This window comes from Mesorhizobium sangaii, assembly GCF_014207355.1.
GTDB lineage: Bacteria > Pseudomonadota > Alphaproteobacteria > Rhizobiales > Rhizobiaceae > Mesorhizobium > Mesorhizobium sangaii.
Genome location: NZ_JACHEF010000005.1, coordinates 228,977 through 283,212 on the forward strand (window position 1 = coordinate 228,977; position 54,236 = coordinate 283,212).

60 protein-coding genes, 1 tRNA gene and 2 pseudogenes (1 of these 63 cut by a window edge) are annotated in these 54,236 nt (G+C 62.3%); 30 read left to right on the plus strand and 33 right to left on the minus strand.

What is annotated here, in order from left to right; all coding sequences use genetic code 11:
* Both HNQ71_RS23850 and HNQ71_RS23855 read left to right on the plus strand, forming a co-directional pair.
* Positions 1-997: the 3' portion of an acyltransferase family protein gene (locus tag HNQ71_RS23850; protein WP_184875086.1), read on the plus strand. 77 nt of this gene lie to the left of the window's left edge; 997 of the gene's 1,074 nt are visible here — the last part of the coding sequence; its start codon lies off the left edge, out of view; it ends in the stop codon at positions 995-997.
* Between the two features lie 424 nt (positions 998-1,421).
* The gene (locus HNQ71_RS23855; protein WP_184875088.1) at positions 1,422-3,497 is read left to right on the plus strand and encodes an acyltransferase family protein; all 2,076 of its coding nucleotides are present in this window, start codon (positions 1,422-1,424) and stop codon (positions 3,495-3,497) included.
* A 76-nt stretch (positions 3,498-3,573) separates the two neighbouring features.
* On the opposite strand, the gene HNQ71_RS23860 is transcribed toward HNQ71_RS23855, so the two are convergent.
* The 11 genes from HNQ71_RS23860 to HNQ71_RS23910 all read right to left on the minus strand — a co-directional run bounded on the left by HNQ71_RS23860 (position 3,574) and on the right by HNQ71_RS23910 (position 18,810).
* Complete coding sequence (locus HNQ71_RS23860) at positions 3,574-4,710, minus strand: acyltransferase family protein (RefSeq protein WP_184875090.1); 1,137 nt, start codon at positions 4,708-4,710, stop codon at positions 3,574-3,576.
* An 87-nt stretch (positions 4,711-4,797) separates the two neighbouring features.
* Complete coding sequence (locus HNQ71_RS23865; protein WP_184875092.1) at positions 4,798-6,912, minus strand: SGNH/GDSL hydrolase family protein; 2,115 nt, start codon at positions 6,910-6,912, stop codon at positions 4,798-4,800.
* 1,017 nt (positions 6,913-7,929) lie between these two features.
* A complete protein-coding gene (locus HNQ71_RS23870; RefSeq protein ID WP_184875094.1) occupies positions 7,930-8,403 on the minus strand; it encodes a hypothetical protein in 474 nt (157 codons plus the stop codon).
* Positions 8,400-10,823, minus strand: a complete 2,424-nt coding sequence (locus HNQ71_RS35005) for a hypothetical protein (RefSeq protein ID WP_246461942.1) — start codon at positions 10,821-10,823, stop codon at positions 8,400-8,402. The genes HNQ71_RS23870 and HNQ71_RS35005 overlap by 4 nt, the downstream gene beginning before the upstream one ends.
* Positions 10,824-10,912: 89 nt before the next feature.
* Positions 10,913-11,341, minus strand: a complete 429-nt coding sequence (locus HNQ71_RS23880) for a hypothetical protein (RefSeq protein WP_246461944.1) — start codon at positions 11,339-11,341, stop codon at positions 10,913-10,915.
* A gap of 77 nt (positions 11,342-11,418) precedes the next feature.
* Positions 11,419-12,126, minus strand: a complete 708-nt coding sequence (locus HNQ71_RS23885; RefSeq protein ID WP_184875096.1) for a hypothetical protein — start codon at positions 12,124-12,126, stop codon at positions 11,419-11,421.
* Positions 12,127-12,369: 243 nt separating this feature from the next.
* Positions 12,370-14,829, minus strand: coding sequence for a phage tail protein (locus HNQ71_RS23890; RefSeq protein WP_184875098.1), 2,460 nt, complete (start codon positions 14,827-14,829; stop codon positions 12,370-12,372).
* A complete protein-coding gene (locus HNQ71_RS23895) occupies positions 14,829-15,449 on the minus strand; it encodes a phage connector family protein (RefSeq protein WP_184875100.1) in 621 nt (206 codons plus the stop codon). Before HNQ71_RS23895 ends, HNQ71_RS23890 begins: the two co-directional genes overlap by 1 nt.
* Positions 15,450-15,769: 320 nt before the next feature.
* Positions 15,770-16,759: a Coat protein gene (locus HNQ71_RS23900; protein ID WP_184875101.1), complete on the minus strand. Its 990-nt coding sequence runs from the start codon at positions 16,757-16,759 to the stop codon at positions 15,770-15,772.
* Positions 16,760-16,944: 185 nt separating this feature from the next.
* The gene (locus HNQ71_RS23905; RefSeq protein ID WP_184875103.1) at positions 16,945-17,856 is read right to left on the minus strand and encodes a hypothetical protein; all 912 of its coding nucleotides are present in this window, start codon (positions 17,854-17,856) and stop codon (positions 16,945-16,947) included.
* A gap of 381 nt (positions 17,857-18,237) precedes the next feature.
* Entirely contained in the window at positions 18,238-18,810 is a 573-nt protein-coding gene (locus HNQ71_RS23910) for a hypothetical protein (RefSeq protein WP_184875105.1), read from the minus strand.
* Between the two features lie 313 nt (positions 18,811-19,123).
* On the opposite strand from HNQ71_RS23910, the gene HNQ71_RS23915 reads away from it, so the two are divergent.
* Complete coding sequence (locus tag HNQ71_RS23915; RefSeq protein WP_095091384.1) at positions 19,124-19,444, plus strand: YMGG-like glycine zipper-containing protein; 321 nt, start codon at positions 19,124-19,126, stop codon at positions 19,442-19,444.
* Positions 19,445-19,599: 155 nt separating this feature from the next.
* Here the strand turns inward: HNQ71_RS23915 and HNQ71_RS23920 are convergent, their stop codons facing one another.
* From HNQ71_RS23920 to HNQ71_RS23930, 4 genes are all read right to left on the minus strand, one after another.
* Positions 19,600-19,920 carry a Bbp19 family protein gene (locus HNQ71_RS23920; protein ID WP_184875106.1) on the minus strand — a complete coding sequence of 107 codons (321 nt, stop codon included), beginning with the start codon at positions 19,918-19,920 and terminating at the stop codon, positions 19,600-19,602.
* Complete coding sequence (locus HNQ71_RS23925) at positions 19,917-21,662, minus strand: portal protein (protein WP_184875108.1); 1,746 nt, start codon at positions 21,660-21,662, stop codon at positions 19,917-19,919. Before HNQ71_RS23925 ends, HNQ71_RS23920 begins: the two co-directional genes overlap by 4 nt.
* Positions 21,663-22,232: 570 nt before the next feature.
* Complete coding sequence (locus HNQ71_RS35565) at positions 22,233-22,358, minus strand: hypothetical protein (protein ID WP_281391401.1); 126 nt, start codon at positions 22,356-22,358, stop codon at positions 22,233-22,235.
* A complete protein-coding gene (locus HNQ71_RS23930; protein WP_184875110.1) occupies positions 22,327-22,896 on the minus strand; it encodes a hypothetical protein in 570 nt (189 codons plus the stop codon). Before HNQ71_RS23930 ends, HNQ71_RS35565 begins: the two co-directional genes overlap by 32 nt.
* A gap of 139 nt (positions 22,897-23,035) precedes the next feature.
* On the opposite strand from HNQ71_RS23930, the gene HNQ71_RS23935 reads away from it, so the two are divergent.
* Positions 23,036-23,407, plus strand: a complete 372-nt coding sequence (locus tag HNQ71_RS23935) for a nuclear transport factor 2 family protein (protein ID WP_184875112.1) — start codon at positions 23,036-23,038, stop codon at positions 23,405-23,407.
* 50 nt (positions 23,408-23,457) lie between these two features.
* Here the strand turns inward: HNQ71_RS23935 and HNQ71_RS23940 are convergent, their stop codons facing one another.
* The 4 genes and pseudogenes from HNQ71_RS23940 to HNQ71_RS35010 form a co-directional block, all read right to left on the minus strand.
* Complete coding sequence (locus tag HNQ71_RS23940) at positions 23,458-24,213, minus strand: phage terminase large subunit family protein (protein WP_184875114.1); 756 nt, start codon at positions 24,211-24,213, stop codon at positions 23,458-23,460.
* A gap of 334 nt (positions 24,214-24,547) precedes the next feature.
* Positions 24,548-25,264 (minus strand): annotated as a pseudogene (locus HNQ71_RS23945) (terminase large subunit domain-containing protein); the annotation flags it as partial.
* Positions 25,152-25,535, minus strand: a complete 384-nt coding sequence (locus HNQ71_RS23950) for a hypothetical protein (protein ID WP_184875118.1) — start codon at positions 25,533-25,535, stop codon at positions 25,152-25,154. The gene HNQ71_RS23950 and the pseudogene HNQ71_RS23945, both read right to left, overlap by 113 nt.
* A complete protein-coding gene (locus HNQ71_RS35010; protein WP_246461946.1) occupies positions 25,528-26,037 on the minus strand; it encodes a hypothetical protein in 510 nt (169 codons plus the stop codon). Before HNQ71_RS35010 ends, HNQ71_RS23950 begins: the two co-directional genes overlap by 8 nt.
* 633 nt (positions 26,038-26,670) lie before the next feature.
* Here HNQ71_RS35010 and HNQ71_RS23960 point away from each other — a divergent pair.
* The 4 genes from HNQ71_RS23960 (at position 26,671) to HNQ71_RS23975 (ending at position 28,282) form a co-directional block, all read left to right on the plus strand.
* Positions 26,671-26,940 carry a hypothetical protein gene (locus HNQ71_RS23960; RefSeq protein ID WP_184875120.1) on the plus strand — a complete coding sequence of 90 codons (270 nt, stop codon included), beginning with the start codon at positions 26,671-26,673 and terminating at the stop codon, positions 26,938-26,940.
* Positions 26,941-27,056: 116 nt separating this feature from the next.
* A complete protein-coding gene (locus tag HNQ71_RS23965; RefSeq protein ID WP_184875122.1) occupies positions 27,057-27,362 on the plus strand; it encodes a hypothetical protein in 306 nt (101 codons plus the stop codon).
* An 85-nt stretch (positions 27,363-27,447) separates the two neighbouring features.
* Positions 27,448-27,759 carry a hypothetical protein gene (locus HNQ71_RS23970; RefSeq protein ID WP_184875124.1) on the plus strand — a complete coding sequence of 104 codons (312 nt, stop codon included), beginning with the start codon at positions 27,448-27,450 and terminating at the stop codon, positions 27,757-27,759.
* A 64-nt stretch (positions 27,760-27,823) separates the two neighbouring features.
* Positions 27,824-28,282 carry a hypothetical protein gene (locus HNQ71_RS23975; protein WP_184875126.1) on the plus strand — a complete coding sequence of 153 codons (459 nt, stop codon included), beginning with the start codon at positions 27,824-27,826 and terminating at the stop codon, positions 28,280-28,282.
* Between the two features lie 144 nt (positions 28,283-28,426).
* Here HNQ71_RS23975 and HNQ71_RS23980 read toward each other — a convergent pair whose 3' ends face one another.
* Positions 28,427-28,864, minus strand: a complete 438-nt coding sequence (locus HNQ71_RS23980) for a VOC family protein (RefSeq protein ID WP_184875128.1) — start codon at positions 28,862-28,864, stop codon at positions 28,427-28,429.
* A gap of 91 nt (positions 28,865-28,955) precedes the next feature.
* Positions 28,956-29,414, minus strand: coding sequence for a DoxX family protein (locus HNQ71_RS23985; protein WP_184875130.1), 459 nt, complete (start codon positions 29,412-29,414; stop codon positions 28,956-28,958).
* Positions 29,415-29,632: 218 nt separating this feature from the next.
* Here HNQ71_RS23985 and HNQ71_RS23990 point away from each other — a divergent pair, with 218 nt between their 5' ends.
* From HNQ71_RS23990 to HNQ71_RS24010, 5 genes are all read left to right on the plus strand, one after another.
* Entirely contained in the window at positions 29,633-29,824 is a 192-nt protein-coding gene (locus tag HNQ71_RS23990; RefSeq protein ID WP_184875132.1) for a hypothetical protein, read from the plus strand.
* Positions 29,825-29,968: 144 nt separating this feature from the next.
* Complete coding sequence (locus HNQ71_RS23995; protein ID WP_024501602.1) at positions 29,969-30,148, plus strand: DUF3606 domain-containing protein; 180 nt, start codon at positions 29,969-29,971, stop codon at positions 30,146-30,148.
* Positions 30,149-30,250: 102 nt separating this feature from the next.
* Positions 30,251-30,694 carry a GFA family protein gene (locus tag HNQ71_RS24000; protein WP_184875134.1) on the plus strand — a complete coding sequence of 148 codons (444 nt, stop codon included), beginning with the start codon at positions 30,251-30,253 and terminating at the stop codon, positions 30,692-30,694.
* 126 nt (positions 30,695-30,820) lie between these two features.
* Positions 30,821-31,057 carry a DUF982 domain-containing protein gene (locus HNQ71_RS24005; protein WP_184875135.1) on the plus strand — a complete coding sequence of 79 codons (237 nt, stop codon included), beginning with the start codon at positions 30,821-30,823 and terminating at the stop codon, positions 31,055-31,057.
* A 14-nt stretch (positions 31,058-31,071) separates the two neighbouring features.
* A complete protein-coding gene (locus tag HNQ71_RS24010) occupies positions 31,072-31,317 on the plus strand; it encodes a DUF982 domain-containing protein (protein WP_184875137.1) in 246 nt (81 codons plus the stop codon).
* 6 nt (positions 31,318-31,323) lie between these two features.
* On the opposite strand, the gene HNQ71_RS24015 is transcribed toward HNQ71_RS24010, so the two are convergent.
* Both HNQ71_RS24015 and HNQ71_RS24020 read right to left on the minus strand, forming a co-directional pair.
* Complete coding sequence (locus HNQ71_RS24015) at positions 31,324-31,623, minus strand: hypothetical protein (RefSeq protein WP_184875139.1); 300 nt, start codon at positions 31,621-31,623, stop codon at positions 31,324-31,326.
* A 161-nt stretch (positions 31,624-31,784) separates the two neighbouring features.
* Entirely contained in the window at positions 31,785-32,861 is a 1,077-nt protein-coding gene (locus HNQ71_RS24020; protein ID WP_184875141.1) for a sensor histidine kinase, read from the minus strand.
* Positions 32,862-33,327: 466 nt separating this feature from the next.
* On the opposite strand from HNQ71_RS24020, the gene HNQ71_RS24025 reads away from it, so the two are divergent.
* From HNQ71_RS24025 to HNQ71_RS24060, 8 genes are all read left to right on the plus strand, one after another.
* Positions 33,328-33,621 (plus strand): hypothetical protein, encoded by a 294-nt coding sequence (locus HNQ71_RS24025; protein ID WP_184875143.1) that lies wholly within the window; start codon positions 33,328-33,330, stop codon positions 33,619-33,621.
* A 134-nt stretch (positions 33,622-33,755) separates the two neighbouring features.
* Positions 33,756-34,046, plus strand: coding sequence for a hypothetical protein (locus HNQ71_RS24030; protein ID WP_184875145.1), 291 nt, complete (start codon positions 33,756-33,758; stop codon positions 34,044-34,046).
* Between the two features lie 108 nt (positions 34,047-34,154).
* Positions 34,155-34,228: transfer RNA gene (locus tag HNQ71_RS24035), tRNA-Gln, on the plus strand.
* A gap of 156 nt (positions 34,229-34,384) precedes the next feature.
* Entirely contained in the window at positions 34,385-34,699 is a 315-nt protein-coding gene (locus HNQ71_RS24040) for a hypothetical protein (RefSeq protein ID WP_184875147.1), read from the plus strand.
* 542 nt (positions 34,700-35,241) lie between these two features.
* Positions 35,242-35,544, plus strand: a complete 303-nt coding sequence (locus HNQ71_RS24045; protein WP_184875149.1) for a cupredoxin domain-containing protein — start codon at positions 35,242-35,244, stop codon at positions 35,542-35,544.
* 1,314 nt (positions 35,545-36,858) lie between these two features.
* Positions 36,859-37,395 (plus strand): DnaJ domain-containing protein, encoded by a 537-nt coding sequence (locus HNQ71_RS24050; RefSeq protein WP_184875583.1) that lies wholly within the window; start codon positions 36,859-36,861, stop codon positions 37,393-37,395.
* Between the two features lie 225 nt (positions 37,396-37,620).
* Entirely contained in the window at positions 37,621-37,854 is a 234-nt protein-coding gene (locus HNQ71_RS24055) for a hypothetical protein (protein ID WP_246461955.1), read from the plus strand.
* A gap of 273 nt (positions 37,855-38,127) precedes the next feature.
* Positions 38,128-38,274: a hypothetical protein gene (locus HNQ71_RS24060; protein WP_246461957.1), complete on the plus strand. Its 147-nt coding sequence runs from the start codon at positions 38,128-38,130 to the stop codon at positions 38,272-38,274.
* 138 nt (positions 38,275-38,412) lie between these two features.
* Here the strand turns inward: HNQ71_RS24060 and HNQ71_RS24065 are convergent, their stop codons facing one another.
* Positions 38,413-38,652, minus strand: coding sequence for a hypothetical protein (locus tag HNQ71_RS24065; RefSeq protein ID WP_184875153.1), 240 nt, complete (start codon positions 38,650-38,652; stop codon positions 38,413-38,415).
* Between the two features lie 270 nt (positions 38,653-38,922).
* Here HNQ71_RS24065 and HNQ71_RS24070 point away from each other — a divergent pair, with 270 nt between their 5' ends.
* Positions 38,923-39,234, plus strand: a complete 312-nt coding sequence (locus HNQ71_RS24070; RefSeq protein WP_184875155.1) for a hypothetical protein — start codon at positions 38,923-38,925, stop codon at positions 39,232-39,234.
* Positions 39,235-39,692: 458 nt separating this feature from the next.
* Here HNQ71_RS24070 and HNQ71_RS24075 read toward each other — a convergent pair whose 3' ends face one another.
* From HNQ71_RS24075 to HNQ71_RS24090, 4 genes are all read right to left on the minus strand, one after another.
* Positions 39,693-39,950: a PilZ domain-containing protein gene (locus tag HNQ71_RS24075; protein ID WP_184875157.1), complete on the minus strand. Its 258-nt coding sequence runs from the start codon at positions 39,948-39,950 to the stop codon at positions 39,693-39,695.
* A gap of 67 nt (positions 39,951-40,017) precedes the next feature.
* Positions 40,018-40,359, minus strand: a complete 342-nt coding sequence (locus tag HNQ71_RS24080) for a low affinity iron permease family protein (protein WP_184875159.1) — start codon at positions 40,357-40,359, stop codon at positions 40,018-40,020.
* A 406-nt stretch (positions 40,360-40,765) separates the two neighbouring features.
* Positions 40,766-41,074 carry a DUF1236 domain-containing protein gene (locus tag HNQ71_RS24085; RefSeq protein ID WP_184875161.1) on the minus strand — a complete coding sequence of 103 codons (309 nt, stop codon included), beginning with the start codon at positions 41,072-41,074 and terminating at the stop codon, positions 40,766-40,768.
* 108 nt (positions 41,075-41,182) lie between these two features.
* Positions 41,183-41,455: a hypothetical protein gene (locus tag HNQ71_RS24090; protein ID WP_184875163.1), complete on the minus strand. Its 273-nt coding sequence runs from the start codon at positions 41,453-41,455 to the stop codon at positions 41,183-41,185.
* Positions 41,456-41,724: 269 nt separating this feature from the next.
* Between HNQ71_RS24090 and HNQ71_RS24095 the strand changes: the two genes are divergently transcribed.
* The 3 genes from HNQ71_RS24095 to HNQ71_RS24105 all read left to right on the plus strand — a co-directional run bounded on the left by HNQ71_RS24095 (position 41,725) and on the right by HNQ71_RS24105 (position 43,734).
* Positions 41,725-41,964, plus strand: coding sequence for a hypothetical protein (locus HNQ71_RS24095; RefSeq protein ID WP_184875165.1), 240 nt, complete (start codon positions 41,725-41,727; stop codon positions 41,962-41,964).
* A 438-nt stretch (positions 41,965-42,402) separates the two neighbouring features.
* Positions 42,403-42,648, plus strand: coding sequence for a hypothetical protein (locus HNQ71_RS24100; protein ID WP_184875167.1), 246 nt, complete (start codon positions 42,403-42,405; stop codon positions 42,646-42,648).
* A gap of 81 nt (positions 42,649-42,729) precedes the next feature.
* Complete coding sequence (locus tag HNQ71_RS24105) at positions 42,730-43,734, plus strand: aldo/keto reductase (protein ID WP_184875170.1); 1,005 nt, start codon at positions 42,730-42,732, stop codon at positions 43,732-43,734.
* Here HNQ71_RS24105 and HNQ71_RS24110 read toward each other — a convergent pair.
* Positions 43,718-44,761 (minus strand): sulfite exporter TauE/SafE family protein, encoded by a 1,044-nt coding sequence (locus tag HNQ71_RS24110; RefSeq protein ID WP_184875172.1) that lies wholly within the window; start codon positions 44,759-44,761, stop codon positions 43,718-43,720. The two genes, HNQ71_RS24105 and HNQ71_RS24110, sit on opposite strands and share 17 nt — an antisense overlap.
* A 33-nt stretch (positions 44,762-44,794) precedes the next feature.
* Positions 44,795-45,001 carry a YjiS-like domain-containing protein gene (locus HNQ71_RS24115; RefSeq protein WP_184875174.1) on the minus strand — a complete coding sequence of 69 codons (207 nt, stop codon included), beginning with the start codon at positions 44,999-45,001 and terminating at the stop codon, positions 44,795-44,797.
* Positions 45,002-45,222: 221 nt separating this feature from the next.
* Between HNQ71_RS24115 and HNQ71_RS24120 the strand changes: the two genes are divergently transcribed.
* The gene (locus HNQ71_RS24120) at positions 45,223-46,566 is read left to right on the plus strand and encodes an aminotransferase-like domain-containing protein (RefSeq protein ID WP_184875176.1); all 1,344 of its coding nucleotides are present in this window, start codon (positions 45,223-45,225) and stop codon (positions 46,564-46,566) included.
* Positions 46,567-47,303: 737 nt separating this feature from the next.
* Here the strand turns inward: HNQ71_RS24120 and HNQ71_RS24125 are convergent.
* Entirely contained in the window at positions 47,304-49,088 is a 1,785-nt protein-coding gene (locus HNQ71_RS24125) for a winged helix-turn-helix domain-containing tetratricopeptide repeat protein (protein WP_184875178.1), read from the minus strand.
* Here HNQ71_RS24125 and HNQ71_RS24130 point away from each other — a divergent pair.
* On the plus strand, positions 49,066-49,455 hold the full coding sequence (locus HNQ71_RS24130) for a hypothetical protein (RefSeq protein WP_184875180.1): 390 nt from the start codon (positions 49,066-49,068) through the stop codon (positions 49,453-49,455). The two genes, HNQ71_RS24125 and HNQ71_RS24130, sit on opposite strands and share 23 nt — an antisense overlap.
* Positions 49,456-49,505: 50 nt before the next feature.
* On the opposite strand, the gene HNQ71_RS24135 is transcribed toward HNQ71_RS24130, so the two are convergent.
* A complete protein-coding gene (locus HNQ71_RS24135; RefSeq protein ID WP_184875181.1) occupies positions 49,506-51,494 on the minus strand; it encodes an AI-2E family transporter in 1,989 nt (662 codons plus the stop codon).
* Between the two features lie 359 nt (positions 51,495-51,853).
* Between HNQ71_RS24135 and HNQ71_RS35015 the strand changes: the two are divergent.
* From HNQ71_RS35015 to HNQ71_RS24145, 3 genes and pseudogenes are all read left to right on the plus strand, one after another.
* A pseudogene (locus tag HNQ71_RS35015) lies at positions 51,854-52,194 on the plus strand (hypothetical protein).
* A gap of 273 nt (positions 52,195-52,467) precedes the next feature.
* The gene (locus HNQ71_RS24140) at positions 52,468-52,713 is read left to right on the plus strand and encodes a DUF982 domain-containing protein (protein WP_184875183.1); all 246 of its coding nucleotides are present in this window, start codon (positions 52,468-52,470) and stop codon (positions 52,711-52,713) included.
* Between the two features lie 132 nt (positions 52,714-52,845).
* A complete protein-coding gene (locus HNQ71_RS24145; RefSeq protein WP_184875185.1) occupies positions 52,846-53,079 on the plus strand; it encodes a DUF378 domain-containing protein in 234 nt (77 codons plus the stop codon).
* Between the two features lie 67 nt (positions 53,080-53,146).
* Here the strand turns inward: HNQ71_RS24145 and HNQ71_RS24150 are convergent, their stop codons facing one another.
* Positions 53,147-54,220 (minus strand): D-alanine--D-alanine ligase family protein, encoded by a 1,074-nt coding sequence (locus HNQ71_RS24150; protein WP_184875187.1) that lies wholly within the window; start codon positions 54,218-54,220, stop codon positions 53,147-53,149.
* Positions 54,221-54,236 lie beyond the last annotated feature (16 nt).

Here is a 54,236-nt window from a genome sequence, read left to right on the forward strand (position 1 = left end):
TTTCGCGGCCGACGCACCGTGGCATCCCATCACCTTTGCCTGGTGCGGCATCGTCGGCGTTCAACTGTTTTTCGTGCTGTCCGGGTTTTTGATGGGCAGGAAGTATTCGACTGCCCCGTTTTCAGGCTCGGCGGTGATCGACTTCTGGGTCAAGCGCGCGGCGCGCGTCCTTCCACTGTTTTTGATCTGCGTGACGGCAGCCTATGCCTGGCTTTTGCTGACAGGTCGCGACCAGCCTTTTTACGGGTTGAAATGGGATGGATGGTGGCACCACTACGTTTTCTGGGCCGGCCAATCCGTGTTCTGGACGATCCCGAGAGAGATCCAGTTCTATCTGGTTTTCCCCCTGATCTGGTGGATGTGCCAGCGTATGGGCAATGCTGCCAACTTCCTGTTGCTCGTGGCAGCGGCGATGCTCCAGGGGGTCGTCATGAGCACGCCTGTTCTCGTACAGGCCGCCCCTCTGTTTCTCGTCGGCGTCGTCGCCGGGCGGCTCGAGCTTGAGCCGGACAAGTCGTACGATGCCCCGGTCGTTGCGCTTCTGGTCCTCTACGTCTTGTCGTGGTCAGGCATGATCGATGTCCTGGAATTGCCAAGATCCCTGTTCGGCAACACGCTGTACCTTGTCTATCTGCCTTCTCTCATCCTGCTTTCGACAGCCTCCCCGCTGGCCCAGCGCCTGTTGGGGCGCGGCGTGCTGAAGTGGTATGGCGACGTCTCCTATTCCGTCTATCTGCTCCATCTGCCCATCTATGTCGCGCTCAAGATGTGGACGCCAATTTCGCTTTTGCCCAAACCCATCTGGTTCGGGCTGACGTTGATCGCCGTGACGATCGCCAGCCACTATTCATTCCGCTACGTCGAGACGCCGCTGCGCAGACGCATATCGCGCCTGGCGCCCAAGCCACCGGCGCCTCAGCAACCGGTTGCCAACGGCGGTGTTAGATCCGGCCAGCCGGCACCGGAGGAAGCCTTGGGGGCGCCGGCGCTCACATAGCGGCGAACGTTGGCGAACATCACACTGGATGGAACAGGTCGGGTTGGGGAAATACCCCTCTGAATCCGAAACGCTCGGTGAGGGGTCCCAGTCACTCGGCCGGCTGGATTGTCGAAACCCCGACGCGCTTTCCAATCAAGGCATTGCTGACCCTGTCAAGCAGCCACCGCTCGACACGGCAAACCGGCCCCTGTCCATGGACTGGCTGCCGGCCCTTTCTCCAACGGTGTAGATGATGAAGCCCGAAATAACGAAGAAGATGTCGACGCCGCCAGGCCCGAAATTGTAGATGCAAGCCGTTGTCCAGTGCCCCCGCATCGGCACGAAGCACATGACTGACCAGGACCATCAATGACGCGACGGCGCGCAGGCCCCGGACGTTCCGGTAGTGCATAGCCCCGAAGTCTCCATCCTCTAACGGCGGTTGCCGGGCAAGTCCGGCATCGCACCGCCGCCCGATGCGATGGCAGGTCACATTGCGTTGGGGATTGGGGATTATCAGCACCCGGAAGGCGCAATGGATTGCCTGGAATATAGCCTTCGCGTAGAGACGATTTCTATGGATCAAATGGTAGAAGCCAAGTCGACCACGGGTATTGGCAGCAGGTCGGATCATCGTTCAGATATCGACGTCTTGCGGGCGATTGCGGTTGCTGCGGTCGTGCTGTTTCATCTCGGCTGGACGACGGTTAGCGGCGGGTTTGTTGGCGTCGATGTTTTCTTCGTAATCAGCGGATATCTGATATCGCGCATCATCTGGACTGAGAGCGCGCAAGGTCGGTTTTCACTCAAAAATTTCTACGCTCGGCGCGCTCGCCGGCTGTTGCCAGCCCTGTTTGCAACGATCGTCGTCACCTTCGTCGTCGCCGCTTTTCTGTTCATACCGGAGCAATTCCAGGACCTGTCGAGGTCAGCGATATTCTCTCTGCTTGGACTGGCCAACGTCGATTTCTGGATGCAGTCAGGCTACTTCGATTCCGGCGCAATTCTGAAGCCGCTGCTTCACATATGGACGCTCGCCGTTGAATTGCAGTTCTACGCGTTCTGGCCCTTCCTCATCGCCATGGCCGTTCGAAAAAGCTATTGGGTGGCCTTCTCTTTTATCGCTGCAGCCTTCGCTGCATCACTGGCGGGTTGCCTGTGGATGATGGGGTACGATCCGACGGCAGCCTTTTTCCTCGTCCCATTCCGGGTCTGGGAGTTCGCTGCAGGCGGGCTGGTGTTTCTTGCCGAGAGACGGTTGTCGAAAGTGTATGCTGACCTGCTCTATGTCGTGGGGCTGGCCGCGATCCTGTTTGCCATCTTCGGCTATTCAGGACGGACGGCTTATCCTGGCGTTGCCGCTCTCGCGCCCGTCCTGGGCGCGGCATTGATGCTGCTCGGCGGTCAAGGCTGGCTGGCAAGAAAGGCTCAGTTCAGACCGGCTATCTACCTCGGCAAGATCAGCTATTCGGTCTATCTGGTTCACTGGCCGCTGGTTGTCTTCATGGTGTATAGATTTGGCGCCTTGGAAGTGTGGCAGATCCTCGCCTCGCTTGTTGCAATCTTGGCCCTTGGCGCCGCCAGTTACCATTTCATCGAAGTGCGCTATCGCAAGCCGCGCCCGTTGAAGTTGGGGAAGACGTTGATTTTCGCCTGCCTCACTGCCGGCTTCATGGCAGCCGCCACACAGAGCTGGGCGACAGATGGGTGGGTCTGGCGGATGCCCGCTGCATTCCGTAATGCTTATGTTTTGGACCTGAAAAAGGAACACACATACACGTTTTCGAACTCCACTCCGTTGCTGACACCCCACGATTTCAAAACCACCAAAAGGCATCTTCTGATCATTGGAGACTCTCAGGGAGCGGATATCATTAACCTGCTCGTTGAGACTGGTGCGGCAAAACAATTCGAAATTATCTATCGCCAACTCGATTGGCGGTGTGGCGTACCGACCCTCCCTGTCGACCTGTCTGACAGGTATTGGAAATCAATAAACCCGTTTGCTGCAGCAGTTATGAAACCCTGCAACGAAGCGTACTCACTCATCCGGTCCACACCGGCGTCGCTAGAGCATGCCGATCTGGTGATGATCGCGCTGTATTGGCAAGATTTCGCATTTCCATACGTCCAGACTTCGGTTGACGAAATGCGATCCCAAACAAGCGCTCCAATCTACGTTGTCGGCAGCAAAAATTTCACAGGCAGCAGCCTTCAGTTGCTTAATAAGCACGGCACCTTTGCAGGCATCGATGAGTACGCATTCCGAGAAATCAGCCCCGTGGCGAGAAAGATCGACACTTTCCTCAAGACGCTATCGCACGTAAATTATATCGATCCGTTGGTTGCCGTATGCCCGCATAGCCAGTGCGAAATATTTACCGACAAATCCGCGCCGGTTTTTTGGGATAGCATGCATTGGACGAAAGCCGGCGTGCAACTTATAGCGGCCAAGAACGGCGTAGCCATCTTCCCGTTTCTCGATACAAAGCAGGCGGCCGGCAAGAACTCACCCTAGGGTTAGGTTCGACAGCCGAACGGCAGCGATCACAATGATGCCGATGCGGTTCTCAATGCCCTGCGGAAGGCGCGAATTAGGCGGCGACAGGCACTGCCGGCCTCTCGACTTTGACCCCATCAATCTCGACACGCTTTTTGCCGGCGCGCCGCGAGGCAAAGCGTTTGCCCCATTCATTGGTCCAGTTCTCCCATGCGTAGAAAGTCAGAGTTGCGACCGGGACGATACACAGTAACGATATTGCGAGCGCAAGCGCATAGGCCTGAAGTTCGCTGAGCCCTGAGTGCCGAAGCCATCCGAACAACGGAAAAAGAGCAGCAATAATCGGACCATGCACCAGGTAGACCGAATAGCTGATATCGCCTAGCCATCTCGTTGCCGCGTTGACCAGCGGCTTGATGGGGAACAGGTAGAGCCCAACCAGCAGGCAAAAAAACATCGGCCCTTGCCAATAGATAGCCGGGCCAAATGGCACCCTACCCGTGACAATCACATAGAACTGAAGCGGCACGGACGCCAGCAGGACGGCGCCGATCGCCCGTCTATGGGTCCATTCGCCGGCAATCTGAACCACATGAAACGCGATGATTCCGAACATGAACATCGGCGCCAGGTCAAATATCGACTGACGAATGTAGATGCCCGGGTCTGCCACTAGATCCCCGATGACCGAGCGAAAGACCGTGGCCACGACGAGCGCAATGACAAGCGCTCGGATCGCCAAGGTGACACTTTTGGTCTTCGCGTAAATGAAGGGGAACACCAGGTAGAACGCCATCTCAACACCAATCGTCCAACCCGCAAAGATGATTGAGGTCTGGTAGCCACGGCCTGGGATGAAGTTGAAAATAAACGTCAGGTTCGCCAGGATCGTTTTGAGATTGTAGGGAAGGCCGGCCGGGTTCCACCAATACGAAAAGATTACGACGGCATAGAACAGCGGAGCTATCCGAAAAAACCTCCGCAGCATGAAGCCGAGATATGGCCTCTGTTCGTTGTCGTGCTTCGGCATTGTGAGACAGAGGGAAAAGGCGCTCACAAGGAAGAACAGATTGACGCCCATGACGCCGCTTCGGACTAATGTTTCCGGCCACCATGAAAGCACAAAGCGCGGATTGGGCATCAACGCGACGTGGGCCATCACGACCCACAGGGCGGCTATACCACGCAGCGCGCTGAGGTAGGGGAAGCGGTCCGACTTGCCCGGCGTCATTGTTTTTCCCAGATCGACCCCACCGCCAAACCGTGATGTCCCTGCCGTACATGGATTAGAATTTCGACGCAAGATCAACGCCGGGCGCTAATGCTCGATGTCGCGAAGGTCGGTGACGATGATGGTTTTGCCTGCGCCGTTCGCGCGCGCCCCCATGAAGCCGCCAAGGTATGGCCCGGTGAGCGCCACGGTGCCAAGGTTGGCACCGCTGACGAAGACTTGAAGGTTAGACGTACCGGCCGCAAGGATAAGCCGCCATTGGCGGGCCACACCGCTAAAATCCACGGCGTTAAGAGCGGTCGTTGCGTATGTGGCGGCGCCTGTCAACTGGTAGACGTTGACGAAGCCGGAGGCATCCAGTCCGACGCCGACTCCCATACGGGCTGTAAGGGGGCCAGCACCACCAGAGGCTACTGTCGTGACGCCGTACAGGATGAATTGAGTGTCCTTCGCCATGTTTGAGTTGAAGGTGATGTCGAGCCCACCCGCTGCAAAATGCGGCGAGATCAGGAGATCATCTTCAATGAAGGCGCTGTCTGGACCGGCCCCATAGTGCGTAATCGTCTGCAAGGCGCGATCCCTCCAAAGGTCACGGCTTTGCGCACCTCCGACGAAAGCCTTCTTGGTTCTCGTCCTTCTCGATCTAACGTAGCTAAGGCCGAGGGAGGCTGTCCCGCCACCGGATGCCATGGTGAGCAGATGGAGCCCAACGGGAACGTCCCGCGCGATGCACACTTCGTGATCATGCACAAAGTCACCGCCAAAAGCGGCTGTCGACAGTTGGTTGATACCACCGACCGACACTTGATCCCAAGCGACGTCAACACCGTTCTTGCCGCCAGCCCAGATGGGATAGGCGATGCAGATGTCTAACCCCGGCGCGTCGACGCGCACCACAACCTTGAGGCTCTTGGCGTGGTCTATGGCGTCCGAGATTAACTGGAAGCCTGTCCGTGTGGCCGGCGCAGGGAGGGGCGCATTCGCTGGATCGATGGTAACGGCTCCCTCGATGGTCGATATAAACTGTTCAGGACCAGCAAGACCAGCATGAGGATGCAAGAAGGGGGTCGCCATCTGTAACCCAATAGCCCGATAGGTGATTACCGTGGGGTGGCATCCATCCGGCACAAGGTCCGACACGCGGTAGCGGCCAGTGCGCACCCATGAGTTGATCATGTCGTAAACCTCGATGAGAGGCGCATCGGTAGCCAGTGCCACGTCCCGCATGATCTGAACGTAGTTCTTCAGTCGGTTTGCCTTGTCGGGCGTCCCCAAGGCGGCAATAGCAAACATCGGATTGGGCGTCTGCAGGATCGGAATTTTGCCGTACTTGATGCAAGTATTGACAAATGCCAGCAGGTTTTTCCGATACTGATCCGGCGTGGTCGGAGGTACGTTCTGGCAGTCATTGATGCAGTGATTACAGATGACGATCTCCGCAGTGCTGACGGCCATCTTGGCTTCGAATGTTGAGCCGGAACCATCGGTGCCCTCAAGCATCTGCTGTGAACGGGAACCGCTGACCGCACGATTGGTGACCGTAACGGCAGAGCTAAAATAGTAATCCCGCAGCACGGATTGCAGCTTGTCCGGGGCGGGCTGTGGAGTAATACCTCCAAGACCGGCGTCAACACCGAGCATAGTGCTGTCCCCAAAGCACTCGATCTGTGTGGACACGCCGTTCCACATGTCAACGGCCTTTGCCGCCAGCGCGGCCTTTGCGCCGCCGTAGGCAAGCAAAATGTTATTGTCCACATAGGCTTTGACGCTTTGCTGTGTGGGCACTTTTTGATCGCTGTTTGAGTGCATGTCATCTTCATCGACGATGTCAGATTTCAGCACCGGATCGGCATCCCCCGTAATGCTGAGGCTGGTAGTGCCGATGACTGGGTCGAGAGTGTTAAACTGGTACGTTTTCGCGCCGTTCCCCGACCCCAGTTGCACGTAGACAGTGGTCCCCTTCTGCATAGTCCGCGACGTGCGTGCGTCAGCTGCGCGGTACCATACGCCTTCGCTGGCCGTGTAGATGCCATTGGTTGATTGGTCCGATTGGTTCGTCACCAGCACCCGGTCGCCGACCTCGGTCAGCACGCCGTCGATGGTCTTCAGACCCGACAAGACAATGTTGCCCGTGGTTGCCAGGCGCACGGGTTCGCGCTCGCCGGTCAACAGGCGAACGGCGGCAGTTGCAGGTCGGGCCATAGGGCTTTCTCCATGAAAAAAGCCCCGCGAAAGCGAGGCTGTGAACGTTGCGGATTGTGTGGCGGTTTAAATGCGGCCTGGCCCTGCTTTGAAATGGCCTGGCCCGGAATTACGGTGACAGCGCAATTCTTGCCAAGTGCGTTCGGCCCGTCATTGTGTGCAGGTTAACCGGGAAGGCGAGGCAGCCGCCGAAAAGAAAATTGTCGGGCGCCGATGCAATTAGCATGCGCTTTATTAGTTCCGGAAAATTTTAACGAATCGTTGACCGCGCTGTCCCAGAATAGGACGGCGCGGTCAACCCCAACCGGACTGCGCCGGCGGCTCCGGCACACAGCGCCCCCCGCACTGTCGGAGCCGCTACTCACACTCCCTAATATACCAGCGATGGTTGAATCAACTGTTACCGCACGTGCTTTCCACGGCCCTTTCCCGATCGTTAAACTTTGATGGAACGCCGTGATTGACTTGCCACAGCGGCCCCAGATCATGAGCCCTTGAACCGGACGGAGGAACTACGGTGACACTGCGCCCTGCGCAGGGCTGTCGGCCGGCCGGTGGGCGGCGAAGCGTGCCTGGATCGGATTGCCGGGCAAACCGGAAAAGCCGCGAAATCCGGAAAACGAGTCAGGTGGCGAAAAGGAAACCGTGCACAGTCACCGTATTTGCCGGTGCTGAAACTCCGCCGGACGCGTAACGCGATTGCCTGGCCGGCAGTGAAGTCAAAAGCCAAGTGTGAACCACGGATTGGCGTCGCGACAGCGACACCGGTCGCGGTCAACACGATAGCCGCACAAAGATAGCCACTCTCATCGGAAATCGGTGCACTTCCATGTTCGTCTGGCTGCCACTGCGTGCAGGTTGAACGTAGAGGGAGTGAGGAAGGCGGCGAAAAGTGGTGCAGTATCACCTGCAATTCTGCGCAATTGTCGGCTCAGCCATCCCGCGATGTTCGCACAACTGTCTCTGTCGCTTGCGCGAGGCCGGACCCTGACGCACCTGCCGACGAGCCACCACACATCACTCTTGGAGCAGCGGCAGAACCTTTTCGTCCAGGAATTTGAGACGCTTACCCAACATTTCCGCGTTGGCGGGATTCGCCGGAACATTGACAGGAATCAGCTTCGCAACGGACTTCCCCTTCCGAGCGGCTTCAACCCATTCTTCCATGGCGCCAATGTATCCATCCAGCGCCTCATACGGAGTTCTGACGTCGTCGCCTGGCATGTAAGCTGGAGGCACATCACCCACGATCACCCATATCCATGCGGGTACATCTGGCCTTCCAGGCGAAATCTCGAAGAGAAAAATGTATACTATGCCCTCGGCACCATATCCAAAATACTCCGTCTTGATATTTTTTCCCCAGTCATAAAACTGAATATATTCACGGGCTTCGCCAAGGGCGGCGTCAAAATTATCGTCCGCGTCCGGATCGTCCGCCGCAAGCGGCAAACGACTGACCTTGCTGAGATCTGGGGCGATTGCATTCATACTCCGTCTCCACCAATTAAGTTCTTCTTGCGCCATCGCCTCTTAGCCCAGCGCGCAAAATCTCCAGCATCTTGATGATGCCTTATATGGTCGTCCCGGGAACGAGGCTTCACATTCAATACGTGATCTCCCCCGCCATCGGCCAGCGGTACCTCATGGGAAACGTCCATATTTCGACCGGTCTTAGGGTCTTTGGGCCAAGCCTGACCGTGTAGCTCCTCCCATTCTTTGCGAAGAGCTCTGTTCGTCGTGATGCGCTTAGTCGGGACGAGTTTTAGGTCGTCCTCGTCAGTGATTCTTACAGGCGGGATCTCAGCACTTTGCGAGCGTCCCAACGCTTCGACGTCTACAGTTTCGGTTACGTCTTCAGCAGGTCCGCCTCTCGCAAATTCAGATGGTGGCGAGCCGGTGAGCCGTGCCAGAACCTGCCTGCCGATCGCACCGAGCCCTTCGGCAAGGACATTGCCGCCAGCGCCCCAAAGCGCTCCGGCGCCCATTTCTCCTAGGATGTCCCGGCTATTGAGGGCGGCGTCGACGCCGCCAAACACCACGCCGTCGGCCGCTGCGGTGGCGCTTCGTGTGAATAGGCCGCGCAATCCCCCCAGACCTTCGGCTGCGAGTTTTCCGGTGAACGTAATGCCTGCCTTTTGCAGGCCGAGGCCGGAGGCGAAGGCGCCAAGCAGTTCCACTGGTATTGCCGCAGGGCCGGCACGATCCGCAGCATCCTCGGTTTCAGCCTGCTCCGCGGCTAGCAGCTCGTCGTAGCTCTTGCTGGAGAAAAGCGAGTTCATGCCGGCGGAGAGCCTGTCCGCCTGACTGAATGTCGTGCTGTTCGCAAACAGCCTGGCATCGTCATTCAACGCGGCAAACGGCTTTTGCCACCATGGCCCGGCGTTGAACCGCACACGGGCTGGATGATACGCCATCACTGTCAGATCGGCCTCGAGAGCTCTTTCCTGGGCTTCCTGCTCTGCGAGCGTCATCTTCGGATTGTTGGCTGCATTCTCGCGCAATTGAGCCAAACTGGACGCAAACACCTGTCCGGCCAGCGCGAAGCGCGCTTTCGGGTCGCGCACGGCTTTAAGAATGTCGCTGAGCTCAATGATCCGTTGCCGCACCGGCACACTGTCATCGACAAATCTCCCGCCGAGATTGTCCGCAAGGGCCCGCGGAACGGCCAGGATCCTGTCGAAGCCCAATTGCTGCTGCGCAGCGAGGGCCCAAGTCACGGCAGCCTGGAAATCCTCAGGCGTCGAGACCTTGCTCCAGTCCGGGGCCAGCCCCGGGAACATCTGGCTGACATAGTCGACAGGGTCGTCGCGCCTGGCGCCCAGCACCAATTGCGCCGCGCCAGCCTTAATCTCATATTGCTCGCGCTGCTCCGGCGAGCCATCAGGGCCTGGCTCAAAATCCCGAAGCTCAGCGTGGATCGCCTGGTTTGGCGCACGGCGCATTTTGAAGAATGCATCGGCGACGCCGGTCGTTAGATTGAAGATTTGGAAACGGGCCGCGCCCTCGCCTGCGCCGTAGATATTGACGAAATCCTGTGCGGTTGGTTTCTCCTCGGGATATTGACCCGTGCTGGCGATAACCGCCGGCGCATTTTGCTCTGCGAGTTGCACCTTGGCGCGGGCATCGACCAACTGCGCGGCGGTCGCCGTGTTGGCCTGATCGAGTAGCGCGGCAACATCGCCTGGCGCCAAATAGGTAATGGCGTCGAGCGATACGACGGCTGTCTGGCCATCCGGCGGTGTCGAGTTGGTTGCGCCAACGGCCTCGGCGCTGTCGTCCTTGGTCCGGCCTCCAGCCTGCGCCGTGCCTAGCATCTCGGCAGCGCGTTTCGGATCCTGCGCGATCATCGCTTGGACCAACGCCTTGGCCGTGTTGCTGCGCCAGGCCACTTCCGCCGCTTGCCGGGCGAGCGGGTTGCCGATCTTGGCGATCAGGTCAAGCCCGCTCTGCCGGATCGCTTCGAAACCTCCGATGTCGTTCGGATTGCTTTTTGCGATCGCGCTGGTCGAGATGTTGTCGACCTCGGTCAACTCCGCCAGCTCATACTCATCGCGCCGCGCCTGCTGCCTTGCGGCCATGCGCAGCGAGCCGGGCGCGCGCGTCGCCTCCTTCTGGCTGGCGAAAGCGGCGCGCTGGGTCTCGGGCATGGTCCGCAAGGCATCGTCGAACAGCGTGTCGAAGAGGCCGGATTTGACCACCCGGCCGGTGCGCGGATCGACCTGGCCGTACATGGCGTCATGCAGGCCGCTGCCGTCGGCCGGCGCATTGGCCGTCACCTCGTCTTCCGCCTGCGCGATGCGGCCGTTGAAGCGGCGGCGCGCGATCTCGGCGTCGAACGCGTCCTGCCGCTCCTTCATCTGCCGGTAGCGCTCGGCGACGGCGGAAAGCTCGTCGCCAAAACCCTGCATCGCCCGGCCGACCGGCGAGCCGTTCGGGTATTGCACCGCATTGCCGGTCTCGAGCCGGCGCTGGGCTAATTGGAGAGGAATAGTCGCCATCAGTAGAGACCCCCGGTGGAAAAGCCGGCCGGTGGCGGCGGGAAGGCGCCTTTGCCGAAGGTCACGGCCTTGGTCGGGTCGTAAAGGCCGGAGAGGCCTGATCCGAGGCTGCGGCCCGCGTTGAAGATCGACGCTGCCACCGCCTGTTTGCCGGAAAAGCGCGAGATGGCAGCCTGCGTGCCAAAATTGTTCTGGCGCAGCTGCGAGCTGTACTGGATCGCCTTGAGGTCGAGCTGGCCCTGCCCGGCGTTGGCCGCCAGCACCTCGGCCGGCGAGCCGGCCATGCCGACGCCGGAAGCGCCGGCCTGGGCGCGCGCCTGCGCCTGCAGGAGGTCCTGCTTGTGGCGCTCCTGCCCCTGTTCGAAGGTGGCGCTTTGCGCGTCGGCCCGCGCCTGCTGCTCGTAGGCCCTGGCTTGGGCGTCGGCCATCTGCTTCGACTGCCGGCCCTCGGCCAGCGCGCCGCCGACCGAAAGAGCCGTGCCGAGAAGAGCGAGTGTGACATGGTTCAGCCTCGTTCGCCGAAGGGTTTGGTTGCGGGAAGGAATTGGCTTATGGCGCCCCCGGGACGCCTCACTTCGGGGGACTTGCCTTCGACGCGTTTGACTGGCGCGCCGAGCGCCGGGCGCGGGTCGAGCGCGCCGCCGGGGCTGAGGAAGGACAGCAAGAGCCGGTCGGCCTGCAGCGCCGGCCGGCTGAGCCGGGCGGGTGCCGCTGCACGCGGCCCGGCCATGGCGGTGCGGCGGGTGGTGGTCAGGTTCACCTTCAGGTCGGCGACGCCGGCGGCGTCGAACAGGCCGTTGGCGGTGGCGATGGCGCGGGCGAGCGCGTCGGCCTCGAACAATTGCTGGCGCAGTTCTTCGACCAGCCGGCGGACACAGCGCCAGCGCTCACCGAGCAGAGTGGCCTTCGCCTTGATCTCGTCGCCAAGCGCTGCGATGTCGGCGCGGGCTTCGCTCTGCGCGACCTCCGCGCGGCGCTGGCCGACGGCGTCGATGGTCTTTTCCAAGAGCGCGATTGCCGCGTTGCAGTCGTCGAGCGCGGCACGCGCGGCGGCAAGGTCGCCATCGCCGAACACCGCGCGGTCCTCGGCTTGCGCCAGCTCGGCTCTGCGGGCGAGCACGTCGTTGAGGTCAATGTCGAGCAAGGCGATGACGGCAGCGAATTCCGCAGCCGTCCGCGCCCTGCCGAGTTGCTCGGCATGGGGGGATGTCATGGGTGGGGTCCTTTTGGGAGGAGGAGTGAGGGGCGATCTGCGAAGCGGAAGAGATCAACGCCGGCGGGACAGCACCCCCCTCTGGCCTGCCGGACATCTCCCCCTCAAGGGGGGAGATCAGCCGTCATTTCGGCTCTCGCCAATCACAGAGGTTCAAGAAGAGGCGCCAGCGGTGGAACCGCCAATCTCCCCCCTTGAGGGGGAGATGTCCGGCAGGAGGGGTTGGCGGGAATGAGACGTTGGCTAAGGCTCCGCGTCGAACACCGGCGTAAAAGCGCGGATGGTGCAGGGCGTCGGGTTGACGTGGCGGATCCTCACCCTTCCCTGCCCTTCCCAGCTGTCGTCGATCGGCACCTCGACATTGCCGGTGAACAGCGTTGCCCCGCCATCCGGGGCGACGATCGAGGGCATCCGCACCGGCTCCCAGCGGCCGCGCATGAGGGACTGCACTTCGAGCCCCGTGGTGTCGGTCTCGAGCAGCGACAGGATCACCTTCGCCACCTTCTTGCGGCGGCCGATGATGGAGCCGTCGCGGCCGCCGACATCGAGCTCCAGCGTGTCGGCGCCCGCCGCATAGGGCAGGCCGAGCTGCCATTTGGCGGATGCGGCCGACCCGGCCGGCAAGCTCACCGTGCCACCGCTGCTGACAGTCAGGCCGCGATAGACCTTTGCGCCGGCCAGCACGTCGACGGACTGGCCGGCCAGGTGTAGGGCGCCGCCGACCGTGGTCACTGCCGCCCCGGAGTAGGTGAGGCCGCAATCGACCTCGAAGGCGTCGGCGATCGCGGCATATTCGAAGGGCGCGGTCTTGATCTCGATGAAGCGCCTGGTGGCGCCGCCGATGGTGCGCTTGACGACCAGCCAGAGATCGTCATTGCCGTTCTGGCCGGGCGTCACCACGGCACTTTCGACAACCGCCCGGCCCAATCCGCCGAAGTCGCCGCCCAGGCGATGCCGGTGCATGCCCCTGACATCCTGCGATGGCTGATGGGTGTAACCACCAAGCTCGCCATTGCCGAGCGGGAACCACAGCAGGGGATCGGGGTCGGTCTGGAAGGCCAGTTCGACCACGCCAAGCTTCGGGATATGCTCGGAGATCTGGCCGACATCATCGGAGGTGAAACGGCTCTGCGCGGTCTGCGTCAGCTCGGCGATCGATTTGCGCGAGCGCGTGACATAGAGGAACGACTGGCCGGCATCGACCGGGCGGATGCGGGCGCAGCCGAAGGTGCGCGAACGCCGGTTCTTGAACGAGGTCGGCGTCAGCGCCTCGTCGATGCCCGAGCCCGACAGGGCACGCACGCCGCCCGACGTGCCGATCAGCAGCGCGCCGTCGGACTCGGCGATCCAGACGATGTCGTTGGCCTGGCCGCCGCCGGCCTGCACGAACTCCAGCGCGTCGTCATCCTTCTCGCCGAGCGCGAAATTGTCGAAATCGCCGGTGGCCGAGGCATAGACCGAGAATTTCCGGCTGAAGGCCAGGCGCTCCTCGTAGAGCGAGCCCGACTGGACGTATTTGCCGGGAACGAAGGTACCGAGCCGCCAGCGGGTGATAGGGCTGAGGTCAGGCAGAGCGAAGCCATAAAGCTGGATGGTGACCACGGTGGTGCTGGTGCGGGCGATGATCTTGGCCCAGCGCCAGCGCCCGTCCGAGCCGAACAGGCGGACAGCGCGGCCGACATCGCTGGCCTGGAACCCGGCGCCGCCATTGATGCCGACGGTGGAGGAGGCCGTCAGGTTGAACGGCGTCTGGCTGGCGGCGGCGCGGTTGAAGGTCAGTTCGGCGAAGTCGACATCGGTGGCGCCGTCGATCGCCTTCCAGGTGAAGCGATGGTATTCAAATCCGGTCTTGTTGACGAACTCGTAGAAGCGGGTTTCACCGGCGTTCCAGCCGATCTCGCTGGTTCGGGTGTCGAGCGCCACCCATGTCGTGCCGTTGTTCGACCCTTCGAGCACCCAGTTCGTCGGCGTCCTGTCCTGGGTGCCGCCCGAGCGTGCGGTCAGCGTGTAGTTTTCGACGATGACCTGCGCGCCGCCGGCCGTGCGGTAGGTGACGGAACCGGTATCGCCGACAGTGCCGACATGGCTGACGCTGTCCTTGTCGAACACTTTCCACGCGTCCACCGACCCGCCGAAGCCGGACACCGTGCCGCCTAGCGCGGCGTTGGATGTCATCGGCGGCGTCAGCGAACCGTAGTCGGACGGGACCAGCGCCGTCGCCGTGGCATTGATCGGGTCATAGGGACCGTCGAGAAACTGGTAGTCGCTCAGGGCCCATGCGGTGTGCGCGGTGCGCGTCAGCACCTTGGTCGGATAGGTCTCATGGGTGATCCACATCTGGTCCGCGGATTGCACGAACTGGAGGTTGAACAGGTCGGCCTCGAGATATGGCGTGACCACCTCGACCGTGTCGACGCGGGCGCCATAGGCGTAGACGCGAATGTAGAGGTCGCCGAATTCGAGCGCGTAGGCCTGGTTGGCCGAAAAGATGAAGGGGATCAGCCGCGTCTTCTTCGTCGAAACCTTCACCTCGCCGGCAAAGTAGGTGCCGCCGCGCTTGCGGATGCCGCCATGCGGCAGCGTGACGAAGTTCTCGCATTTGGCCAGTGCCGCCCGATAGAAATCGAGCGAGGCGCGTGCGTGCAGGCGCGGCGAAATCTCGCCACGGGTGAAGACGTCCTGGACCGGATAGAGCGTCGTCATCAGCGCATGGTCCTGCTGTCGCCGGGCGCAACCCTGTTGTCGCCGCGCTGGTACGCCCACGACGCGGTGTAGGACCGGCCGCCGCGCTGGATGGCGCTGGCGTTGAGCGCGGCGTCCAGCGCCCGGTCATAGGCCGAGCGGGCAATGTCGATCATGCCCGACTTGTGGGTCAGCGGATGCGCGACCTTGATGGCGAGTGCCGCCACCAGTACTTCGGTGAACAGCGCGTCCCAGTCGTTCGGATCGGTGAGGTTGGCGACATAGCGGATCAGCAGCGGCCCGGGCTGGTCGGTGTAGATCAGGTCGGCCTCCTGCCGCCACGAGACCGGCACGCCATCCGGTTCGCCATTGCGGGTCGGCGGCAGCGGCCGCAGGCAGTCGGCCGGCAACTCGTAGGCGAAGTTCAAGCTGAACGCGTCGCCGCCGATGTCCGAGCCCGCGACCGCGGCGCGCAGGATCGCGAACACCCAGGCATATTTGGTCAGCTCCGCCTCCCGCGTCAGGTCGAAATGCAGGTTGATGAGCCGTGCCGCCTTGACGTCCTGGTCGAGACTGTCGATCGGCGCCTCGTCGAGCACGGCAAGCGCCATGTTGGCGATATCGAGCGGGGTGATGGCCATGGGTCAGGCCTCCGTGAGCGGGGTTTATGGGGACAGGTCGGGCATGGAAAAAGCCGCTGGGAGCGGCTTGGGGATTGGATGGCAATAATCAGAGGTCGCGCTCTACGGCGCCCCCCTCTGTCTTGCCGGCCATCTCCCCCACGGGTGGGGGAGATCGGATGTCACGCCGGCCTTCGCCAATCTCAAACATTGAAGAAGAGGCCCGCTTTGAAACTGCCAATCTCCCCACTTGAGGGGGAGATGGCCGGCAGGCCAGAGGGGGGCGCGGCGGAACGCAGCTTTGGAAAGGAGCGGGCGCAACGCCCCCGCCCCTCGCCCGATCAGGCCTCGGTCGTCTTCAGCGCGATGAACGTCATCGCCTTGACGCTCGAGGCGGTGCGGTCCCAGTTCGCCGCCAGCGCCAGCTCGGCATCGGTGGCGAACTCGCCGGCCGACGAGGCGTCGAGGAAGCGGGTGCCGGGAACATGCGGCACGAAATGCCGGCGGCCGACCATTTCGGTGACGCCGCCGCCATGGCCCTGGCGCGGCTTGCGATCGAACTCCAGCGGCCCGCCTTCGGTGTTAACCGCCAGCTCGTTCCACAGGATCGCCTTGTCCTTGAACATGAACGCGGTGTAGACGCCCGCCACTACGGGAATGTCGTCGTCGACGACGGCGCGCAGCCCCATGTAATAGGGGATCAGCGGCCCGCCCTGCTGCGACGACGGCACATAGTCGATAAGATCGGCGAGCTTCAGCGCCTTCATCTGCTTGGAGTGCATCCAGATCGTCTTGAACTTGTCGGCGCGGTCGCCCATCAGATAGGCGGCCTCGATGATGTCGGTATCGACGATGGAGGCGCCGGTGGTGCGCACCAGATCGCCGCCGTCATTGGCGATGTTGTCGGCAACGACGCCCTTCAGGATGCCGAGCAGGGTCAGCTTGTTGGCGCGCTGCCAGTACTCGGTCTGCCGCTTGACGATCAGCTTCTGCGGATCGTCACCTGCCAGGATCGAGGTCAGGTCCGGAACGCCCCACGCCTGAGCGCGGACATTGCGGGCGGCGACCTCGCGGCGCGAGCCGACCTTCTTCATCTCGATCGAATCGGCAGGATCGTCATTGACCGGCTCGGAGGGGTCGTTGCCAAGATCCTTCCAGCCGGGCATGTCGACCGAGCGGCCGCCCATCGACAGTTTCGAGGCGATGGCCGGGTCGGAAAACAGGATTCCGGCCTGGTAGATTTCGAGCGACTGGACATGTTCCTCGAACGCATATTGCGCATAGACGGACGGAACGATCGCGTCCGCGATACGGGTGTAGGCATCTGCCATTTTTCTCTTCCTTCAGGTTGTGATTGGTGGCTTCGCCCCCTCGCCCAGCCTCCGCTTCGCTCGGCTGACCTCTCCCCCAAGGGGAGAGGAGACTTGCGACGTCGGCGCGCGCCTCTTCTCCCCACTGGGAGAAGGTGGCTGCGAAGCGGCCGGATGAGAGGCATTCGAATAGTGCTGACCGACCGTCAGCGCGGATTGTTCGGCATCCACTGATCCGGATTCTCACCGGCCTCGCGGGCCAGCCTCCGGGCACGGGCGGGGTCGCTTTTGACGAGGGCTGAAATCGCCGAGATGTTGCGTTCGCCGGCGGCGTTGCGCTTGAACGGATTGGCTCCGCTGAAAGCAGCACCGCCGTCGATCGTGTCTTCCGTGAACATAGCCTCGCCGATGGCGTGGAACGCCTTGGCGATCTGCGGATCGGACAGCGCTCCGTCAGGCAGAAGGATGCCCTTCGCCTTGTAGGCGTCGACCAGGCCGAGCTTCTTCATGGCCCGGTTGGCGACCTCGATCTTCCGGCGAAAGCCGTCGCTGTCGGTCGGCCCCCAGTCCCTGACAAGGTCGTCATGCGTGGCCTCGACTGAGCGGGCGAGCGCGATCTCCTGTGCTTTTGCCTGCTCGGCCATGTAGCCGACGAACTTGTCGTGATAGGCCTGCGCGGTCTTCGGCGAGGCACCGGCTTCGACCGCCCAGGCCTTGGACGCCTGGGCGAGTTCGTCCGAATAGGCGAAGTTTTCCGGCAACCCTTCCGGGCGCCGGTACTCGACCTTTTCGGACGAGGTGACCGGACGCATGGCCTCGGGCAGCCGGGCATGGAACTTCTCCCAGTCTTCCCGGGATGCGTCGGGCTGGGGAATGCGCAGGCTCTCACCCTGCTGCCGCTCCAGCTCCGCATAGGACGTGAAAACCCGATCGAGGCTTTCAGGCTTGGTCCAGCCCTTGGTTTCAGCGAGCTTGCGGTTGCCTTCGGAAAGACCGTCAAACCAACTTTGGGCGACAGGCGCGGCGGACCCATTGTCCGCACCAGCCGGTGACTGTGCCGGGTTGCCCGCCGGCTGCGCACGCGCCGCCACGGACCCGGCGTCTGCCAGATCTGTCATGTGAGATTTTCCTTCTTGGAGTGTTTTCAGAGAAGAGCCGGTCGCCGAAGCTGCAATCTCCCAATCTGTGGGGGAGATGGCCGGCAGGCCAGAGGGGGGCGCGAAGGAACGCAAGCGGTCACTCCAGCTTGGGTTCCTCGCCCCCACGAAAGTGGGGGAGAGGTGGCTCGGCGAAGCCGAGACGGAGAGGGGACTGCGCCCTACGAAAGCCCCTTCTCCGGCCGCTTCGCAGCCACCTCTCCCTCGCCTTTGGCGGGTGCGAGGAACCAAGCCTTGCTTGGCTGGCGGGAAGCGCCCCCTCTGCCCTGCCGGGGCATCTCCCCCACGAGGGGGGAGATCGGCGTCATCCCCGCTTGCGTCAATCGCCCAGGTTGTCAGTGCTTAGACATTATCCCCCCAGTTCTCCCACAGCACCGTGATCGTACCCGTCACCGCGATCGTCCCGTCGGCATCGATATCGGTGCCCGTGGCGAAGGCCAGGTTGAGATAGAGATCGACCGGCGTGACGGTGCCATCCAGCGTCGCGGCGGCGGCGATGTCGGCGGTCGAGGCGGTGGAGGGTGCCGCACCGGCGCCGTCGAGCGTGCGGGCGGTGGAGGCGAGCACATTGACCATGGTCGAGGCCAGCGTCGCGCTCGATGCCGGCGCCGAGCCGAGCGACCAGGTGAGGGCCGCATTGTCGTTGACGGTCGCCGCGCGGGGGCTGAGCACAGCGAACTGCAACCTTGCCGTGCCACCCTTGATGCGCACCTTGCCGTCGGTGAAATCAAAGATCTTCTGGCTGGTATAGGCCAGCGCGTCGGTGACCGGCACGGGCATGGCACTGAACGAAAAAACGGTGCGGAAGGCGCCGCCCTGCCCTGTGGTGACGGCCTTCAGGCCGGCTTTCGGCGGGGCAAGGCCGGCCTCGCGGGCGGCGGCGCGGACAAGTGTGCGGGGAAGACCTCGGGTCATTGGTATGTCTCCATTGTTTGAGTGAGGAGTGGTGCGCGCAGCGCATGGGAAGCCAATTGCTTGGCCTTCCAAACGACGAACGCCCGGAGCGATAGCGAAGGGGCCGGCGCAGCCAGGCCGAACCGGCAAAGGCTGAATCATTCTGACAAGGATCGGCGCTACCGCCTTGTTCGCATGAGGTGTTTTCGGGCTCCGGCTTATCAACGCCCGAGAAACCCTGTCTTATATCGTGAGGCCTGGTGCCCCCGTTCCGCCGCAATGCGGCGGCACGTGGCGAGCGATAGGGATTTCAGGCATTCAAGGGAGACTTCATATGAACTTTCACAAAGCCATCGCCGCCGTGCTGATGACCGCAGCACTTGCAGGCTGCGCACAGACCGAAGGCCAACAGAGAGCCGGAACCGGCGCGCTGATCGGCGGCGCCGGCGGCGCCCTCGTCGGCCAGGCCATTGGCGGCAACACCAAGAGCACGGTCATCGGCGCGGCCAGCGGCGCCCTGCTCGGCGCGGTTGTCGGCTCGGCCACCACCCCGCAACCGCAACGCCGCGGCGAACAGATGTGCCGCTACCAGGACCGCGACGGCCGCATCTACACCGCCCCCTGCGACGACCGCTATTATAACGGCGATTATTGAGTATCAGCCCCCTTCTCCCCGTTCACGGGGAGAAGGTCCCGGCAGGGGGATGAGGGGCAGCGCAACGTTCTGGAATGCTGGCACCGTCCCTCACCTGCCTGCCGACATCCTCTCCCCGTAGAACGGGGAGAGGGACGCAGCTTGAGCGTCCCTACCTATTCCTCCAACCTTGCCGCTTTCTCCAGCGCCAGTAGCTGCGCCTCGTCCAGCGTCAGAAATCCCATGATGTGCTGCACCACTTCGGCGCGTGCATTGCTGAGCGCGCTGTGCAGCTCGAAGCCGTTGGGTGTGCGGGTCCGCGCCATCCACTCGCCGTAGGACGGGCGGCGGTAATAGCCTGTCGTCGCCGCGAGGTCGGCCAGCACCATCTCGCCGTCCTCGCCTGAAAACACCCTGAGATACGCCCTGGCCAGCGCCTCACGGGCCTTGGCCGGGCCGCCGGCCTCGCCGGAATGGGCGAAGCGTTTCCGGCTCATGCGCCGCCACCCGCCGCGCCCGGATCCCCCGGCCCGCCCTGTAGCATGCCTTGCAACCCGTCGAGCAAACCGCTGTCGCGTGCCTGGACGGCCGCCGGCACCGCATCCTTGGCCGCCTTGCCGGCGGCGGCGATCGCCGCCATGCCGGCCTGGGCCTGGCTTGCCTTGGCGCGGGCATCGCGCAGGCCGTCGACCTCCTCCTTGCGGCGGAAAATGCGCTGCGGGCTGCGGCCGGCGCCCTGCACGATCTTGATCGCCTCGTCGCTGTCGATGTTGTCCATCACGCCGGGGTCGAACTGCGCCATCTGTATGGCCGTCGTCACCACCTGGATGGTATCGCGCGCCTCGGCCGAGCGGCGCAGCACGTCGAGCGGGCCGGTGAAGGTCGGCCGCACCGCCTTGCCGGCGAGGCTCGCCGGCGGCAGGAAGCGGCTGCCCTCGTCATAGAGCCCCTTGTCCTCCAAAATGCCGAGCTCGCGGTCGAGATTGGTGGCGAAGCCCGCCTGGATGATCGAGCCGGAGGGCCCAAGCAGCGCGCCCTTTTCCTCTTGCCTGATCAGCGCTTCGGTCGCCGTCATCTGCGGATTCTGCACCAGCGTCTGGAACAGATTGACGAACATCATGTCGCGGATCTCGTCGGCGCGGCTCTGCGCGTAGTTGAAGGCATAGGTCGGGTTCTGCCCGGTCGAGATCGGCGCGATCAGCGGCCGGCCATTGTCGTCGATCAGGCCGGGATAATTCTCGCCCGGATTGAGCACCGGCACATAGTCGAGCCGGGCTTTCGAGGCGGTGGCCGGATCGGTGATCTGCTGCAGCGCGCGCAGTCCGGAGCGGCGCACGGCGTTTTCCTCGCGCACGGTGGTCAGCGCCTCGATGGTCGGCGAGATGCCGTACGGGTCGCCCTCGTAGCGGCGCCAGTTGAAGGTCGACACCGGAAAGGTGCGAAAGCCGCTTTCCCGCACGATCTCCTCCTCGTCCTCGATGACATGGTAGGAGGCGAACGCCGTGTCGAGATACTGGGTGTGGCCGCCGAGCCGGTACATCTTGCGCTCGTCGCGCGGCTGGATGCACTGGACAAGCGAGATCTTGGTCTCGCACTTGGCCGGATCGTCGACCAGCACCTTGATGCGCATCGGCAGCCTTTCATAGCCGAGCAGCTGTGCCGCCTGCCGCGCGGTGCGCTCGTAGCGGCGATGAAAAATGTCGACCTGGCCCCAGCGGTTGCGGCTGAGATACCCCTCGACCACAGGGATCGAGGCATAGCGGATCAGCGTCGAGCCAAACCCCTCCTCGGCATAGAGATAGGCCGGGCCATAGCGCACGACATTGCGCAGGCAGGCCTGTGTCGCCGGCACGAAGTTGGAATTGGCAGAGTAGCGCAGCGAGAACAGAAAATCGCGCAGGGCTTCCGCCCATTCCTTTTCCTCGTCGGTCTCCTGGTCATTCATTTCCGCGGTCGACAGGCCGTGCCATTTTTCCGACTGCGGAATGATCAGGCTTTCCAGCCCCGCGGCGAGCCGGTTGGCGGCCGAGTTGATGGTGTTGGCGTAAACGCGGGCACCGCGCCGCTCCTGCCGCTCGGCCTGCGAGTCCGCCCCACCTCCGCGGCGGCCGCTCCAGATGTCGGGCGCGTCGGGGTCGCAGAACTCCGCCACCTGCTCCCACACCGCCTCATACTGGCTGCGCTCGCTCTCGAGCTCGGACTGGCGGGACAGGATATCGCGGGCACGGGTATCGGTCATGGGTTCAGCCTCGCTGGGGTGAGGAATGGGATGGTGACGTGGAAGAAAATGAGCGGACGCCGGAGCCGCTGATCTCCCCCCTTGAGGGGGAGATGGCCGGCAGGCCAGAGGGGGGCGCTGTCCCGCCGACCTGCAATCATTTTGGTGTGTTGCCTTTGGACCTTGTTTCGAAATCGCAAAGGCTGGTGTTCCTTCACGCCCCCCTCTGCCCTGCCGGGCATCTCCCCCTCGAGGGGGGGAGATTGGCAGCTTCCGCGTCGGCACCCTGTCATCTTTTGCCCATCCGGCGGTGCTACGAGTTTCTCGCGGCGGGTTTTGGAGGAGGTCGATGTGACGACGACAAGCCTTGCCGGCACCCTGAAAAACCGCGGCAAACAGGTGGCCAAACGCCTGCTTGGCTATGATTCCCTTCTAACACCCTCATCCGACCGAGCTTCGCTCGGCCACCTTCTCCCACAGGGGGAGAAGGAAGAGCCCTCACCCCCGCCTTCTCACCAGCCGAGCATGCCGTCGCCAATACCACCACGCCAGCACGCGCTTGCGGAAACTGCGCTTCATCGCGGTCATGGTCTAAAGTCCCAGCAGCACGCGGCGCTGGCCGGTGAGGCTTGCCGGCGCGAGGTCGGTCTTGATGGTGCTGAGCGAGCCCTGGCGCTGCTCGAGCTCAGTCCGCAGCGCCGCCTCGCGCGCCTGCATGTCCTTGTCCTCGGCTGTCGGCGTCGGCGGCAGCCGCTTCAGTTCCGGTGGTTTTTGAAACAGGCACATGGTTCCAGCCTTCCCTTGTCCAATCGTAGAGAAAAAAATCTTCGCCGTTCCTGCCATAGCCCGGCAGCAGGCTGCGTTGCGTGGCGCCGAGCCGGCCAAGCCAGCGCAACGCCAGTCGATTGGCGGCCAAGGCGCGGGCCTCGACCCGCCAGGCGCCCCGTGCCGCGACTTGAGGTCCAAGCACGGTGTGAAAGAACGCGGTGATCCCAGGCACGCAGCGCCTCATGCGGCGCGTGCCCCAGCTCCAGGCGATCCACAGCCCGCCGCGCTGTTCGGCGGCGCCAAAGCCGGCCTCCGGATTGCCGTCGAGCTCGGCGACATAGGCAAACCCCTGCAGCGCGGTGAGCGCCAGCAACGCCGGCGACCAGTGGTCGAGCTGGCAGTCGATCTCGGCGCGGTCTTCGGGGCGCAGGTTGGCAGCGATGTAGCTGAGGTCGCGCAAGGTGGCGGGGATGATACGGAGGGGCATGAACAGGCCAGAGCGATGGGGTGCGCTTCCCGCTTTCGGGCGGAGTCTCGGAGGCCCGCGCACTTGACCGGTCCCGGCGCCAGTGACCTACTTCGGACATTGAACACGCAGGCTACCGACGACTGGAGGAGACGGGCGAATGGACATTCGATCGACACTGACGGAGCTATGCGAAGCCTTCAACGCGCACGATCTCGATCGCATCATGGCGTTCTTTGCCGACGATTGCGTCCTGGAGATGCCGAGGGGGAGCATGCCTTGGGGAACGCGTTGCGAGGGCAAACGCAACATACGAGACGCACTGGCGACACGCTTCGAAGGCTTGCCCGATGTCCACTACGGCAACCCCAGGCATTTTGTGGATGCGGCTGCCGATACCGGCATCTCGAAATGGACCCTCACAGGCACCACCCGCGAGGGCACGCGAAAGGAGGTCCAAGGTTGCGACTTCTACACGTTTCGCGACGGCAAGGTGATCCGCAAGGATTCTTACTGGAAAATCGTGGAGTAACCCACGAATCACGGTGACAGTGCACTGTTCGCCGGTCGGCACCTCGCTTCTCACCTAAACGCCCCCAGCGGATCACTCTGCCCCACCGGCCTTCTCGGCACCCTGAACTCCGCCGGATCGACCACCGCCTCCCTCAGCATCATCACGCCATAACGGGTCGCCGCCATCAGATCGTCGCGCAGTTTTACAACCTGGCCGTCCCGGCGATGATAAAGCCGAAATTCCTCGAACCAGGGCAAAAGCGTCGAAAACACCTTGAAGCGGCCGGATTGCATGCGATCGAGCATCTCCATCAGCCCGGCCTCGACCGAGACCGAACCGTCCGGGAATTGCGCGTGGCGGGTCAGCATGTTCAGCCCATGCGCGGCATACTGCCGGGCGAGCGCCACGCCCGCCCCTTCCAGCGTCTCGCGGCGGCCGTCGCGCGGCCACGCCCAGGGCAACCATTCGCCCCATGGTTTCAGGGTCAGCGTCTGCATCGCCGGCGTCTGCTGCGAAGCGCGGCAGGCCTTGGCGACATAGACGACATCGGCCTCCGTATCCCAGGCAAGCTCGACCGCGGCCGACGGATGGTCCCAGCCGAAATCGAGCGCGCCGATGCGCGGCCAGTAGCGCGGCAGCCGGAACGGCGCGCAGGCGATCAATTCCTCGGCCACCGGAAAGATGCGACCGGAGCCCAGCACCGGAATACCGCGAGCCCGCGCCTCCCGCTCATGCGCCGGATAGGCGGCAACGATCGCGGCGCGCTCCTGGCGTGAATAATGCTCGGCATCGTCGATGGTCATGAAGGTGACGTGACGGGTCATGGCGTATTCCTGAATCACCTTGCGAGACGAGGGCGTATCGTTTTGTTAAGGCGCGATCTTTTCTAGTCACCGTCGCGCCGCCCCTCATCGCCCTGCCGGGCACTTCTCCCCGTATAGTGACGGGGAGAAGGACGCCGTCACCAATGGTTTCGCCAATAATCTGCGTTGCAACAAAGGAGCCGAGTTTGCGGCCAGCCCCCTCTCCCCGTCACTATACGGGGAGAGGATGCCGGCAGGCAGGTGAGGGGCAGCACAAGCCGAAGACAAGAAGCCATCGAAGCCACTGCCGCTTAACCCCTCACCCCTTGCCCATCCCCTCCACCTCTTCCGCCGACAGGAACAACAGCACCACATCCGACATGCCGAGCAGTGGCGTGAAGGTGACGATGGTGATGCCGCCGGTGGCGTTGGTGCGGGTCAGGCCTTCGGAATAGATGTCGAGCGGCGGTTCCTCGTCGAACCAGACGCCGTGCAGCGTCTCACCCTGCCATTTCTCGCGGCCCTTCTCGAAGCTCTTGAACGACAGCACCGATTCATCGGCCTGCACGTCGCCGCCCCAGCGCACCACGACGCTGTCAAGCGCACCCGGCGCGCCGCGCCCCATGATGGTCTGCACAATAGCGTCGGCCGGAATCATGCCGGTGCCCCAGGCCACGTGCTGCTGCGGCGGGCCAACCAGCACGCGCTGCGGGTTGTCGCGCGTGCCTTCGCCGGTCACACCAGCCGCCCACAACCGGACCGCGCCGTCAAAGACCTTGCCTTGCCACCACGAGGGGTAGCGCCCGGTCAGGTGCATGGCCCATTCGGCGCCACCGGCCCTGGTCTTGCCGAGCTGGTTGCCGGCCATGAACAGCCGTTCGCGGTTCTGTGCACCCGCGGCATGGAACTCCGCTTGTCTGGCGTAGGGCCGGTAGGCCGCGAGCTGGTTAGTGCGGCGCCTACGGTCCAGTTCCGCCAGCAGCGCCAGATATTCCGTCTTCGCCGCCGAGGTCCTCGAGGAACGGCTTAAGGGCGGCTTCGAGGCCGCGGATACGGCTGCGGATCTCGTCATCGCTTAAGCCGTCCAGTTGGTTGATCGAAACATGTAAATCCTTGGGCAGCACCGAAAGCACGATCTTCAGATACTGGTCGGGCTTGTCGGCACGCACCTCGGCAATTACGCCGGCGCCATGGGTGCGGAAATCGGCGCGCACCGCGGCCAGGAAATCATCGCCCAGCGTCTTTTTCGCGCGCTTCGGCCGGCGTTTTGCGGCGAGCTTTGTGGCGGGCGTCGCGGTCCGGCTCTTCGGTGCCCGGCGAGCCGGCGGCGGCTTGTCAGCCATGCTCGCCCCCTGCGGTCTCTGCAGTGGTCGTCCTGGATTTCACCACCTTGGATTTTGATCGGGCGGATCTTTTCGCCGTGGATTTCGCCACTTTGGATTTCGCCACTTTGGATTTCGACCGCGCGACGCGCTTGCGCGGCTTGCTGGCCGCGCGCACCGGTTTTGTCGGGCAGGCCTCCGCCTCTATCGCGCTGGGCGGTATTGCCGCTTCCGAGCCCGCCGCGCCGGAACCCGCTGCACCGGATCGGCCGCCAAAGCGCAGCCGCTTCGTCAGCCGTGCCGCGCCTATCGCCCGGTCGCGGCCACCCAGCGAGCCCAGGGCAAACCCGAAGCCGCCGGCCGCATCGACCGGACCGCCGCGCACCATGCCGATCAGCACGCCGGGCGCGACCTGCTCGATAAGGCCGAGACGCGCCTGCGGCGCCGCCCCCTCGAACTCCCCAATGGCACTGACGACCTCGCGGCCGCCATCGTCGGTGATGATCGTGGCGTAGCGGACCATGGATTTTTCTCGCTGTTTGCGAAGGGTCGTCGGGCAAAGGATGGCGTTCCTTCGCGCCCCCCTCTGTCCTCCCGGACATCTCCCCCACAAGGGGGGAGATTGGCAGCTTCAGCGCCTTGCTATGCCTGCTACGTTGGCGATTTGCGAAACCCGAGATGACGGCCAATCTCCCCCCAAAGAGGGGGAGATGTCCGGCAAGACAGAGGGGGCGCTGTCCCGCCAACACGTCTGATTGAGCCAAAAACAAAAAACCCGCCTCGGCGGCGGGTCGTTGGCGCAAATCAGCACCATGGACAAATATGTAGCATAGCTGCCCTCACCCAGTCAACGATTTTCTGAGAAAAAATTCCTATTCCGTTTTGCGACGCCGCGCCAACCAAGGTCCCGCGCATCGCTGAAGGGCAGCTGGAAATGAAAAAACCCGCCTGCGCGGCGGGTCTGGAGGTCGTCGGCGCAAATCTGCACCATGGCCAAATCAATAGCACAACTGCCCTCACCGGACAATCCGTTCGGCATGGATCGGGCGTCGAGGATCGGGCTTTTCGTGCCGGCTTTTCATAAGCCGACATCTGTGAGACCGTGAGCTGAAGCTCATGGAATGATTCGCGTCGTACGGCCTTGTGGGAGAGGGCGATGGACAGACCAACCATGGCATCCGTCTTCAGGGTCCGGCATGCGCCGGCCACGGTTTCGGGTGTGCGCAGCACCGGTCAGGGACAGGCGGACCCGATCATCCGCGTGCGCTCGCTCGGCGAGGCGATCCGCTTCGTCGCCCACGCCTATCCCCAATACGACATCAGCGCCGTCGCCATCGCTTCGGCTGATCCCTCGATCCCCCGCCTCGGGGGTCTGGAAGTGAAAGCGCTGTGGCGCGAATATGGCGAACGCCTGACGCAGGAATAGGCATTTCCAGGCAGCCAGCTCCGTGATCTTTTGCGACCTCGCCTACGCCCTGCCCTCACCGCCGGAGCGGAAACGCCGCTCGCGCGTTTTTGATCATAGCCACGGGAGCAATCGCCATGAACGTCGCCAATCTGCAACTCGAAGGCCTGCTGATGGCCGTCGCGTCGATCAACCACCTCCTGGTTCAAAAGGGGGTGCTGACGGCGGAGGAAATAGACCTGGCCTTGCGCAAGGCCGAGGCCGGCGAAACCAGCCAGGAGCGATCCGAAGGCATGTCCGCGTCAAGCCGCGACGCCGTCAGCTTTCCGATTCGGCTACTGGAACTCGCCAATCAGTGCCAGCCGGAGGCGGAGATGCCCTCCTTTTCGAAGCTCGCCCGCATGGTTGGCCAGATCAAGGAGCCCTACAACGACCAGATGTGAGGCACGCCAACGCGTTTGAAAATCAACCTAGCCCCTCTGCCATGGCGTGCTTATATCCAGCCGTCGGGATCGGAGGGTGTTTGCGATGGGAAATCAGAAGGCACGCGAACAGCGGTCGCCGCCGGCGGACAAGGACCTCTCCTATGAACGCGACGGCAGAGATGGTTATGGCGAGAACAATAAGTCGAAGCGCAAGGCCATCCCGCTGTTCAAGGCCAGATCCAATCGCCAGGGCCGCCACGGTGCGAAGGTCGCCGTCGACGGCATGACAGGCGACGAGCGTGATGCCGACGAAGCCAAACTGCAGGCGGCCGACTTCAAGGCATTGAAGCCGTGGAAAACCAAGTCGCCGGACATTCCGCTTGGCGATTATCTGAAGAGGAAACGGAAAGACTAGCCAATGCCGGCTTCGGGCGGGTTGGCACGACCGCACCCGGCTCCTTCCTCGGGGCGGCGGGCCCATGGCCAGCGGATGGACCAACTATTTTGCCTGCATGATCTCTCAAGCATCTTGCTTATGTTACACAGTTTTGCTTGGCTCCAATGCTGTTGATTTGGGGCGACATGTGAGATTTGAATCGCGCCTTGGCGCCTTGTTTCTGGGCGCCGTCATGCTGGCCGGCTGCACAACACTCAGCGAGGGCGAGTTCAACAACGCCCAGGCCGTCCTCAGCGGCAGCCCGGCGATCAAGGCCAAAGTCATCAGGGAGTGCATTTCGGACCAGGCTAAACTGCCGCTGGCAGAGAGAAAAACCATCGCCGAAGTCGTCAATATCAGCCTGGAACGCTTGCCGGCAACGACCTGCAATCGCCTTTGGAATGCCGTCGCCAGAGGACGCATAACTTATGCCGACTACCGCAATCTCTCGTCGCCATCGGCCGACAGCAGCAAGGTGATCAAAATCCTGCAAGGCCGCTAGCCGGCCTTCGCCGGCCAGGCTGCACTCATGCATATCGCGCAAAAGTGGCCCCGGTTTTGGGAGAACGACATGCATAAAACAAAGACCTAAAGCGCGTCGTCTGAATCCATTCAGACGCGACGCGCTTTGGCCGTCGAATTGCGCTCAGCTGAGTTCTTGGGCGAGTCCGATGAGATGCCCTTCAGGCCCGCGGATGTAGCAGAGCCGATACACGTCTTTATACTGGACCACTTCGCCTACAAGCTGCGCGCCGCGATTGCGGAGCCTTTCAAGCGTCTCATCGATGTCGTCCACGGTAAACATGACACGGAGGTAGCCTAGAGCGTTAACCGGGGCGTTGCGGTGATCCGCGACGACAAGCGGCGCGAGGAAGCGGGATAGCTCGAGCCGGCCGTGGCCGTCCGGTGTGCGCATCATGGCAATCTCGACGCGCTGATCGCCCAGTCCAGTGACACGTCCGGCCCATTCTCCTTCGATCGTGGCCCGCCCTTCGAGCTCAAGGCCTAGCTCGCGAAAGAAATCAATCGTCTTTCCGAGGTCATCGACGACGATTCCTACGTTGTCCATCCGTTTGAGCGCCATGTGTCCATCTCCAAGGTTTCGTCCGGGCCGTGAACTCATGAAACTGCTTGCCGGGTGAGCAAGTGGTTGAATCAGGGCTAGCGACGGGCGCCTACGCCCGGCCCGGCCATCCCGAATTCAGCGAAAGCACCCTGCCCGGGCCATGTACCGCCGCGAACAGCAATCCGGCCATGAACGAAAAATGGTCGATGAAGAAGCCGAACTCGGCCTGGTTGCCGGCCCAGTGGCTGGGTCCGTGGAAGGAGAAGCCGAGGAACAGCACATAGGCGGCGGCGACCAGGGCCGCCGCCGTGAAGAAGGCGCCGGTCAGCAAGCACACCACGAGCGCGGCTTCCAGCAGCGCCGCGCACCAGGCCAGGAACAGCGGAAACGGAAAGCCGGCGGCGGCGATGTAGCCGGCGGTGTCGCCCATGCCCATGAACTTGAAGGTCACGGCCATCAGGAAGACGCCGGCGAAGATCAGGCGGGCGATGAGAAGTGCCGCGGTCTGCCACGGTGCCTGAATGGTTTGCGACTGAGTGGTTTGCGACTGAATGATTTGCGACGACATTGTCTTTTCTCCAGGATTGCAATGGGCTCCGACCCAAGGACGAGCGACCGGCGCCAAATCCGACACGTCGGGCAGATTTTTCTCGGGAATCCCCGATGCAGGCGCCCTGCCCCGGCGCCTGGACGCCTCTAACCCGTTGAATCCACTGGTGCGGCAAAACCGATTTCACTTTGCCGGCTGATGTTATAATGGCGCCCCACTCAGAAGGGGAACAGGACATGGCCAAGGCATTGACCATCGCTGCGCCGCAGCACCCGGTGACGAGCACCGCCTATGAGCAGGAATGCAGGGAGATGCTTGTCCCGCATCTCGAGGCGCTGCTCGACAAGATCGAGGCCGCCGGCTGGGAGCGCCGACAAGCGGCATCGGCGCTCATGTATCTCGCCGCCAAGCGCCTGACGCCCGCCTGATGCCACGGTAGCGAGGCCGGGCGGCACGGCGATATTGTCGTGGCCGTGGAACTCGCGACGGCCGATCCGTGTTATGTCCTGTTGATCGTGGAATCGGGCGCCGACGGCTGCGCGTTTCCACGGCAACAGAAAGCGAGGCCTGAAATGGCTGACGACAAGTCGAAGACGAAGCAGGACCGCAAGCTGGTCTCCAGCGAGGAGCCCTACGAGGTCGCTGCCTTTGCCCGGAAATACGGCATTCCGCCAAGCGAGGCGCAAACCATCATCAAGCGCTATGGGCCGTCGCGCAAGAAGCTCGATGCCCATATGGCCGCCCGCGGCTAGGTCCGATCGACCGGGATGAGGCTCTGTCCTGGACGAGCGTCCGTCCGGGACGAGCTTCTGTCCGCCCGGCCCAAAGCAGACTGACAAGATGGAGGGTGCATCATGTCCGACACCATACGCAGGACCGGCAGTTGCCTGTGCGGCGGCGTGCAGTTCGAGGTCCACGGCGCGCCGCTCAGAATCGGTCTCTGCCACTGCAAGGACTGCCGCAAGGCCAGCGGCTCGGTCTATTCGGCCTTTGCCATCTGGCCGCGCGAGGCCTTCGAGACGACGGGTATCGTCAGCTCCTACGGCACGCGCAGCTTTTGCCCGACCTGCGGCGGTCGTGTCGCCTGGGTCGACGACAATGAGGCCGAGGTGATGATCGGCAGCCTCGACGTCGCGCCGACGGATCTCATGCCCGAATACGAGTTGTGGACCAGCCGGCGCGAGACCTGGCTGCATGCCTTGCTCGGCACCGAGCAGTTCGAGCACGACCGGCCAACGGCGAACGCCGCCGAATTGCCGCCGCCGAGGCCCTTGTCGGACGCCGTCGCAGGCGACTGAAATTTTCATCTCGAAGGCAGGGAACCCTGCTCTGTTGCCGACGTTAACCGGCGCCTCGTTTCGTGCATGTTGTCCCAAAATCGCTGCATACTTTTGGGCGACTTGCACCAGTCAAGGAGACGATCGTTGAACGACAAGATGTTTCCCCATCCGATCAGACTGAAATTTACCCCTGGCCGCGAACGCGTGGTGGGCAGTGCCTGGGAAAGCCTGGAATGTCTCGGCGACTGGCCGGCGGGCCGGGGCCGGCGCTACCGGGCGGCGTGGCGCAGTTGCCGCGATGCACTGGATGGCTGGACGCCGCCGGAAAAAGCGATGCGGGCGATGATCGACGCCGCACGCGAAGCAAAACTCCTCCATTAGCGGGAAAACAGGACATGGCCGAGGCGATGCTGTCGACACCGATACGGATCAGGCCGCATGGCTCGGACACGATCCGCGACATCACCACGCTGAAGGATGCCAGCGAAATCCTGATCGACTGGCCGCAGGCCGAGCGCGGCCCGTTCTACCAGGCCGCGCGCGAACAGGTCGAAGCGGCGCTGGAAAGCAAGGCAGGTGCTGCCCAGGCGCAGGAAGCTTTCGTTGCCCTGTGCAACCATGCCGGCGTGCTGGTCCGGTAATCTTTGCTACTGCGCCAGCGGCTGGACCGGCACTTCGCCCGGCTTGATGACCGGTGTCTTGCCTTCATCGGGGGCCGGCGTGGCCATCCCCTGATCGCCGGTGGCCGGCGGCTTCAGCACACCGCCGCAATCATTGAGCGTATCCGACAGATTGTCGCCGCCAGGCTGCTGTTTTGCGCCCTGCTCCGTCTGGACCCGGCATTTGTCGGTCTGCGGCCCAGGGTCTTGCTGCTGGCCCGTTTGCACCGCTGCCGGCACCGCCAGCGCCAGTATCAGGCTGAATGGCACGATGGCGAGGGTTCTCATCTCGGCCTCCTTCTTCTCGTCACGGCCGCCTGCGGCGACCCTTCCCTTCAAAGGGACAACGCCTGTCGATGGAAAAGGTTGGCTGCCGGCGAAGCCGGGTGAGTTCAAGCCGACGCAGCACCCGAAGGTTCCTTGCCCAGGTGAACCGACCGGCTGGACCCTCAAAGGCCGAAAGACGCCTCGGCGGCAGGCATTTCGGCGCCGAGTTGCGGAACGATGATCGATTCCAGCGGCGCCGTCAGCGACCAGTTGACACGGCCCGGGCTGCGCTCCAGTACGGCCGAGCCGTTCAGCGATTGCGGCGCGACCCGCTGCAGGACGACCGTGCCGAAACCCTTGCGCGTGGATTCGTCTTGCCGTCCCCCTGGCCGGTCGCCTTCATGCACCGGCATCGTCTCGTCCCAGACGAGATGGATTTCCCGCTTGCCCGAAACACCGGCGGCGATCTGCCAGGTGATCTCCAGCCGCCCGGCATCGACCCCCAGCGCGCCATATTTGGAAGAGTTGGTGCCGAGTTCGTGAAATGCCATGCCGAGATTTTGCACCGCGTTGGGCTGCAAGGTCAGCAGCGGTCCCGACAGCGATACCTGTCCCTCATGGCCGAACGGCTTGAGCTGCTCCTGGATGAGGTCGAAGAGGCTGGCGCCCGCCCATTCCGAGTTCACCAGCAAGTCGTGCGACCGCGACAGCGCCATGATGCGGGAGCGGATCAGCTCTTCGAATTCGCGCGGATCGGTCGAGCGCTTGCTTGTCTCCCTGACCATCGAGAGGATCACCGCGAACTGGTTCTTGACGCGGTGGTTTACCTCCCGCAGCAATAGCCTGATCCGGCGCTCGCTCTCCTTGGTCGCGGTGATATCGCGGGCGATCTTCGAAGCGCCTATGATCTCGCCCGTTGCATTCCTGATCGGCGAGACGGTCAGCGATACGGCAATGAACCCGCCATCCTTGCGTCGCCGGATCGTCTCATAGCTGGCCACGAGCTGGCCATTGCGAACCCGGCCGATGATGTCGGCCTCTTCATCCCTGAGATGGTCGGGAATGAGCATCAGCACCGATTGGCCGACAGCCTCCTCGGCGGTATAGCCGAACATGCGCTGCGCCCCGCCGTTCCAGCTGGTGATGACGCTGTTCAGATCCTTGCTGATGATGGCGTCGTAGGATGAATCGACGATCGCGGCCAGCCGTGCGTCGGCGGTTGTGTTGATCAGGCCATCGATACTTGCCAATCCTGTCATTGCCCCACCTTCCCCGTCACGTCGCCCTCACGACCCGTGTGACAAATTCCACCCCATGCCCAGCAATGCGTGGTGGCGCGTTTGGTTGCAATCGGCGGGCGACATTCCATGACCGACGGCGACAGCCACCGAAGGGGCCCGGATCTAAGCTTCGCAATCAGTTCGGTTCGGGGGCGACGTCAGGGGCGTCAAGCGGGAGATCGGCCGCGGCATCCCGTTGCGGACAATCCTCATAGCGGTGGTCGCGGCCGCCGCAGAAGGAACAACACATGGCTTCGCGATCCTCGTCTCCAGGTGGCCATTTCGGGGTCTCGTAGGGCTTCCTGCCGTCCATCCCCAGGAATGCGCGACGCGGCATTTGGTTGCGCCGCAAAAAGTCGGCCAACTGGCTGTTGCGGAACCACCGGCGGGATGCGAGTTTCAAGTGACACACTCGCTTGCTGCGTGAAACGTCCGAGGTACCGCCATGCTCATCCGCCGAATTGCTTTGACTGCAGCAGCGATCCTGCTTGCCGCGACCAGCCTCGCCGAGGCCCGGCCCGACACCCGCACGATGGGCTGCCAGGAGCTTCAGCAGCTGATCCAGAGCCGCCGCGCCGTGGTGCTGACCACCGGCCCCAACACCTATGACCGCTATGTCAGGCAATTCGGCATCGAATGCGACTGGCCGGAGGTGCCTACGTCGGCCTATGTCCCGACCCGTGACGGCAGCTGCCCGGTCTACCGCTGCGACCAGGCGATCGGCGATCTCCCGAATTGACGGCGACGGCCTGCCGCCAATTGCCGATCGCCAGTTACCCGACTACAACAGGATCGCTGTTGCGGAACCGCTGGCCGGGATGCGAGTTTCGCGCGACAGGTTTGCTTGGTACGTGAACCGCTGAGGTAACCGCCATGCCCATCCACCGAACTGCCATGACGACAGCAGCGATGCTGCTTGCCGCGACCGGCCTCACCGAGGCCCGGCCCGACACCCGCACAATGAGCTGCCAGCAACTCCAACAACTGATCCAGAGCCGCCGCGCCGTGGTGCTGACCACCGGCCCCAACACCTATGACCGCTATGTCCGGCAATTCGGCAACGAATGCGACTGGCCCGACGTGCCGGAGTCGGCCTATGTAACGACCCGTGACGGCCGCTGCCCGGTCCACAAGTGCGACGAGCCGGTTGGCCGTGTTCCGTGACGGCGACGGCTTTGCCGCCAATTGCCAATCGCCAGTTGCCCGATCACAAGAGGATCGCGTTGATCCCGGCGCGCGAACCGGCTAGGGGTGTCGGTGCAGGTTGCATTTTCCCGCTTCGTCTAATGGTAGGACAGCGCCCTTTGAAGGCGTGAATCGTGGTTCGAGCCCATGAGCGGGAACCAAATAAATTCAATAGCTTAACAGATATCCTTCAAATTCCGTCGAATATGGATCGAATAAACCCCCGCGAATTTGGGTGAACGTCAACCGTTGCGTTCGCGGGAGTTCCTGCGACTATCGGCAGGTCCGACACGGACGCAACGTCGGGAAGTGTTGCTATGCAAGGGTTTGCTGCGAAACTCATTGTTCGCGCGAAGGAAAAAGCGCTCGCCCAAACCACGGACGGAGAAACACTGCGAAACCAAATCGCGGAAACCTACAAAAGTCTGGCTGAGTTGTCCCAGCATCTCAAGGCGTCAGATATGGCTGCCGAGCGCCTAAAAATTTACAAGCCGAAGTACGGAAGCGATTACGCCTGCCCAATCTGTTGGCAGGAACGCGGCGTTATTACGTGGCTCCTTTTCGTGGAGGAGCTAGACCATGCTTACCATTGCAAGATCTGCGGCTTCAAAGAAGCCGACGATGGGCAATAGAAAAAGCCCGCCGCCCAGGGAAAAGGCAGCGGGCGCTAGTTCGGGAGGAGTCGGGCAGCCCCTTTGCCCGTAAACAACGGTACGCCTCGCATAGCTGGATAATAAGCTCGCGCCGGTTGAAGCTCTGCATATTCAAGCTGCGTGACTTTTCTGCCACAAGATTGGTGCCAGCGGTTAATGCTTATCGCCGTTTGGATTTGGTACCGGCGCCTCTCGCACATCTCGCGGTGGCGGATCGACATGTTTAGGCTCTGGCGATGCTTCATCGTCGGGATGACGGACAGGTGTCTTCTTCGGGTCGGGCTGCTTCGGTGGCTGTGGCTCTTTGGCTTTATTAGGCATCAGTTTTCTCCTCACCTGAAACCGGATCTCCGCTCTCTTTGTTCCCGTATGCACATTAAAAAACCCGCCACCGTGAGGCAGCGTGGAACCGAACTTCGGCGTGATCGTCTGCACATAAAAAAGATCGGCTACGTGGCATGAAAGGCCGTTCGCCGACGTTAGTGTAGGATGAGGGTTCGCGCTCAGGAGGAAAATCCATCATGCGCACCATGCTCGTACTTGCTCTGCTTGCCTTTGCCATGCCCGCCTACGCCGCCAATCATGCGGTCCAGATCAAGGGCATGAAATTCAACCCGGCGAAAATCTCGGTCGCCGTTGGCGATACCATCACCTTCACCAATGCCGACCCGATGACGCACACCGCCACAGCGCTCGACGGCTCCTTCGACACCGGCCATCTCGCCACCGGCAAGAGCGCTAAGGTCAAGGTATCAGGTGCCGGCGCACATCCATTCCATTGTGCGATCCACAGCTCGATGAAGGGCACAGTCACGGCGAAATAACGGCGTCTCGCTAGTTAACTCAAGGGAGTCCAGATATGAAAACGCACTCGCTTATCATCGCTGCCACAGGCGCATCGCTCGTTGCTTTTGCCGGCATGGCCTTGGCCGGCAATGTCCACACAGTTACGGGCGCGACTGGTCAGCCCAACCAAACGATAGGCACTGATCAGACAGGAAGTGCCACCCCTGGCCACGCTAGCACCGCTCCAGGTTCAGCCTTCAATCCGGATGGAGTTGCGGACTCAAAATACGCAGGTACCCAGCCGCAGAACTCCAAGAATCCTAAGAGCGTATCTCAGTACGACGTGGCTGGCTTCCAGCAGTCGCACAACCATTAGGTGAACGGCCTGGCCGCGAAAACGACAGCCCGTTGCCTCACGGTGGCGGGCTATCCCTTTCCGCTTGGCTCGGCGAACCGCCGAACGGAATTGAGGACCGCGTCAACCACCGCCGCGACCGTAATCCTGTCCCGCCGTGTGTCGTATTATCGATGGGATAGCGCGACTTTTTTAACTTAAATCCCGCCTAACCCTGGTCGTGCTACCGAGTTCGGTAGCAAAATGGTAGCAGGATGTTCGCAGGACGTTCACCCGTTGATTTCCAAGGGTTTCCTGCGACTATCGGCAGGTCCGCGCGACATGGATGCGACATGGAGAGGGGCTTTGCCCGGATGGTCGATCTAAGGGAAACGCTCAAAGCCGAGGCCGCTGAGTTAGCTGTCACGGAGGAACGGAAGGCCGGGAAACTACGGCGCAAACTTGCCGCCATCGATGAAACTAGGGCAAAACTGAAATCCGAACTCGATAACGCTGCCTCTGCGGCTGCCCGTGTCCATAGATACCAGCCCATTGACGAGACGCCACAATGCCCGAACTGTTGGATATTGCGAGCAAAGCACGCGCCCATGGTCGGCCAAGGGAGCTGTGGCGAAAGCGATTTGTTCAAGTGCCGCGAATGTGGCCATGATGCTACCGGGACAATGAAAAGCCCGCCACCGTGAGGTAGCGGGCCAAACTTCCCAGCGTGAGAAGTTTCAGCCTTCGCGCGGACCAGCGTGTCGAATAAGCAATGAGAGAAGGCACAGTTGAAGCCATCCGCCGCGCCCTCGAAGCTCGCGCCGCCGCTGACCGGTTAGTCAGGCATTTACCACCTTAGGTCCACGGACCATGGTCCAGCTTGCGACCGAGCGGCAACAGGCGCACCCTTCGAACGAACCCGACGACAAGGGCCTGTGATCGCAACTCTTTCGCGGCCAGGCCCTTTGTCGTATTAAGACCAATGATTTGCCTGATGGCGATGTCGTGGAGCATCGATTTGTTCGTTGATTACTATGAACTTCTGGAAATCAGTCCGAACGCCAACTCGGAAACGATAGAACGGATTTTTCGTTATTTTGCCATGCGCTACCATCCCGACAACCGGGACACTGGCGACGAATCCCGTTTCAGTGAAATCATAGATGCCCACAATACGCTCAAAGATCCGGTCAAGCGCGCGCAGTACGACATCGAGTATAGACAGCATTTGAACATTCGCCGCGAGTTGAGCGAGGAAGCCAGCAACGCCAAAGGCATAGAACGGGATGCCGTCATTCAGGCCAAAGTGCTCTCGTTGCTCTATGTCAAACGCCGACAAGACGTCAACAATCCCGGCATTGGCGATACAGAACTTGAACGCATGGCAGACTGCCCGCGTGAACATCTGGAGTTTCATCTTTGGTATCTAAAAGCCAAAGGCTGGATAGGAAGGATCGAAAACGGGACGTTCGCGATCACCGTGGAAGGCATCGACCGCACCCATACCGAACATCGTCGTGATCCCACAACCAGACTGCTGGATCATACAAGCTGAAGCGGCAGCTCGCCGTGCTGTAGTTTCACGCCACCGAAGTGCCTCGCGCATCCCTGGCACTTCTCCGCTCGCCAGGGTGGGCAATGCGGTTTGGTTTTTTTGCGACCGCGAAACCAAGGTCGCACTTCCGCGTTGACGCTCATCCAACATGGAGCTCGGCGAATGGATTCGGCAACCGCGGCAGTGATGCTTTTGCTTTCGTGCAGCCCGGGGGGAGAAGCTTCCGTGTGCAAACCCATCGATACGGCGCCGACAATGTACACATCGCTTGACCAGTGCCAGGCTTCACTGGCGCGGAGGCTGGCAAGCTCCCCCAACGGCGAAATCGTCGGAAGGTGCAAGTCGATCGACCCCAACGTCACCGCATCGCTACCGGCGCAATACACGACCGTCGTGGTCAAGCGAGGAATTGGGCAAGGCACCGTGACCAGCTATGTCGTGCCACGCGAGGCGAAATGAAAAGCGCCGGAAGCCCGTGGGCAGCCTGGCCGCGATGAAGGCAATCCTTCAAAGGCAAAACTTGGCAAGGGCATCATCGATGATAACGCAACTCGCCGGGGCAGCCCCAACGCCCTCCCCAGCGAGCCAGTTGCTCCGCGTAAGATGAGAATCCGAGCAACTGCTGCCCTGTACGAACCCGGGCTCCAATAAGTTTCACCTCCAGCCATCCTGAAACCATTTTGTCGAGGCTGCGTTGACGACAGGGGGCCTGTCAGACCCAGGAGATATCCCATGACCGTCAACTGCCGCATCTCGATCGACAACCGGCCGGAAGCCACCGATGCCGTTTTCCAGGCGGTTCCCCGGATCGGCGAAAGCGTTTCGCTGTCGATCAACGGAAGTGCGCAGGACCTGCGGTATCGCGTGTCGTGCATGTGACCAATGGCTCGCTGGAAGGTGCAGCGATCGTCGTCGAGGTGACGACCAACATCCTGTAGGGGTCGCGAGCAGTCGGATCCCGCCCTTTTAGCCGGCACCCGCTGCCGGTTGCGACTGGCTGATCAGCGCGGTTGCGACCTATTCCTTGTCGCCCTCGGCGATCCCGTTGCCGTTGGTGGGCAGGATTCCGAAATCCTGCGACTTCACCCCCTGCTCCGCGGTCAGGAACCCGTCCGAGGCCAGACCGCGCCGCAGCAGTTCCCTGACCGCGGCCGAGCGGCTCGGCATACGCCTGTCATATCGCCAGTTTTCCAGCGCTGCCAGTTCATCGGTCGTCAGCATGATCTGCAGTCGTTCGGGGCGTTCCAATTCAGCCATGGCGCGTCCTCGCTCAGGACTAAGAATACGTTGAGTTAGTATCTGTCTCACTCGGCTTATAATTAGGATAGACCCCATAATGCGTCAAGAACCTGCGATAGGTGAACGGCCCATCCCACACATGATGAGCATCGAACGCTGGACGCGCATCTGTGTAACTATTCTAACTAGCTGATTTGATTGAATATTTTATCGATTTTACTTGCCATGAGTTCACGCCCGGCGCATAGTGCAACCTGAACAGAAAACCGATCCCTTTGGGAGGATTCGATGCGGTATGATTACTCGGCGCGCCTGCGCGATGATGTCAATTCGGCGGTCCAGACGGCCTTCGGGACGGCGGGCATCGTCAACATCTCGATGGTTGCGGAGCAAGTCAGGGTCAACAATCTGGCCGAGAATGTCGCCCTCGAGGACATTGAACACCTGGTCATGCAGGCGGCACAACTCATTGGCGCGGCAATCGAATTCGACGGGTTGAGCAACGGCTTGGCGCTGGTTGGTGATGACCTTGCCAGTGATGATGAAGAGCCCTCGATCACGCCACTCCTCGGTCTACCTCACCGAGTTTCGGTCCAATAAACCGAGTAATGGCAGGCTGACTGTGAGCCGCTGTTGCCTACAGGACTCTGCCGCACTGGCTCCACAAGCTTGCAGCCGTGCACCTGACGGCGCATTTCGGTCGAAACGGCTGCGCCATTAACCAGGCTGCCATCAGCATGGACCCCAAAGCAAGTGTTGAACGTTTCCCATTATGGAAAATCACCAACACCGATTTTACTGTCACATCGAGACAGACGGAACCTGGGCGGTTTGGGATCGCGCTACCAATGCGCCGGCGAGCTTGGGAGGGCGGGACCTGATTGGTTGCACATCCCAGCGGGCCAATGCCGCGGAAGGCGTGCTGACGCGGATCTATGACAACGGATTGGATGCAGTAGCTGCTCGCATAACAGGGATAACGCATTCTCGTCAGGGATAGCGCAGTCTCGACCCGACCAGCCTAGCCACCCGCCAGGCGCACGCCCAGGGATCCTGGCTCAATAAATCTGCACGCCAAGCCGCTCATTGCGTCTCCACCGCACCACGGCACGATAGCTGGCATCATCCGCGGGCACGTGAAGGACGAAACGGTCGGGGATTGTTACGCCTGGGTCCACCCGCAACTCCGCGCCGTGAACATGCTGATTTCTGACGGAGCAACTGATCTTGGCATCGTCCGTGATGATGATCGCATCCTTCAGAACAATCCCCCGTGCATGAGAGCGTCGTTCTACTGGCGGATCCGTGGGGCTCATCGTTCATTCCTCCTGAAAGCCTGCAAGGCGGCGTGCCGCAAATCTTCCTGTCACGGCAAGGGGGGATTCATGCCGGCCCAATTGTTCGGGCCGCCTCTTCTTCGAGTTTCGCAAGCTTTTCCCTGATCTCCTCCGGTTCGGCATGCTCCAACCCGACAACGTCGTTTCGGGTTTCGTCAAGGGCAATGATGATCTCATTGAGTTTGGCGTGGATGGCGGCGGTGTCGCGATAGCCCTGTATCAGCACAACACCGGTGATCACGATGGCCGCGACCGAGAGGGCATAGGTAACCACATTTGTCAGGCCGAAAGGCACGAGCGCAGTGCAAAGCACCATGGCCACGATCATCGCATAGAAGCCCGGGGGCCGGGACAGAAAGTCGGCCGCGACGAAGAGGAAGCGGTTCATTCTAGCCGTCCTCGTTGCCGATCTGCCAAGCCTCGAGAACGCATCGGCAGCCTGCCATCCAGCTATCGTCCATCATAAGCCGGCCAAGGCGAAGACAGCGATCAGCGCGGTGACCGCCACGCAGAGAGGCACTGCCAGAAGCATGCCCGCCTCCAGAAACCGGGTGTCTTTGTCTCTGAACATTAGAGTTTCCTCATATGAGTGCAACGGAGAAATCTCCGAATGCCGTTTGAGTTCCATTTGCTGGCTAGGCGTCGGGACGACTGGTTGCGAGATGCATGGATCGTATGCCGCGGGCGAAACAGGGCACGAAAAAATGGTCGACACGGCAATCCAGATCAAACCGTATGAAGAAGCGCCCGCCTCCGGGAATAGGCCGGGAGGCGGGCTGGTCTGCCAGGCAGATTTATTCGATGATCTGCACGACCTTGCGTGTATCCGGGTCCACGAGAACTGCGTGATCTCCGACAACCGTATACTTGTACTTGACGTCGGGCACTTCGATTGCGTGAAGTTCGACCGTGTCCGGAAGCGCGGTGCCGACGTTGAGTTCGACACCAAGCAGGCTGACCGATGCGAGCTTCTGCTTGTGGATGTATTCGCGAACCACCGTCTGCTGTTCCGGCTTGAGAATCACGACGTCTTGCGCGAAGGAAGCACCAATTCCAGCAACGAGCGCGAGGCCTGCGACTGCACTGACAATATACTTTTTCATGAAAAATCTTTCTCTGTTATGCCACTTGGCATTTGCGTTTTAGACTGACGAAAAATAACCTTGTTTCCTATATATCGTTCCATTACCTGCATTATTACTTTTGGCTTATCAGCCGCCATTGGCAGGTGCTGCCGGAGCAGGCGCGGCTGGCGCAGGTGCGGCCGGCTTTGCCGGGGCAGACGCGGCCGGGGCTTCAACCTTGGGCGCTTCAACCTTGGGTGCTTCAACCTTGACGTTGATGTCCTGTCCGCCGCCGCCATGGATGTTGATGACGCCGCTGAACAGCAGCAGCCCGACGATTGCGATGATTGCGAGAACGATTGCGACGGCTGTGCCGCCGCCACTTCCGCCTGCGTTAACAACGGTTGGACCGTCAGCCATGATTTCTTCTCCTCTGATTATCACAGGTCAGCAACGAGCCCCGCGGCATTGCGTTCCGAGGGTGAGGCTAAGGTCCTGGGGTGGTACGACTGAAGTCTTGGCGGGCAACCTATCCCTGGCCGATACGTTAGAACCGCGCGACAACCGTGCGCCGAGCAGGAGCCCTTCCGTCGGCGACCAACCGAAGTGTCCACCATTCCCCCACAGCGGGGCACTACATTAAGCGTCCCCGCGGCGGCGGCGTGGCGTTTCTTACAGCGAGGCAAACCGTGACCAGTATCCAGAGACCGAGCGTGCATCATGACGAGAACCGACCCGCAAATGACAACAATGCTCGCGTCCCGGAGGTGCTTTCCGTCCTTGATCTCATCCCTTCTCCCGACGACAACGAAATTGCTGAAATTGTCAGGCGCACAGAGCGCCTGGCCATGGTGTTGGTCATCGGAATGGCGATTTGCCTGGTCGTTGCACCGGCGGTCTATCTCACCCTGACCTACTCCTCATACTGAGACTTGAGGTCTTTGCGACTTGAGGTCTTGCCGGGACTCGAGGGTTCGCTCGCCGCACAGGAGCGGCGAGCGAACCCTATCAGCGCAGGAAGGGACATAGCTGCGCCGATCAGCAAAAGGTCGAGGTCAATCTTGGGAGCGTCAGCCGAAGGTAATCCCAATCACCAGAAAGGTGATGGCCACCGCGAAGATCGGCGCGAGCAACCAGCGCGCCTGGCCAACACTCCTATCCATAGATTCCTCCAGCAAATCTGCAGCGGACAACGACCGTGAGGGCCGGCTGTTCCCGGCGGCGCCGGTGGCAAGACCATTGCGTCTTGCGATCGGACTTAGGTCGCATGCGCCGCGCGACCGAAGCCCGGCCCGGGACGGTTTCCTGCGGGCGGAACAAGTCGTGCCTTCGGAAATTATCCCGTCGCCCAACAGGAGGAGGACGTTGTGAAAGGTCTGCGCAGTCTCGTTGCCGAACTGTCTTCGAGCTGGCTCAAGCGCCGCAAGGCGCAAGCGGCCCAGACCGCAGGCCCCAAGACCGCCAACCCCCAGACCCTGAGTCCCAAGACCGCCAGCCCCAAGGCCGTGAACACGGCCAAAGCTTCGCCCCGCGTCGCCGAACACAAGACAAGGCAGCGTCCGCCCCACAAGCCCAAGCCACTGTCTTCCCGCGACGTGGCCTCGAACATGTGAACCCGGCGCGGTCGAACCGCTGTGGGAATTGAGCGAGCGGCTGCTATAGTCTGGTGATCCCCCCACCGGAGAACGCCAGTCATGACTCTGAAAACCCACAAGCTCGGCAGCCAGGGGCTGCAGGTCTCGGCCATCGGCCTCGGCTGCATGGGCATGAGCCAGTCCTACGGTCCGGCGGACGAGGCCGAATCCATCGCCACCCTGCACCGCGCCATCGAACTCGGCTGCACCTTCCTCGACACCGCCGAGGTCTATGGCCCTCATACCAACGAGGCCCTGCTCGGGCGGGCGCTGAAGGGCAAGCGCGACCAGGTGACCATCGCCACCAAATTCGGCTTCCGCATCGAAAACGGCAAGCAGCTCGATGGAACCGACAGCCGGCCCGAGCATATCCGCGCGGCTGTGGAAGGCTCGCTCGGCCGGCTCGCCACCGACCATGTCGACCTGCTCTACCAGCACCGCGTCGACCCGGCGGTGCCGATCGAGGATGTCGCCGGCGCGGTCGGCGAATTGGTCGCCCAAGGCAAGGTGCGGTTCTTCGGCCTGTCCGAGGCGGGTGCGGCCAACATCCGCCGCGCGCATGCCGTCTATCCGGTGTCGGCGGTGCAGAGCGAGTATTCGCTGTGGGAGCGCAACCTGGAGCCGCAGATCATCCCGCTGCTCGGCGAACTCGGCATCGGCCTGGTGCCGTTCTCGCCGCTCGGCCGTGGTTTCCTCACCGGCGAGGTTAGCCGTGCGGAAAACTATCCCGAGGGCGATTACCGCCGCAACGATCCACGCTACCAGGGCGAAAACTACGACGCCAATGTCGAGGCGGCCGCCAAGGTGCGCGACATCGCGGCGGCCAAAGGCGTCAAGCCCGGCCAGGTCGCGCTGGCCTGGCTGCTGCACAAGGGCACCGGTTTTGGTATCGACATCGTGCCGATCCCCGGCACCAAGCGGAGAAAATACCTGGAGGAGAATATCGCCGCCGCCGCGATCGAGCTCGATGCCGCCGAGATGGCCGGGCTCGACGAAGCGCTGGCGCCGGGAAAAATCTCCGGCCCGCGCTATGGCCAGCGCGGTATGGCTATGGTCGATCGCTAGAGCCGATCGGGAGCATGATCCGGAAAGTGAGATCCGGTTTCGGAAAGGATCTGCTCACGACCAACAGATAGAGCCCATCCCGATTCCATTGGGATGGGGGCAGGCAGTGGAAGCTCTTATCGAGCTGTTGTGTCGGCGGGCCAGGTCTCCAGGCCGCTCCGATCTCGCTGCATTCGGCGCCGAGCGGCAGGATCTCCGGCGACGGTAAGGTACGGTTCACAGTCGTTGTCCTTGTTGTCGTGCCCGGCGCCGCTTCCGCCGGCGTCGCGAACGGCCCGAGATCGGTGCCAAGCTGGACCATGCCCTGGATCAGGCAGGTGGCTGCGGTGGCGACGATCAGCCACCGGCTCCAGCGCATGAAATGCGTGTCGCTGATGGCATCGAGAGCGCGCCGCGAGAGCTGCGTTCCGATGGCCGCCAGGGTGATCGCCAGCGCCACTGCCGTGGGCGCCAGGACGTCGGTTCCGGCGACGAGCAGCTGGCCGAAATAGACGACCTTGAGGAAGTGCCCGAGCGCCTGGATGGCCGCCTTGGTCGCCACCGTCTGTCGCCGGTCGAGACCCGAGCGGACGAAGAAGACGTCGAGGACCGGGCCGGAAACCCCGGCGGTGAGCTGCAGCACCGTGCACAGAAAGCCGCAGCAGACGCCATGGCCGCTCTTGCGGATGTCGGGCGCCAGGGCACGCGGCACGCACAGCCCGGCAAACGAGAGCAGCGCCAGCGTGATCAGCGCGCCTGGCTTGCTCGGCACCAGCTCGACCGCCCCGACCAGCAGCGCTGCAGTGAGCGCGCCTGCTGCATAGAAAGCCGCGATGCGCCAGCGGATCGCGCTCCACCAGATCCAGGCCCGCCAGCTGTTGGCGGTGAGCTGCGTGATGCCGTGCAGCACCATCGCCACCGTCAGCGGCATGATCGCCATCAGCACCGCGATCAGGATCATGCCGCCGGCCATGCCGAAAATGCCGGAAATGAACGATGTGGCGAGCACGGCGGCGGCAAGCTCGGCGGTAAACAGCAGGGTGATCATGGCGACCTCGCAGGGTCCTCGATCGGTTCGGGGTTAACGGCCCTCGCGCACGGCGAAGGCGATCTCTCCGCGTGCCAGGCCCATGTCGGTCAGCAGGTGATCATCGAGTTCCCGAAGCGCGCGCGCTGCCTTGCGCGCTCGCATCTCGCCACGGATTGCTCCGAGGCTGCACTGTATCGGCTGCGCAAGCCGGTGCAGCGGGCGGCGCGTTGCGATGGTGGTCTGAACGATCTGGGTCATGTCCGTCTCCTTTGCTGTCGGCGCCGCCATTTGGGCGAGCGCAGGGGTTGCGCGTGCCGCTGGCACGACGCCCATTGGCCGCTGCCGCGGCCGGTTCATCAGGGGTTTTCGCTGCACCTGGCTTCGGCTTATGCCGACCTCGGTGCAATGTTTGTATTGCGATCAGAGAAATCGCATGCTAATTGTCTCGGTGCAATAAAAACATTGCTCTCGGTGCAATTATGTCGATGAACGAATATCTGAAGCTTGCGGACGACGTCGCCCTTGACATCGCGGAAGGCCGCCTGAAACCTGGCGAACGGCTGCCGCCGCAGCGCAGCTTCGCCTATCAGCGCGGCATCGCGGCATCGACCGCGAGCCGTGTTTACACCGAGTTGCTGAAGCGTGGCCTGGTCGTCGGAGAGGTCGGTCGCGGCACCTATGTCTCGGGGCAATCGCGCCGCGGCGCCGCGGCGACAAGGGATCCTGAGGATGCGCGCGTCGACCTGGAGTTCAATTTCCCCATCCTGCCGGGGCAATCGCAGCTGATGGCCAAGAGCCTAGCCGGGCTTTCCGGCGCCGACGCCCTGCAGGTTGCATTGAGGCCGGCGACCAGCGGCGGCACGCCGGTGGCGCGTGAGATCAGTGCCCGTTTCCTCGCCCGCGGCGGTTGGTCGCCTCGCCCCGATGGCCTCGCCTTCACCGGCGGCGGTCGCCAGGCGATCGCCACCGCAATCGCCACCATGGTCCCGACTGGGGCGCGCTGCGGCGTCGAAGCGGTGACCTACCCGCTGGTCAAGGGCATCGCGGCGCGGCTCGGCGTCATCCTGGTGCCGCTCGCCATGGATGAGCACGGGGTGCGCCCGGACTCGGTCGAAAAGGCGCATCGCGAGGCGCGCCTGTCCGCGCTCTATGTGCAGCCCGTCCTGCACAACCCGCTCGGCATCACCATGCCCGCGGCCCGGCGGGAAGAGCTGGCCCGGCTCGCGCAAAACCTCGACCTCGTCGTGATCGAGGACGCCATCTATGCCTTCCTCGCCGACGAGGCGCCGCTGGCGGCGCTGGCGCCGGACCATTGCGTGGTGCTGGACAGCCTTTCGAAGCGCGTCGCGCCGGGGCTGACGCTCGGCTTCGTCAGCGCACCGTCGCGTCTCAGGGAGAGCGTCATGGCGTCCATCCGCTCGGGCGGCTGGGGGGCCGGAGGCTTCGCCTTCAGCGCCGCGCAACGGCTGATCGCCGACGGCGTCGTCGGCGAGCTCGTCGCAGCCAAGCGCGAGGACGCCAGGCAGCGGCAGCGCCTCGCCGCCGATTGCCTTTCAGGCTTCGACGTGCAGGCCGACCCGCGCGCCTACCATTTGTGGCTGAACCTGCCCGAGCATTGGCGTTCGCAGGCCTTTGTCGCGGTAGCCGCGCGCCGCGGCATCGCCATCACGCCGTCGAGCGCCTTCGCCGTGACCCCGGGACATGCGCCGAATGCCGTGCGGCTGGCGCTTGCCGCGCCGCCGATCGAGCGGCTTGAGGAAGCCCTGCGCACACTGGCAGGCATGCTGCATGCCCGCGAGCAGGATTTTGCTTTCGTGGAATAAGTAAAACGACATGCATGTCGCCCAAAATTTCCCTTAGCCTGAGAGAAGGCGAGAGATCTTCACGCGCGGTGCGAAAAAACAACGCAAATACAGCTGATTTGTTACGACGTAGGTATTCTCGCAGATATGATATTGATCGTCCGGGGATTCCTGTACGCGGTCCCGCGGGATGATGAAATTATGCGGCAAGTAAATGTAGCCGCCGTCGACCCTCAACCGCACCGAAGAACGAGGTATGGCGCGGCAATCAGAACCACCGCAACATTTGAATTTCGTCTGTGGATCGAACTTGTTTTCGTACCAATCATGGGCGCTGGCGGCTGTTGCGGCGGCGATGCACAGTGCCGTGAAAATGAACCTTCGCATGGCCTTCCTCAACTATCTGGCAGGCGCGGCTCCTTCGAACCTCTAGGTATATTAGCGTTCCTCTGGAAATGCCATTAGCCCTCGGCTGGCCAACGCAGCTCTGGCAAGCGACGCCCGCATCTGAACGACTGTAAAGCGCCGCATGTCGGCCGTTGAGGCAAATTTTGTCTCCGCCCAGCAGCAGACATTGCGGATGAGCGAGTGGTAGTCGCGCCAATCCCGACATTTGCACTCAGCTTCAAGAGTGTCTTGATCCGACCCGTTCCAGACGTTCGGGTGCGAGCTTTGAGGGCAACCCCCGCCCACAACACAAAGGCTTCAACGGTTTTATGCGGCCAATTGGGTTCTGACGGGCCGCATACGGTCAGCCGTCACTCAGGCAACCCCGCGATCCGCATGTGTCCGATCCAGCGCTCGAGGGGTCCGGGGGCGGTCCAATTCTTCTGCCACTGCTTGCGTTGTTTGCTGATGGAGTCGCCGGGCGAGTCTTTGAGAAAAACCGCAAGCGCTTCCTTTGCCTCCCGCTGGTTTCCCAGACAAGCGTGGATCCCCGCAAGCATTCGGTGTGCGCCGATCGGGATTGGGGACATTTTCCGCATCGCCGTCAGCGCCGCCCCGCAATCGTTCTTTTCATAGAGCGCCCAGCCCATGTCCCAGTTGTACCAGTCGGGGTAGAAGGGATCGATGCCTTTGGCCTGCTCGATCCGATCGATCGCTTCGTCGGTGCGGCCGGCAAAGAGCAGCGGGGCCGCACTGCCCTCGAGGATATTCGAGGCGCTGGGGTTCAGGGCGATCGCCTGATCGAACTGCGCAATGGCCTGCTCGATCTCGCCGGCTTCAGTATGGATTTGGGCGCGGATTTGATGCGCGTTGGCATCGTCCGGAGCGAGCAGGATGGCCTTGTCGGCGTACTCTGCGGCCCGCTTCAACGCCTCGTCGGGGTTGTTTTCCTGCTTGTGCCAGAATACCGAGTCAAAGCGATAGGACCAGGCCAGCCCGATATAGCCGAATTGGGAGTTCGGATCCGCTTCAATCGCCTTGAGGCTGAACTGCCGCAGCAGTTCGTTCCCCGCGGCAGAAAAATCCTTTTCGTTCGCGGCAGACCCCATCAGGAGATAACTGAGCGCGCTAACCCGGGCGGCGTCGCTCTGTGGCAAGGGTCGCTCGATCCTTTGCCCGACCCGAGCCGCAAGCGTGCGGATGATCTCCTCCTGGACGACGAAAAGATCGCCGATCTCCCGGTTGTAGCTGTTGGCCCAGACATGCGATCCGTCATGCGCATTCAGCAACTGGGCGGTCACTTTCAGCCGGTCTCCGATCTTCTGCTGGCTGCCTTCGAGCAGGTAGTCGACGCCGAGTTCATCTCCGATCTGCCTGGTGTCGATGGGCTTATCGCGGTGCCTGAAGCTCGAGTTCCGGGCGATGACGGCATAAGTCTTGCTCCGCGCCAGCTCGGTGATGATCCCCTCGGCAACGGCATCGCTAAGATATCCCTTGTCCGCACCGGCACTCATGTCGTCGAAGGCAAGGACCGCAATCCTGGGCATGTCGCTCGAACGAACGGGAGCGGCTCGCCACGCTTCCGCGCCGTAGTATGCGCCGATCGCTGCCGCGACGAGAACGACTGCAGCAAGAATGAAGCCGCGAGGCGAGAACCATGTCTTGGCAGGTCCCGTGCCGGCTGCGGCGTTTGGGTCCGCCGCCTCGGAGGGATCGGCGTTCAGTCGGTAGCCTCTCTTGGGCAAGGTTTCCACGATCGCATGCGCGTCATCCCCCAATGCACGGCGAATATCGGCAATGCATTGGGTCAGGCTGTCGTCGGTCACGAAGGTATCGGGCCAGACTGCGCGCATCAGCGCGTCCTTGGACACGATCTCGCCCGGTCGCGCCGCGAGCACACAGAGCACCTCGGTGGACTGGCTACGAAGATCGACCGCTTTACCGTCGACGGTTCGGAGTTGTTTGCTTTTCGTCAGCGAGAAAAAACCGCCGAATGTGATCGTTTCAGCAGGTTTCGGGTCAATTTCAGGAGCCTTTCGGGACATTTCACCCTCTTGGCGCGCTCTTACCTTATCCCTTTCGGCCTTCGCTTCCAAGTGATCCCACCAGTGCCGGATTGGAAGGGAGGACGACATGAAACGCGCCAGGCTCATCATCGCTCTCGCCGTGCTCGTGACAGCGCAAACGGCTGCGAAAGCGGATACCCGCATCGCCAAACTCTGCAGCTCTGACCATGTCAACGAGGCGGCCTCAGCCGACGTCCGTCCCAACCCCGGCGGTTATTATGTCGCCAGCCTTAAGTCGATGGACGACTGCATGTTGACTGCCATCGCTGTCACAATCCTTCTGACCAACCAGGGGGAGCTAATCAGGATCCCCCAAGTGAAACCCATGACCTCCATGGCCGAGTGCAGAGCTTGGACCCATCAGCAGGAGTTCATGCGCGTACTCCCCGGCTATCTCGCCAGCTTCCATTACTGCGACTACGCATCGCAGGCCGCGCCATCCGACGCCAGCAACTGAATGACCGCCGCGTGTCGAACTCATTCCTTGGAGCGATTGGAATCTAACCCCTAGCTCGCGGTTGCAGCCTGAACCTTCTTGGGCGCGGCCCGCTGCCGGCGCATGCGGCGTTTGGCGATGAGCTTGAGGGCAACCGGCGGCTCGTTTGAGAGCGCGCCGACCACGGCGTCGACCATGCCATGGGCGACGAAATCAGCGTTCATGTCCTGGGCCAGCCTGGCGCTCGCCTCCTTGTCGTCATTGCCGGTCTCCGACCAGAATACGATGCCCACACGCAGTGCCGCCTTCGCACGCTTCAGCCGGCGAACCAGGAAACGCGCGTGCTTGACGGAATCCCGGTTCAGGAAGCCGATGACGACGGTGTCGACGGCAGCGAGCTCGAGGCGGCGGATGCTCGCCGGTTCCATCTCGGCGAAGCCCGCTTTCGACGCTGTCGCGCCCTGCACTTCGAGCACCTGCGCCAGCATCGCAGCAGTGGCATCGTCGAGCTCGCCACGTCCGCCGACGCAAAGCACCGACATGTCCGAGCCATCGGGAAGGTCGGGCTCGTCCTCGCCGGCGCCATCGGCATGGTCGCCCGGCTCCCCGGCCTCGGGCGGGACATCCTCCTCGGCCGCTTCCTGTTGCGCTTCGTCGTCAAGGTTGGCCACCAGCGTCAGGGCACTGGCCGCCACCTGCCGTCTTTGCAGGTCGCCCATGACGCCGCGCGCCCGGTCGCGCTCGCCCAGCAGAAGTGCCGGAATGGCCACCTTGTCGTAGAATTCGAACAGATATTTCTCTTCCAGTATCTCCTCGGCGTGGTCGGTGGCTTCCTCCGGATCGCCAGCCAGCAGCCGCTGGTAGAGGCGCGCGTGGGGCTCGAGCACGGGCTCGTTGCCGAACAGCACGTCGAGGAATTCGAACTGCGGCACGTGTCGGCCCAGCACCACCAGGCAGACAGTGAGCGGCGTCGACAGGACCAGCCCGAGCGGCCCCCAGAGCCACGTCCAGAAGATGGCCGCAACGATGATCGCCAGCGGTGACAGCCCCGTCCGCGAACCGTAGAGCCAGGGTTCGACGACGTTGCCGGTGACCAGCTCCATCACCACGAACAGGGCGGCCGTCCACAGGACCAGCGACCAGCCGGGTGCAACGGCCAGCGCCAGCAACAGCGGCAGCAGCATGCCGATGGCCGGGCCGATATAGGGAACGAAACGCAGCGCCAGCGCCAGCAGCCCCCACAGCAGTGCGTTCGGAATGCCGAGGATCCACAGTCCGGCTGCAATCGGTATGGCGTAGACGATGTTGACGACCAACTGCATGAGCAGATAACGGCCCACCCGTTTGCCGGCCTCCTGAAGCGCCTCTGTGGTGCGGTGAAGATCGCCATAACCGACAAGCCGGATGAAGCGGTCGCGCAAATCCTCCCGTTCGAGCAGCATGAAAATAACGACGACAATGATCAGCCCGGCCGATCCGAGCGGGCTGATCAGCGGGCCGACGATGTTCTGCAGGACTTCGAGCGGCCTTTCGCGCGCGACGATCTCGACGGGGACCGGTTCACGCGCCGGCTTGTCCGGCGTGGCGGCCGGCAGCGAAGCGTCCTGCCTGTCGATCTCCTGGCCGACACGCTCGACCACGCGGCTCAATTTGGCAATGATGCCTCCCCCGACGCCGGTTTCCTTGAGCGAACGGATCTTGGTCAGGATGTTGGTCTGGTAGACCGGGATGTTCTGCGCCAGTTCGCTGACCTGGGTAACGACAATGAAGCTGAACAGGGCAAGTGCCGCGAAAGCGCCGAGCACGCTGGCAATGACAGCCGCGATCCTGGGAATGCCTACCCGTTTGAGCGTCGCGACAAGCGGCGCGAGCGCGAAGGTCAGCAGCAGCGCGATGGCGATCGGCAGGAAAACCTCGCGGCCGAAATACAGCGCCGCCACCATCGTGACGGTGGTCGCCACATTCGGCAATGACGTTCGCGGATGGGGCGCGGCCGCCGCAAGAATGTCCTCCAACCCATGAGCCGGAGACGCCGTGCCGTTTCGACGATTGGCCGCCACTTGGTCTCTCCCCTGCCAACCGCCATGATCGGGCATATTGAGCCGGCGTGCAACTTTCGCGGTGACGAGTTGCTCGTCATCGGCTGCGGGGCATTGATCAGGATGGCGCGAGATGGCCGCACTCGACGAAGCACCGGCGCCGGGAAAATGTCCGGCCCGCGCCATCGCGGCCGCGCCATGGCGATGGTCGATAGGTAGAACGAGCACGTTGCGCCAGAATCAGAATTTCATGTCCCTCGGTAAATCAACGGCACCGAGACCTGTATTCCCCAAGTCTCATCGCAGCGTCCCCCTTGTCGCAAGGACGGTTATGTGCACTTTCGAAAATCCTCTGGAGAAGACCCTGTAGGAGACTTGCAGTGTTAGTCGCGTTGACCACCGCAGCAACTGGATGTGTGAGCTCTCAGTCGAATATGGAGCGTCGCTTTCGACGCAAGACCCGAAATGGGTATCGCCGGAATGTCAACAGGCCCGTGTCGACGCTTCGAACTATGATGCTCGCGAAAAAGAGCATCCCGGTTGGGGGACTGGTGTCTTCCTTGGCCCCTACGGACTGGGGCTGGCAGCAGCCATCAAGGAGCATGAGCAAAAGGAGCGAAAGATCTTCGCCCGCGAAATCCATTTGCGGTGCTCAAGTTTGCCGCTGCCGAAGCAACTCCAGGGCGATCCGAGCCCCCCGGCCACGACAAAGTACCCATAGGCCAAGTTACGGTCGACCGGCAGAAGGCTTGGGCTATCGGGTTTTCTTGACCTCGCCGCAACATCATCGTCGCGGATACGCTGCCGGCACACGGACATCACGGTCTCGCGCAGCCAGCGATGTGCCGGGTCGCCTGTTGAATTGTGACCGTGATGGGTTGGGGCAGCCGTGAGCCCGGATGCGTCCGCCTCGGCCCTCACGCTACAGTGATTGGCGGCGATGCAACCTCACGACGCCAGAAGCGTTAACGACTGCAACGCAGTCGAGGTTCCAATGCAAACCGCATGGTTCTCCAAACCCGTGGTGGTTTCGGTTGGCGTCACCGGGTCCACCCGCAACCTGTCCAACACCGAGCAGGCCATCGAATTGCTGACGACACATTGGCGCGATGCCGGCAGCCTGAAACATCAGTCCGCGCTACGCGCCTGCCGCCGGGCAACGAGCGGCGAGGTGGCCCCGGATATCGCCCGGGAGGCTTTTGTCGAGGCCGCGCGCGAGGCGCATATCCTGGTCGAGTAAGCCGGCTCGGGTAAGTTGGTTGTATTCACGGACCATGGCGGCCGTTCACAATTTCGTGACCGAGGGAACCGTTTGAAACGGAAGGCGTTTTTTTTCAGACGTCTTTTTGTCAGGCAACCTTAGGAGGCGTTTATGCGTAACATGAACCTGGTCACCCTCGCCCTGATCATCCTTGGCGGTCTCAACTTCCTGTCCATGGGTGCAACGGGCTATGACGTACTCGGCACTGTCCTCGGCGGCGCCCTGCTGGCCCGCCTGGCGTATCTGATCATCGGCCTTGCGGCCATTTGGCAGCTCATGCCAGGCTTCCAGAGCCTTACCCTTGGCGAAGTCGATGCCGAAAGGCATCTCCATCATCATCCGTGACCGGTAAGATGCGGGGCGGCGGAAAACCCGCCGCCCCACGTCCAGTAGCCCGATCGTTCCCTGGACTTCAGACCCTTCGCGCCCCATGCCTTGCCAGCGCGTGCTCAATCAGCACATCGATCGTCTGGCTGTAGCCTATGCCTGATGCCGCCAGCGCCTTGGCATACATCGAGATGTCGGTGAAGCCGGGAATTGTGTTGACCTCGTTCACAAGCAGGCTGCCGTCGGCGCGCAGGAAGAAATCGACACGCGCCATGGCTTCGCAGCCGAGTGCCTGGAAGGCCTGCCGCGCCATCTCTTTGGCCCTGTCGGCGACCGCGGCCGGGACATCGGCGGGCACCTTGACCACCGCGCCATCGGCATCGAGATATTTGGCCTCATAGGTGTAGAAGCCGTGCTTGCCGGCCGGAATGATCTCGCCGGGCAGCGACACCGTCAGCGTGCCGTCGGCTCGTTCCAGCACCGAGCACTCGATCTCGCGTCCCTTGACAAATTCTTCCACCAAAACCTTGTTATCATGCTGGAAAGCCGCCTCGACGGCGACGGCGAAGCTGGCGCCGTCTTCTGCCTTGCTCACTCCGAAGGACGAGCCCTGGCGCGCCGGCTTGACGAAGACCGGCAGACCCAGGCTTGCCCTGGCGTCGTCGAAGGACACAGGCTCGCCGCGCCGGACGGTGACGGAGCGGGCGACGGCAAGGCCGGACTCACGCATAAGCCGCTTGGCGACATCCTTGTCCATGGCGGCGGCCGAGGCGAGGATGCCGCAGCCGACATAGGCGACATCGGCGACTTCCGCATAGCCCTGCACCGAGCCGTCCTCACCGAACGGCCCGTGCAGCACGGGAAAAACGACATCGACGGGGTCGGGCTGCGTTCCATCCCGCGACACGGCGACCAGCCTGCCCTTGCTACCGGGCAACAGCGCGACCTCCACGCCGTCCTCGGATACCGGAGCCCCTGCCGCATCGCCGACGGACGAAGCTTGCAGCAGCCACCTGCCGTCCCTGGAAATGGCGATCGGCACGATCTCGTAGCGCGTCCGGTCGATGGCCTTCAGCACATTGGCGGCCGAAAGGCGCGACACGTCATGTTCGGCCGAACGCCCGCCATAGAGGATGGCCACTCTTGTCTTGTCCGTCATCGAAATCCCTCAACTG

Coding starts and splice junctions, on each gene's coding strand:
- HNQ71_RS23860 (WP_184875090.1), bottom strand. CDS start 4,710: ATGACGCCGGGCAAGTCGGACCGCTTCCCCTACCTCAGCGCGCTGCGT.
- HNQ71_RS23865 (WP_184875092.1), bottom strand. CDS start 6,912: ATGGCCCGACCTGCAACTGCCGCCGTTCGCCTGTTGACCGGCGAGCGC.
- HNQ71_RS23870 (WP_184875094.1), bottom strand. CDS start 8,403: ATGAATGCAATCGCCCCAGATCTCAGCAAGGTCAGTCGTTTGCCGCTT.
- HNQ71_RS35005 (WP_246461942.1), bottom strand. CDS start 10,823: ATGCAGGGTTTTGGCGACGAGCTTTCCGCCGTCGCCGAGCGCTACCGG.
- HNQ71_RS23880 (WP_246461944.1), bottom strand. CDS start 11,341: ATGGCCGACGCCCAAGCCAGGGCCTACGAGCAGCAGGCGCGGGCCGAC.
- HNQ71_RS23885 (WP_184875096.1), bottom strand. CDS start 12,126: ATGACATCCCCCCATGCCGAGCAACTCGGCAGGGCGCGGACGGCTGCG.
- HNQ71_RS23890 (WP_184875098.1), bottom strand. CDS start 14,829: ATGACGACGCTCTATCCGGTCCAGGACGTCTTCACCCGTGGCGAGATT.
- HNQ71_RS23895 (WP_184875100.1), bottom strand. CDS start 15,449: ATGGCCATCACCCCGCTCGATATCGCCAACATGGCGCTTGCCGTGCTC.
- HNQ71_RS23900 (WP_184875101.1), bottom strand. CDS start 16,759: ATGGCAGATGCCTACACCCGTATCGCGGACGCGATCGTTCCGTCCGTC.
- HNQ71_RS23905 (WP_184875103.1), bottom strand. CDS start 17,856: ATGACAGATCTGGCAGACGCCGGGTCCGTGGCGGCGCGTGCGCAGCCG.
- HNQ71_RS23910 (WP_184875105.1), bottom strand. CDS start 18,810: ATGACCCGAGGTCTTCCCCGCACACTTGTCCGCGCCGCCGCCCGCGAG.
- HNQ71_RS23915 (WP_095091384.1), top strand. CDS start 19,124: ATGAACTTTCACAAAGCCATCGCCGCCGTGCTGATGACCGCAGCACTT.
- HNQ71_RS23920 (WP_184875106.1), bottom strand. CDS start 19,920: ATGAGCCGGAAACGCTTCGCCCATTCCGGCGAGGCCGGCGGCCCGGCC.
- HNQ71_RS23925 (WP_184875108.1), bottom strand. CDS start 21,662: ATGACCGATACCCGTGCCCGCGATATCCTGTCCCGCCAGTCCGAGCTC.
- HNQ71_RS35565 (WP_281391401.1), bottom strand. CDS start 22,358: ATGCAGGCGCGCGAGGCGGCGCTGCGGACTGAGCTCGAGCAGCGCCAG.
- HNQ71_RS23930 (WP_184875110.1), bottom strand. CDS start 22,896: ATGCCCCTCCGTATCATCCCCGCCACCTTGCGCGACCTCAGCTACATC.
- HNQ71_RS23935 (WP_184875112.1), top strand. CDS start 23,036: ATGGACATTCGATCGACACTGACGGAGCTATGCGAAGCCTTCAACGCG.
- HNQ71_RS23940 (WP_184875114.1), bottom strand. CDS start 24,213: ATGACCCGTCACGTCACCTTCATGACCATCGACGATGCCGAGCATTAT.
- HNQ71_RS23950 (WP_184875118.1), bottom strand. CDS start 25,535: ATGGCTGACAAGCCGCCGCCGGCTCGCCGGGCACCGAAGAGCCGGACC.
- HNQ71_RS35010 (WP_246461946.1), bottom strand. CDS start 26,037: ATGGTCCGCTACGCCACGATCATCACCGACGATGGCGGCCGCGAGGTC.
- HNQ71_RS23960 (WP_184875120.1), top strand. CDS start 26,671: ATGGACAGACCAACCATGGCATCCGTCTTCAGGGTCCGGCATGCGCCG.
- HNQ71_RS23965 (WP_184875122.1), top strand. CDS start 27,057: ATGAACGTCGCCAATCTGCAACTCGAAGGCCTGCTGATGGCCGTCGCG.
- HNQ71_RS23970 (WP_184875124.1), top strand. CDS start 27,448: ATGGGAAATCAGAAGGCACGCGAACAGCGGTCGCCGCCGGCGGACAAG.
- HNQ71_RS23975 (WP_184875126.1), top strand. CDS start 27,824: ATGGCCAGCGGATGGACCAACTATTTTGCCTGCATGATCTCTCAAGCA.
- HNQ71_RS23980 (WP_184875128.1), bottom strand. CDS start 28,864: ATGGCGCTCAAACGGATGGACAACGTAGGAATCGTCGTCGATGACCTC.
- HNQ71_RS23985 (WP_184875130.1), bottom strand. CDS start 29,414: ATGTCGTCGCAAATCATTCAGTCGCAAACCACTCAGTCGCAAACCATT.
- HNQ71_RS23990 (WP_184875132.1), top strand. CDS start 29,633: ATGGCCAAGGCATTGACCATCGCTGCGCCGCAGCACCCGGTGACGAGC.
- HNQ71_RS23995 (WP_024501602.1), top strand. CDS start 29,969: ATGGCTGACGACAAGTCGAAGACGAAGCAGGACCGCAAGCTGGTCTCC.
- HNQ71_RS24000 (WP_184875134.1), top strand. CDS start 30,251: ATGTCCGACACCATACGCAGGACCGGCAGTTGCCTGTGCGGCGGCGTG.
- HNQ71_RS24010 (WP_184875137.1), top strand. CDS start 31,072: ATGGCCGAGGCGATGCTGTCGACACCGATACGGATCAGGCCGCATGGC.
- HNQ71_RS24015 (WP_184875139.1), bottom strand. CDS start 31,623: ATGAGAACCCTCGCCATCGTGCCATTCAGCCTGATACTGGCGCTGGCG.
- HNQ71_RS24020 (WP_184875141.1), bottom strand. CDS start 32,861: ATGACAGGATTGGCAAGTATCGATGGCCTGATCAACACAACCGCCGAC.
- HNQ71_RS24025 (WP_184875143.1), top strand. CDS start 33,328: ATGCTCATCCGCCGAATTGCTTTGACTGCAGCAGCGATCCTGCTTGCC.
- HNQ71_RS24030 (WP_184875145.1), top strand. CDS start 33,756: ATGCCCATCCACCGAACTGCCATGACGACAGCAGCGATGCTGCTTGCC.
- HNQ71_RS24040 (WP_184875147.1), top strand. CDS start 34,385: ATGCAAGGGTTTGCTGCGAAACTCATTGTTCGCGCGAAGGAAAAAGCG.
- HNQ71_RS24045 (WP_184875149.1), top strand. CDS start 35,242: ATGCGCACCATGCTCGTACTTGCTCTGCTTGCCTTTGCCATGCCCGCC.
- HNQ71_RS24060 (WP_246461957.1), top strand. CDS start 38,128: ATGACCGTCAACTGCCGCATCTCGATCGACAACCGGCCGGAAGCCACC.
- HNQ71_RS24065 (WP_184875153.1), bottom strand. CDS start 38,652: ATGGCTGAATTGGAACGCCCCGAACGACTGCAGATCATGCTGACGACC.
- HNQ71_RS24070 (WP_184875155.1), top strand. CDS start 38,923: ATGCGGTATGATTACTCGGCGCGCCTGCGCGATGATGTCAATTCGGCG.
- HNQ71_RS24075 (WP_184875157.1), bottom strand. CDS start 39,950: ATGAGCCCCACGGATCCGCCAGTAGAACGACGCTCTCATGCACGGGGG.
- HNQ71_RS24080 (WP_184875159.1), bottom strand. CDS start 40,359: ATGAACCGCTTCCTCTTCGTCGCGGCCGACTTTCTGTCCCGGCCCCCG.
- HNQ71_RS24085 (WP_184875161.1), bottom strand. CDS start 41,074: ATGAAAAAGTATATTGTCAGTGCAGTCGCAGGCCTCGCGCTCGTTGCT.
- HNQ71_RS24090 (WP_184875163.1), bottom strand. CDS start 41,455: ATGGCTGACGGTCCAACCGTTGTTAACGCAGGCGGAAGTGGCGGCGGC.
- HNQ71_RS24105 (WP_184875170.1), top strand. CDS start 42,730: ATGACTCTGAAAACCCACAAGCTCGGCAGCCAGGGGCTGCAGGTCTCG.
- HNQ71_RS24110 (WP_184875172.1), bottom strand. CDS start 44,761: ATGATCACCCTGCTGTTTACCGCCGAGCTTGCCGCCGCCGTGCTCGCC.
- HNQ71_RS24115 (WP_184875174.1), bottom strand. CDS start 45,001: ATGACCCAGATCGTTCAGACCACCATCGCAACGCGCCGCCCGCTGCAC.
- HNQ71_RS24120 (WP_184875176.1), top strand. CDS start 45,223: ATGTCGATGAACGAATATCTGAAGCTTGCGGACGACGTCGCCCTTGAC.
- HNQ71_RS24130 (WP_184875180.1), top strand. CDS start 49,066: ATGAAACGCGCCAGGCTCATCATCGCTCTCGCCGTGCTCGTGACAGCG.
- HNQ71_RS24125 (WP_184875178.1), bottom strand. CDS start 49,088: ATGATGAGCCTGGCGCGTTTCATGTCGTCCTCCCTTCCAATCCGGCAC.
- HNQ71_RS24140 (WP_184875183.1), top strand. CDS start 52,468: ATGCAAACCGCATGGTTCTCCAAACCCGTGGTGGTTTCGGTTGGCGTC.
- HNQ71_RS24145 (WP_184875185.1), top strand. CDS start 52,846: ATGCGTAACATGAACCTGGTCACCCTCGCCCTGATCATCCTTGGCGGT.
- HNQ71_RS24150 (WP_184875187.1), bottom strand. CDS start 54,220: ATGACGGACAAGACAAGAGTGGCCATCCTCTATGGCGGGCGTTCGGCC.